Origin of the sequence: Micromonospora chaiyaphumensis (assembly GCF_900091435.1) — a bacterium.
Classification (GTDB): Bacteria; Actinomycetota; Actinomycetes; order Mycobacteriales; family Micromonosporaceae; genus Micromonospora; species Micromonospora chaiyaphumensis.
The window spans coordinates 171,974-228,558 of sequence record NZ_FMCS01000009.1 but is presented as its reverse complement, the minus strand read 5'-3'; the positions used below and the strand labels follow the sequence as shown (position 1 = coordinate 228,558).

At 75.2% G+C, this 56,585-nt stretch carries 55 protein-coding genes (2 of these 55 running past the window's edge); 32 read left to right on the top strand and 23 right to left on the bottom strand.

The window, feature by feature from the left end; genetic code table 11:
- Both GA0070214_RS23740 and GA0070214_RS23735 read right to left on the bottom strand, forming a co-directional pair.
- A protein-coding gene (locus tag GA0070214_RS23740; RefSeq protein ID WP_091268236.1) for a sensor histidine kinase crosses the window boundary here: on the bottom strand, positions 1–439 show its start. Its footprint begins 1,253 nt before the window's first position; only the first 439 of its 1,692 coding nucleotides appear in the window; the start codon lies at positions 437–439; its stop codon lies beyond the left edge, outside the window.
- Between the two features lie 14 nt (positions 440–453).
- On the bottom strand, positions 454–2,259 hold the full coding sequence (locus GA0070214_RS23735) for an AMP-dependent synthetase/ligase (protein WP_091268423.1): 1,806 nt from the start codon (positions 2,257–2,259) through the stop codon (positions 454–456).
- A 187-nt stretch (positions 2,260–2,446) separates the two neighbouring features.
- Here GA0070214_RS23735 and GA0070214_RS23730 point away from each other — a divergent pair, with 187 nt between their 5' ends.
- The 6 genes from GA0070214_RS23730 to GA0070214_RS23705 all read left to right on the top strand — a co-directional run bounded on the left by GA0070214_RS23730 (position 2,447) and on the right by GA0070214_RS23705 (position 7,835).
- A complete protein-coding gene (locus tag GA0070214_RS23730; RefSeq protein WP_091268234.1) occupies positions 2,447–2,902 on the top strand; it encodes an SRPBCC family protein in 456 nt (151 codons plus the stop codon).
- A 38-nt stretch (positions 2,903–2,940) separates the two neighbouring features.
- Positions 2,941–3,606 carry a hypothetical protein gene (locus GA0070214_RS23725; protein WP_091268232.1) on the top strand — a complete coding sequence of 222 codons (666 nt, stop codon included), beginning with the start codon at positions 2,941–2,943 and terminating at the stop codon, positions 3,604–3,606.
- A gap of 64 nt (positions 3,607–3,670) precedes the next feature.
- Positions 3,671–4,627, top strand: coding sequence for an ROK family glucokinase (locus GA0070214_RS23720; protein WP_208602878.1), 957 nt, complete (start codon positions 3,671–3,673; stop codon positions 4,625–4,627).
- A 1-nt stretch (position 4,628) separates the two neighbouring features.
- Complete coding sequence (locus GA0070214_RS23715; RefSeq protein ID WP_091268228.1) at positions 4,629–5,330, top strand: endonuclease/exonuclease/phosphatase family protein; 702 nt, start codon at positions 4,629–4,631, stop codon at positions 5,328–5,330.
- 280 nt (positions 5,331–5,610) lie between these two features.
- Positions 5,611–7,014: a flavin-containing monooxygenase gene (locus GA0070214_RS23710; protein WP_091268226.1), complete on the top strand. Its 1,404-nt coding sequence runs from the start codon at positions 5,611–5,613 to the stop codon at positions 7,012–7,014.
- The gene (locus GA0070214_RS23705; RefSeq protein ID WP_091268224.1) at positions 7,011–7,835 is read left to right on the top strand and encodes an alpha/beta hydrolase; all 825 of its coding nucleotides are present in this window, start codon (positions 7,011–7,013) and stop codon (positions 7,833–7,835) included. Before GA0070214_RS23710 ends, GA0070214_RS23705 begins: the two co-directional genes overlap by 4 nt.
- A gap of 8 nt (positions 7,836–7,843) precedes the next feature.
- Here the strand turns inward: GA0070214_RS23705 and GA0070214_RS23700 are convergent, their stop codons facing one another.
- Both GA0070214_RS23700 and GA0070214_RS23695 read right to left on the bottom strand, forming a co-directional pair.
- Entirely contained in the window at positions 7,844–9,262 is a 1,419-nt protein-coding gene (locus GA0070214_RS23700) for an alpha,alpha-trehalose-phosphate synthase (UDP-forming) (RefSeq protein WP_091268421.1), read from the bottom strand.
- Between the two features lie 81 nt (positions 9,263–9,343).
- Entirely contained in the window at positions 9,344–10,192 is an 849-nt protein-coding gene (locus GA0070214_RS23695; protein WP_091268222.1) for a DUF308 domain-containing protein, read from the bottom strand.
- Between the two features lie 194 nt (positions 10,193–10,386).
- Here GA0070214_RS23695 and GA0070214_RS23690 point away from each other — a divergent pair, with 194 nt between their 5' ends.
- Positions 10,387–11,079 carry a lysophospholipid acyltransferase family protein gene (locus tag GA0070214_RS23690; protein WP_091268218.1) on the top strand — a complete coding sequence of 231 codons (693 nt, stop codon included), beginning with the start codon at positions 10,387–10,389 and terminating at the stop codon, positions 11,077–11,079.
- 6 nt (positions 11,080–11,085) lie between these two features.
- Here GA0070214_RS23690 and GA0070214_RS23685 read toward each other — a convergent pair whose 3' ends face one another.
- Positions 11,086–14,646: an ATP-binding protein gene (locus GA0070214_RS23685; RefSeq protein ID WP_244167828.1), complete on the bottom strand. Its 3,561-nt coding sequence runs from the start codon at positions 14,644–14,646 to the stop codon at positions 11,086–11,088.
- Positions 14,647–14,845: 199 nt separating this feature from the next.
- On the opposite strand from GA0070214_RS23685, the gene GA0070214_RS23680 reads away from it, so the two are divergent.
- Positions 14,846–15,061, top strand: coding sequence for a hypothetical protein (locus GA0070214_RS23680; protein WP_091268214.1), 216 nt, complete (start codon positions 14,846–14,848; stop codon positions 15,059–15,061).
- Between the two features lie 61 nt (positions 15,062–15,122).
- On the opposite strand, the gene GA0070214_RS23675 is transcribed toward GA0070214_RS23680, so the two are convergent.
- A complete protein-coding gene (locus tag GA0070214_RS23675; RefSeq protein WP_091268212.1) occupies positions 15,123–15,815 on the bottom strand; it encodes a Crp/Fnr family transcriptional regulator in 693 nt (230 codons plus the stop codon).
- A 245-nt stretch (positions 15,816–16,060) separates the two neighbouring features.
- Here GA0070214_RS23675 and GA0070214_RS23670 point away from each other — a divergent pair, with 245 nt between their 5' ends.
- From GA0070214_RS23670 to GA0070214_RS23650, 5 genes are all read left to right on the top strand, one after another.
- A complete protein-coding gene (locus tag GA0070214_RS23670) occupies positions 16,061–16,558 on the top strand; it encodes a polyadenylate-specific 3'-exoribonuclease AS (RefSeq protein ID WP_091268419.1) in 498 nt (165 codons plus the stop codon).
- A gap of 69 nt (positions 16,559–16,627) precedes the next feature.
- Entirely contained in the window at positions 16,628–17,131 is a 504-nt protein-coding gene (locus GA0070214_RS23665; RefSeq protein WP_091268211.1) for a pyridoxamine 5'-phosphate oxidase family protein, read from the top strand.
- A gap of 178 nt (positions 17,132–17,309) precedes the next feature.
- Entirely contained in the window at positions 17,310–18,338 is a 1,029-nt protein-coding gene (locus GA0070214_RS23660; protein ID WP_091268208.1) for a 6-phosphofructokinase, read from the top strand.
- 70 nt (positions 18,339–18,408) lie between these two features.
- Positions 18,409–19,227 carry a pyrroline-5-carboxylate reductase gene (gene proC, locus GA0070214_RS23655; protein WP_091268206.1) on the top strand — a complete coding sequence of 273 codons (819 nt, stop codon included), beginning with the start codon at positions 18,409–18,411 and terminating at the stop codon, positions 19,225–19,227.
- 60 nt (positions 19,228–19,287) lie between these two features.
- Positions 19,288–19,638: a DUF2203 domain-containing protein gene (locus GA0070214_RS23650; RefSeq protein ID WP_091268204.1), complete on the top strand. Its 351-nt coding sequence runs from the start codon at positions 19,288–19,290 to the stop codon at positions 19,636–19,638.
- Positions 19,639–19,700: 62 nt separating this feature from the next.
- Here the strand turns inward: GA0070214_RS23650 and GA0070214_RS23645 are convergent, their stop codons facing one another.
- Positions 19,701–20,648 (bottom strand): threonine ammonia-lyase, encoded by a 948-nt coding sequence (locus GA0070214_RS23645; RefSeq protein WP_091268203.1) that lies wholly within the window; start codon positions 20,646–20,648, stop codon positions 19,701–19,703.
- A 179-nt stretch (positions 20,649–20,827) separates the two neighbouring features.
- Here GA0070214_RS23645 and GA0070214_RS23640 point away from each other — a divergent pair, with 179 nt between their 5' ends.
- A complete protein-coding gene (locus GA0070214_RS23640) occupies positions 20,828–21,631 on the top strand; it encodes an SGNH/GDSL hydrolase family protein (RefSeq protein ID WP_091268201.1) in 804 nt (267 codons plus the stop codon).
- 45 nt (positions 21,632–21,676) lie between these two features.
- Here the strand turns inward: GA0070214_RS23640 and GA0070214_RS23635 are convergent, their stop codons facing one another.
- Positions 21,677–22,969, bottom strand: coding sequence for an exo-beta-N-acetylmuramidase NamZ family protein (locus tag GA0070214_RS23635; RefSeq protein ID WP_167364326.1), 1,293 nt, complete (start codon positions 22,967–22,969; stop codon positions 21,677–21,679).
- Positions 22,970–23,044: 75 nt separating this feature from the next.
- Entirely contained in the window at positions 23,045–23,536 is a 492-nt protein-coding gene (locus GA0070214_RS23630) for a glutathione peroxidase (protein WP_091268199.1), read from the bottom strand.
- A gap of 143 nt (positions 23,537–23,679) precedes the next feature.
- On the opposite strand from GA0070214_RS23630, the gene GA0070214_RS23625 reads away from it, so the two are divergent.
- Positions 23,680–25,317 (top strand): glycosyl hydrolase family 18 protein, encoded by a 1,638-nt coding sequence (locus GA0070214_RS23625; protein ID WP_091268196.1) that lies wholly within the window; start codon positions 23,680–23,682, stop codon positions 25,315–25,317.
- A 70-nt stretch (positions 25,318–25,387) separates the two neighbouring features.
- On the opposite strand, the gene GA0070214_RS23620 is transcribed toward GA0070214_RS23625, so the two are convergent.
- Complete coding sequence (locus tag GA0070214_RS23620; RefSeq protein WP_091268194.1) at positions 25,388–26,374, bottom strand: AraC-like ligand-binding domain-containing protein; 987 nt, start codon at positions 26,372–26,374, stop codon at positions 25,388–25,390.
- Positions 26,375–26,600: 226 nt separating this feature from the next.
- Between GA0070214_RS23620 and GA0070214_RS23615 the strand changes: the two genes are divergently transcribed.
- From GA0070214_RS23615 to GA0070214_RS23605, 3 genes are all read left to right on the top strand, one after another.
- Positions 26,601–27,095, top strand: coding sequence for a hypothetical protein (locus GA0070214_RS23615; RefSeq protein WP_091268191.1), 495 nt, complete (start codon positions 26,601–26,603; stop codon positions 27,093–27,095).
- Between the two features lie 115 nt (positions 27,096–27,210).
- The gene (locus GA0070214_RS23610) at positions 27,211–28,617 is read left to right on the top strand and encodes a class II 3-deoxy-7-phosphoheptulonate synthase (RefSeq protein ID WP_091268188.1); all 1,407 of its coding nucleotides are present in this window, start codon (positions 27,211–27,213) and stop codon (positions 28,615–28,617) included.
- Positions 28,610–29,638 (top strand): threonine aldolase family protein, encoded by a 1,029-nt coding sequence (locus GA0070214_RS23605; RefSeq protein WP_091268185.1) that lies wholly within the window; start codon positions 28,610–28,612, stop codon positions 29,636–29,638. Before GA0070214_RS23610 ends, GA0070214_RS23605 begins: the two co-directional genes overlap by 8 nt.
- Positions 29,639–29,674: 36 nt before the next feature.
- Here GA0070214_RS23605 and GA0070214_RS23600 read toward each other — a convergent pair whose 3' ends face one another.
- Together GA0070214_RS23600 and pknB are read right to left on the bottom strand one after the other, a co-directional pair.
- Positions 29,675–30,544, bottom strand: coding sequence for a deoxyribonuclease IV (locus GA0070214_RS23600; protein WP_091268182.1), 870 nt, complete (start codon positions 30,542–30,544; stop codon positions 29,675–29,677).
- Positions 30,541–32,523 carry a Stk1 family PASTA domain-containing Ser/Thr kinase gene (pknB, locus tag GA0070214_RS23595; RefSeq protein WP_091268179.1) on the bottom strand — a complete coding sequence of 661 codons (1,983 nt, stop codon included), beginning with the start codon at positions 32,521–32,523 and terminating at the stop codon, positions 30,541–30,543. Before pknB ends, GA0070214_RS23600 begins: the two co-directional genes overlap by 4 nt.
- 143 nt (positions 32,524–32,666) lie before the next feature.
- Here pknB and GA0070214_RS23590 point away from each other — a divergent pair, with 143 nt between their 5' ends.
- Positions 32,667–33,056 (top strand): Rv2175c family DNA-binding protein, encoded by a 390-nt coding sequence (locus GA0070214_RS23590; protein ID WP_091268176.1) that lies wholly within the window; start codon positions 32,667–32,669, stop codon positions 33,054–33,056.
- A gap of 109 nt (positions 33,057–33,165) precedes the next feature.
- On the opposite strand, the gene GA0070214_RS23585 is transcribed toward GA0070214_RS23590, so the two are convergent.
- Complete coding sequence (locus GA0070214_RS23585; RefSeq protein ID WP_167364330.1) at positions 33,166–34,248, bottom strand: polyprenyl synthetase family protein; 1,083 nt, start codon at positions 34,246–34,248, stop codon at positions 33,166–33,168.
- Positions 34,249–34,977: 729 nt separating this feature from the next.
- Here GA0070214_RS23585 and metF point away from each other — a divergent pair.
- Both metF and GA0070214_RS23575 read left to right on the top strand, forming a co-directional pair.
- Entirely contained in the window at positions 34,978–35,895 is a 918-nt protein-coding gene (gene metF / locus GA0070214_RS23580) for a methylenetetrahydrofolate reductase [NAD(P)H] (protein WP_091268169.1), read from the top strand.
- A gap of 44 nt (positions 35,896–35,939) precedes the next feature.
- Positions 35,940–36,629 carry a CDP-alcohol phosphatidyltransferase family protein gene (locus GA0070214_RS23575; protein ID WP_091268167.1) on the top strand — a complete coding sequence of 230 codons (690 nt, stop codon included), beginning with the start codon at positions 35,940–35,942 and terminating at the stop codon, positions 36,627–36,629.
- A gap of 18 nt (positions 36,630–36,647) precedes the next feature.
- Here the strand turns inward: GA0070214_RS23575 and GA0070214_RS23570 are convergent, their stop codons facing one another.
- Genes GA0070214_RS23570 through GA0070214_RS23540 form a run of 7 tightly spaced genes read right to left on the bottom strand, consistent with a single transcriptional unit; the run spans position 36,648 to position 42,629 of the window.
- Complete coding sequence (locus tag GA0070214_RS23570) at positions 36,648–38,135, bottom strand: phytoene desaturase family protein (RefSeq protein ID WP_091268164.1); 1,488 nt, start codon at positions 38,133–38,135, stop codon at positions 36,648–36,650.
- Between the two features lie 11 nt (positions 38,136–38,146).
- Positions 38,147–39,271, bottom strand: a complete 1,125-nt coding sequence (locus GA0070214_RS23565) for a glycosyltransferase family 2 protein (protein WP_091268161.1) — start codon at positions 39,269–39,271, stop codon at positions 38,147–38,149.
- Positions 39,268–40,080 (bottom strand): carotenoid biosynthesis protein, encoded by an 813-nt coding sequence (locus GA0070214_RS23560; RefSeq protein WP_091268158.1) that lies wholly within the window; start codon positions 40,078–40,080, stop codon positions 39,268–39,270. The genes GA0070214_RS23565 and GA0070214_RS23560 overlap by 4 nt, the downstream gene beginning before the upstream one ends.
- Complete coding sequence (locus GA0070214_RS23555) at positions 40,077–40,643, bottom strand: GNAT family N-acetyltransferase (RefSeq protein WP_091268155.1); 567 nt, start codon at positions 40,641–40,643, stop codon at positions 40,077–40,079. Before GA0070214_RS23555 ends, GA0070214_RS23560 begins: the two co-directional genes overlap by 4 nt.
- The gene (locus GA0070214_RS23550) at positions 40,640–41,371 is read right to left on the bottom strand and encodes a monooxygenase (RefSeq protein ID WP_091268153.1); all 732 of its coding nucleotides are present in this window, start codon (positions 41,369–41,371) and stop codon (positions 40,640–40,642) included. The genes GA0070214_RS23555 and GA0070214_RS23550 overlap by 4 nt, the downstream gene beginning before the upstream one ends.
- A complete protein-coding gene (locus GA0070214_RS23545; protein ID WP_091268150.1) occupies positions 41,368–41,856 on the bottom strand; it encodes a YbaK/EbsC family protein in 489 nt (162 codons plus the stop codon). Before GA0070214_RS23545 ends, GA0070214_RS23550 begins: the two co-directional genes overlap by 4 nt.
- Positions 41,857–41,861: 5 nt before the next feature.
- Positions 41,862–42,629 (bottom strand): TetR/AcrR family transcriptional regulator, encoded by a 768-nt coding sequence (locus GA0070214_RS23540; RefSeq protein WP_244167816.1) that lies wholly within the window; start codon positions 42,627–42,629, stop codon positions 41,862–41,864.
- 73 nt (positions 42,630–42,702) lie between these two features.
- Between GA0070214_RS23540 and GA0070214_RS32580 the strand changes: the two genes are divergently transcribed.
- Complete coding sequence (locus GA0070214_RS32580) at positions 42,703–43,431, top strand: FAD-dependent monooxygenase (protein WP_244167815.1); 729 nt, start codon at positions 42,703–42,705, stop codon at positions 43,429–43,431.
- Positions 43,428–43,892, top strand: a complete 465-nt coding sequence (locus tag GA0070214_RS32575) for a Rossmann-fold NAD(P)-binding domain-containing protein (protein WP_244167814.1) — start codon at positions 43,428–43,430, stop codon at positions 43,890–43,892. The genes GA0070214_RS32580 and GA0070214_RS32575 overlap by 4 nt, the downstream gene beginning before the upstream one ends.
- Here GA0070214_RS32575 and GA0070214_RS23530 read toward each other — a convergent pair.
- Genes GA0070214_RS23530 through GA0070214_RS23520 form a run of 3 tightly spaced genes read right to left on the bottom strand, consistent with a single transcriptional unit; the run spans position 43,874 to position 46,622 of the window.
- Complete coding sequence (locus tag GA0070214_RS23530; RefSeq protein WP_167364325.1) at positions 43,874–44,674, bottom strand: FAD:protein FMN transferase; 801 nt, start codon at positions 44,672–44,674, stop codon at positions 43,874–43,876. The two genes, GA0070214_RS32575 and GA0070214_RS23530, sit on opposite strands and share 19 nt — an antisense overlap.
- Positions 44,675–44,682: 8 nt before the next feature.
- Complete coding sequence (locus GA0070214_RS23525; protein WP_091268139.1) at positions 44,683–45,195, bottom strand: FMN-binding protein; 513 nt, start codon at positions 45,193–45,195, stop codon at positions 44,683–44,685.
- A 20-nt stretch (positions 45,196–45,215) separates the two neighbouring features.
- A complete protein-coding gene (locus GA0070214_RS23520; RefSeq protein ID WP_091268134.1) occupies positions 45,216–46,622 on the bottom strand; it encodes a ferredoxin reductase family protein in 1,407 nt (468 codons plus the stop codon).
- A 480-nt stretch (positions 46,623–47,102) separates the two neighbouring features.
- Between GA0070214_RS23520 and GA0070214_RS23515 the strand changes: the two genes are divergently transcribed.
- From GA0070214_RS23515 to GA0070214_RS23475, 9 genes are all read left to right on the top strand, one after another.
- Positions 47,103–47,606, top strand: coding sequence for an SAV_6107 family HEPN domain-containing protein (locus GA0070214_RS23515; protein WP_091268132.1), 504 nt, complete (start codon positions 47,103–47,105; stop codon positions 47,604–47,606).
- A gap of 167 nt (positions 47,607–47,773) precedes the next feature.
- A complete protein-coding gene (locus tag GA0070214_RS23510) occupies positions 47,774–48,502 on the top strand; it encodes a hypothetical protein (protein WP_091268129.1) in 729 nt (242 codons plus the stop codon).
- A complete protein-coding gene (locus tag GA0070214_RS23505) occupies positions 48,499–50,154 on the top strand; it encodes a DNA polymerase Y family protein (RefSeq protein WP_091268126.1) in 1,656 nt (551 codons plus the stop codon). The genes GA0070214_RS23510 and GA0070214_RS23505 overlap by 4 nt, the downstream gene beginning before the upstream one ends.
- A 23-nt stretch (positions 50,155–50,177) precedes the next feature.
- Entirely contained in the window at positions 50,178–50,378 is a 201-nt protein-coding gene (locus tag GA0070214_RS31575) for a hypothetical protein (protein WP_167364324.1), read from the top strand.
- Between the two features lie 256 nt (positions 50,379–50,634).
- Entirely contained in the window at positions 50,635–54,012 is a 3,378-nt protein-coding gene (locus GA0070214_RS23495) for an error-prone DNA polymerase (protein WP_091268123.1), read from the top strand.
- Between the two features lie 97 nt (positions 54,013–54,109).
- Positions 54,110–54,289, top strand: a complete 180-nt coding sequence (locus tag GA0070214_RS23490; protein ID WP_091268414.1) for a hypothetical protein — start codon at positions 54,110–54,112, stop codon at positions 54,287–54,289.
- A 14-nt stretch (positions 54,290–54,303) separates the two neighbouring features.
- Positions 54,304–55,053, top strand: a complete 750-nt coding sequence (locus tag GA0070214_RS23485; protein ID WP_377463187.1) for a class I SAM-dependent methyltransferase — start codon at positions 54,304–54,306, stop codon at positions 55,051–55,053.
- On the top strand, positions 55,050–56,213 hold the full coding sequence (locus GA0070214_RS23480) for an alkaline phosphatase family protein (RefSeq protein ID WP_091268117.1): 1,164 nt from the start codon (positions 55,050–55,052) through the stop codon (positions 56,211–56,213). The genes GA0070214_RS23485 and GA0070214_RS23480 overlap by 4 nt, the downstream gene beginning before the upstream one ends.
- A gap of 45 nt (positions 56,214–56,258) precedes the next feature.
- On the top strand, positions 56,259–56,585 hold the beginning of the coding sequence (locus tag GA0070214_RS23475; RefSeq protein WP_091268114.1) for a DNA polymerase IV. 933 nt of this gene lie beyond the right edge of the window; the window shows 327 of its 1,260 coding nt (coding positions 1–327); its start codon is at positions 56,259–56,261; its stop codon lies beyond the right edge, outside the window.

The following is a 56,585-nucleotide window of genomic DNA, read 5'->3' as shown; positions in this document are numbered from 1 at the left end:
GGCCGAGCTGCGGCTCACCGCCCACCTCGGTGAAGGCCGCGCTGACCAGCAGCGTGGCCGCAACGACCACGAGCAGTGCCGCCCCCTCACGGAACCGGCGGCGCAGCGCCGTCACGGTGACCGGCACGGCGAGGTACGGCAGCACCGCCGAGGCGCCCAGCCCGCCGGTGACCCCGGTGAGGTGGGTGTCGGCGGCGACCTGGCTGGCCGCCAGCCCGAGGACCACCACCTCGGCGAAGCGGCTGATCGGGGCGAGCAGGCGGTGCTGGGGGGCCAGCACGGCGGGCAGCCCGGCGACGCCGAGCAGGGCGATCCACCACAGCTGGGTGGCGTCGCGGGTGGCGAACAGGGTCAGGGCGGCGACCAGCGCGAGGAGGACCACGCGCGCCGCCGCCGCGAGGGGCTGCGTCTGCGGTTGGCTGGGTGTCGAGGCGGGCACGTGACGGATGGTAGTCAGCCCCGGTAGATGTCCGCGATCTCCGCCGCGTACGTCTTGTGCACGACCTGCCGCTTGACCTTGAGCGAGGGGGTCAGCTCGCCGGTCGCCTCGGTGAAGTCCTGCGGCAGGATCCGGAACACCTTGATCGCCTCGGCCTTGGAGACCGACTGGTTGGCCTGGTCGATCGCGGTCTGCACCTCGGCCCGCAGCGTCTCGTCCCCGCGCAGGTCGGCGACGGTCGTGTCCGCCGGGCGGCCGTTCGCGGCCAGCCACTTCGGCAGCGCCTCCTCGTCGATGGTGACCAGCGCCGCGATGAACGGCTGCCGGTCGCCGACCACCAGGCACTGACTGATCAGCGGGTGCGCCCGCACCTGGTCCTCGAGCACCGCCGGGGCGACGTTCTTGCCGCCGGCGGTCACGATGATCTCCTTCTTGCGGCCGGTGATGGAGAGGAATCCGTCCTCGTCGAGCTGGCCCAGGTCGCCGGTGCGGAACCAGCCGTCGGCGCTCAGCGCCTCGGCGGTGGCCGTCTCGTTGTGCCAGTAGCCCGAGAAGATGATCTCCCCGGCGATCAGGATCTCGCCGTCGTCGTCGATGCGGATGGTGACGCCCGGCAGCGGCCGGCCGACCGTGCCGATCCGGGTGTGGCCGGGCAGGTTCGCGGCGGCGGCCGGCGCGGTCTCGGTGAGGCCGTAGCCCTCGCAGATGGTCACCCCGATGCCGCGGAAGAAGTGCCCGAGCCGGCTGCCGAGCGGGGCGCCGCCGGAGATCGCGTCCCGGCACCGGCCGCCCATCGCCGCCCGCAGCTTGCCGTAGACCAGCTTGTCGAAGACCGCGCGCTGGGCGCGCAGCCCCACGCTCGGCCCGTCCGGGGTCTCCAGCGCCTCGCTGTAGGCGATGGCGACCTTCTCGGCCCGGTCGAAGATCCTGCCCTTCCCGTCGGCCTCGGCCTTCTGCCGCGCGCCGTTGTAGACCTTCTCGAAGACCCGGGGTACGGAGAGCACGAAGGTCGGCTTGAACTCCTGGAGCTCGCCGACCAGGTTCTTGGTGTCCGAGCAGTGCGCCATGGTGGCCCGGGCCTGCACGACGCCGACCTGGATGAGCCGGGCGAAGGCGTGCGCGAGCGGCAGGAAGAGCAGGGTGGAGGCGCCCTGGCGGAACAGGTTCGGCAGCACCGGCACGGCGTTGGTGATGTCGGCGTAGATGTTGCGGTGGGTCAGCACGCAGCCCTTGGGGCGGCCGGTGGTGCCGCTCGTGTAGATGATGGTGGCGACGTCGTCGGCCTTCAGCGTCGAGCGGCGTACCTCGACGTCGGCCGGGTCGACCGCCGCGCCGGCGGCGACCAGCTCGTCGACGGCGCCCAGCTCGATCTGCCAGACCTCGCGCAGCTCGGGCAGCCGGTCGCGGACCCCGGCGACAAGGGTGGCGTGCGCGGTGCTCTCCACGACGACGGCGACCGCGCCGGAGTCGGAGAGGATCCAGGCGGCCTGCTCGGCGCTGGAGGTCTCGTAGATCGGCACGGTGATCGCGCCGGCGGCCCAGATCGCGTAGTCGAGAAGGGTCCACTCGTAGCGGGTGCGGCTCATCAACCCGACCCGGTCGCCGGGGGAGACACCGGCCGCCACCAGGCCGCGGGCCACCGCGACGACCTCGTCGCGGAACTGCCGGCAGGTCACGTCGACCCACGCGCCGGTGGTGCCCTCGGCGCGCCGGACGAACTGCACGGCGTCGGGGGCGACCTCGGCGTTGTCCCAGACCGGGTCGGTCAGGTTGGCCGCGTCGCCGACGGTGACGATCGGCGGAACGGAGAACTCGCGCACCTGCACTCCCTCGTGCTCGCACTGGCCGGGCCGGCCGTGGTCGGCTCTGTCGAAACCTACCCGCCCGCCCCCGGGGAGCGGGTAGGGAGGTTGCCCGCCCGGCTGGTGGGACACAACCGGCCGGACGCGCCGCGACGGGCGGGGGTGGAGCGGCGCGGGGAGGTCCGGCGCCGGGTAGCCTCCCCCCATGGCGGACTCCTCCACCCAGTCGATCGTCGTCGGCGCGTCACCGGACCGGGTGGCGGCGGTCATCTGCGACTTCCCCCGCTACCCGGAGTGGGCCGAGGCGGTGCGGCGGGCCGAGGTGATCGAGGAGTACGAGGACGGTTACGCCAGCCAGGTCCGGTTCACCATCGACGCGGGCGTGATGGCCGACGAGTACGTGCTGGCCTACGAGTACGCCGAGGACATCTCCCGGATCGAGTGGCACCTGGTGGCGCCCTCGAAGATGCAGAAGTCCCAGCACGGGTCCTACGACCTCGTCGGTAACCCGGACGGAACGACCACGGTGACCTACACCCTCGAGGTGGAGTTGTCCGTGGGGATGCTCGGCATGTTTCGCCGCAAGGCCGAGAAAATGATCATGGACGCGGCGTTGAAGCAGCTCAAGCGCCGGGTAGAAGCACTCGGTGCGGCCCACTGACCCGACCGTCGTCCCGGTTGTCACGAAGGAGCCGAACCATGGGCACCACTGATCCGGGTTCGGCCCGGGAAGAGGCCGAGCGCCTCGTCGCCATGCTGCTGGCCACCGCGAAGCTGGCCGCCGCCACGCCCGGCTCCGGTCCCTGGGGTCCGCTGGGCGGGATCCTCTCGGGTGTCCTCGGTCACACCCCGGGCGGCGCCGAGGGATCGGCCACGGCAGGCGGCGGCGGGGGTTTCGCCACCGGCTCACCGGAATGCTGTGTCTGCCCGGTCTGTCGCGGTATCGCGGCGTTGCGGGACCCGAGTCCGGAATTCGCCGAGCGGCTCGCCACCGGAGCCGGTGATCTGGCCGCCGGAGTGGCCAGCCTGCTGCGCGCGTTCGCCCCGGCGGAGCCGGCCGGGGCGGGCGGCCCCGCGACGGCGACCGGGTCCGACGGGGCGGCCGCCGGGACCGTGGCGGGGGACCACGTGTGGCGCGAGGCGACCCGTACCGGGCATGATTCTCAGCCGGCACCCGAGCAGGACGTGTGGTCCGCCGCCACCCGGGGGGAGGGCGCGGCCGAGGCGGGTGCCTCCGTGCCGCCCGCCGATGCCGCCGGGCCGGACGTGCCGGCGCCGAGCCGGCCGCCGGCCGGCCGTCCCGTGGTGCCCGCCTCGCGGGCGTCCGGCGAGGTGGGCGAGGACGCACCAGGCGACGGAGCCTGACCACCGGACATCCCGGGTCGCACGGCCGGTCCTCGGCCGGGCCCGGGCAGCACAGCAGAGGGGAGTGGCAGCGGTGACGCTGACCATCGGAGTCGACGTCGGTGGCACGAAGGTGGCCGGCGGTGTCGTGGACGACACCGGCACGGTTCTCGTGCACGCCCGACGGGACACCCCCGCCGACGACGTGGCGAAGACCCGCGACGTCATCACCGAGCTGGTCACCGAGCTGGCCACCGGCCGGACGATCGGCGCGGTGGGCATCGGCGCGGCCGGCTGGATCGACGCCTCCCGCTCCACCGTGCTCTTCGCCCCCAACCTGGCCTGGCGGGACGAGCCGCTGCGCGAGTACGTCAGCAACGCCACCGGCCTGCCGGTGATCGTGGAGAACGACGGCAACGTCGCGGCCTGGGCGGAGTTCCGCTACGGCGCCGCCCGGCACGCCGACGACTCGATGGTCATGTTCACCATCGGCACCGGCGTGGGCGGCGGGATCGTGCTCGGCGGCGAGCTGGTCCGCGGGGCCCACGGCATCGCGGCCGAGCTGGGGCACATGCTCACCGTGCCGGACGGCCACCAGTGCGGCTGCGGCCGGCTGGGCTGCATCGAGCAGTACGCCAGCGGCAGCGCCCTGGTCCGCTTCGCCCGTGCCGCCGCACGTCAGGAGCCGCACCGGGCCGCCGCGCTGCTGGAGCTGGCCGGCGGCGAGGCCGAGGGGATCACCGGTCCGATGGTGACCGCCGCCGCGAAGGGCGGCGACCCGGTCTCGGCCGAGGCGTTCGCCCAGGTCGGCCGCTGGCTGGGCACCAGCCTCGCGGACATGGCGCAGATCCTCGACCCGCAGGTGCTGGTGGTCGGCGGTGGCGTGATCGACGCCGGCGACCTGCTGCTCGGCCCGACCCGCCGGTCGTTCACCGACGCCCTGGCGCAGCGCAGCCGCCTGCCCGTCGCCGAGGTGCGCCCCGCCGAGCTGGGCAACACGGCCGGCGTCATCGGCGCCGCCGACCTGGCCCGGCGAATCTGACGTGGCGGCAGCAGGCGTGCCGCTGCGCGTGGTGTCCTACAACATCCACAGCCAGCGGGACGACACGGCGGCGCTGGCCGAGGTGGTCCGGGCGGCCGAGCCGGACGTGGTGATCGTCCAGGAGGGCCCGCGGCGGTTCCGGTGGCGGCAGAAGTGCGCCTCGCTGGCCGACTCGTTCGGGCTGGTCGTCGCGGCCGGCGGCCTGCCGTCGCTGGGCAACCTGCTGCTGACCAGCCTGCGCGTCCGGGTGACGGCCACCCGCTGCCAGCGCTACCCGCTGACCCCGGGGCGGCACCTGCGCGGTGCCGCGTACGCCGAGTGTCTCGTGGGCGGCACCCGGTTCCTGCTGGCCGGCTCCCACCTCTCCACCGACCCGGTGGAGCGGCCCGCCCAGGCGGCCGCGTTCAAGCGGGAACTGGCCGCCGCGACGCTGCCCGTGGTGGCGGGCGCCGACCTGAACGAGGGGCCCGACGGGTCGGCCTGGCGGACCGTCGCGGAGGGACTGACCGACGCGGCGGTCGCCATGGACCGGGCCGACCGGCTCACCTACTCCTGCGCGAACCCCCGCCGGCGCATCGACGCCCTCTTCGTCGACCCCCGGATCAGCGTGGTCGACTACGACGTGGTGGACACCCCGCGGACGCGGCAGGCCAGCGACCACTTCCCGGTCCTCGTGGACCTGCTGCTGCCCGCGGCCGGCTGACGCCCTCGGCACTGTCCGCCCCGGCCACCTGCCCGCACCGGCCACCTGCCCTCGTCGTGCCACGGTCCGGCGCGGGCCGGTGGCGCGCCGATGGCCGGGTGACCGACCGTGACATCGCCGGCTCCCACCGCCCACACTGAGTGACCGATCGGCTCGTCACGCAGCGCGACGGACGCCGGTCGCCGCGACACTCCGCCCCGAGACGGCTGGACAACGGCGGGCATTGTCGGCAGGATTTCGCACCGACCCGGCACTCGTGCCGCACAAAAGGAGATTCCCGGTGTCCTCCTCCACCGACCTCGGCCGTCCCGATCCGGACCCGGCGGTCGCCCCGACCACGGACGGCCGCCCGGTCTCCGACCGGGGCGACACCGTCTGCGTCATCGGCGCCGGGGCCAGCGGCCTGACCGCCGTGAAGAACCTCCGCGAGGCCGGCTTCGGCGTGGACTGCTACGAGCGGGAGACCGGCGTCGGCGGGGCGTGGAACTGGCGGCACGACCGCAGCCCCGTGTACGCCAGCACGCACCTCATCTCGTCCCGGCCGTTCACCCAGTTCCCCGACTTCCCGATGCCGGACGACTGGCCGGACTACCCGCACCACGCCCAGCTGCTGTCCTACTTCGAGCGCTACGCCGACCACTTCGACCTGCGCCAGCACGTCTGGTTCGGCACCGAGGTGGTCCGGGTGGAGCCGGTCGAGGGGGACCGCTGGGACGTCACCACCCGCAGCACCGGCGGCTACGGCCCGGAGCGCACCTCCCGCTACGCGGCCGTGGTGCTGGCCAACGGGCACAACTGGTCGCCGAAGCTGCCCCGCTACGAGGGGCTGGAGCAGTTCCGTGGCGAGGTCATGCATGCCTCGTCCTACAAGGACCCGGCCCAGCTGCGCGGCAAGCGGGTGCTGGTGGTCGGGGCCGGCAACACCGGCTGCGACATCGCGGTGGAGGCCGCCCAGCAGGCGTCCCGCTGCTGGCACTCCACCCGCCGCGGCTACTGGTACGCCCCGAAGTACGTCTTCGGCCGGCCCGCCGACCAGGTCAACGACACCATGCTCGCGCTGCGGGTGCCCCTGCGGGTGCGGCAGTGGCTCTACCACTGGACGCTGCGGCTGACCGTCGGTGACCTGACCCGGTTCGGCCTGCCCCGGCCCGACCACCGGGTCTACGAGACCCACCCCATCGCCAACAGCCAGCTCGTCTACTACGTGGGCCACGGGGAGGTCACCCCGGTGCCGGACGTCGCGCGGTTCGGCGACCGCACCGTCGAGCTGACCGACGGCCGCGAGATCGACCCCGACCTGGTCGTCTTCGCCACCGGCTACCTGCCGCGCTTCGAGTTCCTGGAGGGCCGCGTGCTCGGCGACGCCGACGGCTCGGGCCGGCCCCGGCTCTGGCTCAACGCGTTCGCCGCCGGCCATCCCACCCTGGCCGTGGTGGGTCTGGTGCAGCCCGACTCCGGCATCTTTCCCATCTCGCACTGGCAGAGCGTGCTCTTCGCCCGGCTGCTCACCCTTCGCACCACCCGCCCGGACCGGGCCGCCGCCTTCGGCCGCCGGGTCGCCGCCGGCCTCGGCGAGCGGTACTCGGGGAAGGTCAAGGACAGCACCCGGCACTGGTTCGAGGTCGGGCACGCCGACTACCTGCGCGCGCTCCAGCGGGCGCTCCACGACCTGGAGGGCAAGTGAACGCGCAGCCGGTACAGGTCGTCCGGGGCTGGGAGTGGGCCCGTCCGGAGCGGCCGGCCCGCCGCGAGGTCGTCGCCGCGGTGCCCGAGCTGGACCAGGCGAAGCCGCCGCTGCTGTTCGTGCCCGGGTTCGGGCACGGGGCGTGGGCGTTCGCCGAGCACTGGCTGGGGCACGCCGCCGGCCGCGGCTTCCCGGCGTACGCGCTGAGCCTGCGCGGGCACGGCGACAGCGAGCCGGCGCCGGGGGCGACGCTGCGGTCGTACACCCATGACGTGGTCCAGGTGGCGGCGAGCCTGCCGCGGCAGGCGGTGCTGGTGGGGCACGGCGCCGGCGCCCGGGTGGTCGCCCACGCGCTGGCCCGCTACCCGGCCCGGGCCGCGGTGCTGGTGGCACCGGTGCTCGGCGGCTGGGGCATCCTCGGCACGGCGCTGCGCCGCAATCCCGTCGGCACGGTGCCCGCGGTGTTCGGCGCCGGCCTGCGGCTGAACCGCCGGCAGCTGTTCAGCCGGGAACTGCCCGACGCCGAGGCGCGCCGGCACGTCGCCCGGCTGGGGCGGGCCAGCCGCCGGGCGCAGTGGCAGCTGCTCACCGGGCGGCAGCCCGAGCCGGCGGTGGGCCGCCCGCCGGTGCTGGTGCTCGGCAGCCCCGACGACCGGGTGGTCCCGCCGGGCGCGCTGACCAGGGCGGCCCGCCGCTACGCCTCGGCGCCGCTGCTGTTCCCCGGCATGGGACACGACCTGATGCTCGACGCCCGCTGGCGGGAGCCGGTCGACGCGATCCTCGACTGGCTGGAGAAGGACCCGGCGCCCGCCGCCGGCTGAGCGCGGGGTCAGCCGCCCGGGGCGCGCCGGGTGGCCCGGGCGGTGGTCTCCTCCAGCGCGCGCAGGTAGGACCCCGCCCAGGCGTGGATGTCGTTGCGGCCCAGGTGCTCCCGCATGGCCCGCATCCGGGCGGCGACGTCCTCCGGCGCGGCCCGCAGGGCGGCCAGCAGCGCCGCCTTGAGCCCGTCCAGGTCGTGCGGGTTGACCAGGTACGCCTGTGCCAGCTCGGCGGCCGCCCCGGCGAACTCGCTGAGCAGCAACGCGCCGGCGCCGTCGACCCGGGCCGCCACGTACTCCTTGGCCACCAGGTTCATCCCGTCCCGCAGCGGGGTCACGGCCATCACGTCGGCGACCCGGTAGAGCGCGACCAGCTCGGTGCGGTCGAAGGGCTGGCTGAGGTAGTGGATGGCCGGCTCGCCGACCCGGCCGAACTCCCCGTTGATCCGGCCGACCTGGTGCTCCACCCGGTCACGGAGGATCTGGTACTGGGCCACCCGGTCCCGGCTGGGCACCACCACCTGCACCAGCACGGTGTCCCGGACCTTGACGTCCCCGCTGGTCAGCAGCTCGTGGTAGGCCTTGAGCCGTTGCTCGATGCCCTTCGTGTAATCCATCCGGTCGACGCTGAGGATGACCCGCTCCGGGTCGCCGAGGTCCTGGCGCAGCCGCCGGGCGCGGTCGGCGACATCGGGCCGGGCGGCGAGCGCGGCCATCTCGGCGGTGTCGATGGAGACCGGGAAGGCGCCGATCCGGACCACCCGGTCGCCGACGCCGATCCGCCGGTCGGTGGCCGGCAGGCCGAGCACCTTGGTCGCGAGCTGGGCGAAGTTGTGCGCGGCCTGGGCCCGCTGGAAGCCGATGAGGTCGGCGCCGAGCATCCCCCGCAGCAGCTCGGCCCGGCGGGGGAGCTGCATGAACAGCTCCGGCGGCGGGAAGGGCACGTGCAGGAAGAAGCCGATCCGCAGGTCGGGGCGGAGGTCGCGGAGCAGCCCCGGCACGAGCTGGAGGTGGTAGTCCTGCACCCAGACCAGCCCGCCGGGCTCGGCCACCTCGGCGGCGGCCTCGGCGAACCGCTGGTTGACCCGCTGGTACGCCTCCCACCAGCGCCGGTGGTATTCGGGCTGCTCGACGGCGTCGTGGTAGAGCGGCCAGAGGGTGGCGTTGGCGAAGCCCTCGTAGTGGTCGCGGAAGTCGTCGGCGCTGAGCGGGACGGCGCGCATTCGGACCCCGTCCACGTCGGGCAGGTGCGGGGCGGGGCCGGTGCCGCCCGCCCAGCCCACCCAGGTCGCCGGGGTGTGCCGGAGCAGCGGGTGCAGGGCGCTCACCAGGCCGCCGGGGCTGCGGCGCCACTCGAAGGCGCCGTCGGGCGCCACACTGTCGTCGATGGGCAGGCGGTTGGCCACCACCACGAGGGGACTCGGTCGCATCTCGGGCATTCCGATCAGCAGGGGCGAGACGGGCAGCGCTATTCCTACTGACCGTAAGTTACACCCCTGTTACGCCCGGCGTCAGACCACGGCGCCGTCGTCCGGGTCGTGCTCGTCGGAGTCGCCGGGACGCAGCCGCCAGATCAACATCACGAAGCCCGCCAGGATGCCGGTGAAGCCGAGCAGGGTCACCACCGACGGGTCGACCACCGACAGCACGGTCGGCGACAGGAAGAGCAGGAACCCGACCACGATGCAGAGGACGCCCAGCACCGCGTACTTCGAGAAGCGCGGCAGCGGGGGCGGCGGTGGCGGGGTGAAGTGCTCCTCGTCCCCGTCGCCCGGCAGGTCGGCGCCGAACGTGTCCAGGCCGTCCAGCAGCGAGGGCTCGTCCTGCCGGCCCCGGCTCACCGAGATGCCGGAGACGTCCGCCGCGTAGGGCAGCCGCCGCACGTCGGTGGCGGTCGGGCCGGCGGTCTCCTCGGCGCGGCCGGGGGCGCCGCCGCCCGGGGTGGCCGGGTCGACCGGGTCGTCGTCGACGTCCTCGGCGGCGGGCCAGGGGTGGCTGCCCGTGCTCGGCGCGGTGTGGAAACCGGCGACGATCTTCGCCCACTCGGCCTCGATGTCCGGCTCGTCGTCGCGGGCCGGCTCGCGGCCCTCCTCGTCGGTGAGCTGGGTGAGGTAGTCGCGGGCGGTGGTCAGGTGGGACCGGTCGACGTAGAGCCGGTCGATCGGGCGGGACGGGACGGTCGTGGTGCGGGTCACCGGGTTGAGGTCGGCCGAGGGCTGCAGGTAGGCGGCGATGCCGCCGGCGGCGAGCACGTCGAGCAGGTGCTCCCCGACGCGCGGATCGACGTCGCCCGCGACCGCGTATTCGGCCGCGTCGAGCCCGTTGTCCCGCCGTCCCCGACGGGGCCCACCCCCTGACACCGGACACCCCCTTCGCCGCACCGTCGTGCCCTGAATCCTGACACGTCGGGACCCGGTTCCGGGAGTGCGTTGTGGCGTGCCGCTCCCTGTTCGTACGCTCTTCCCCGACAGTCCCGCTCGCCGACGGCGCCCCGGGCCGGTCCCGGCGGCGCCGGCGACCGGGCCCGTCACCGCTCCCGCCTGGAAGGACCCCGGTGCTGTACTGGCTGCTGAAGTACGTCATCCTCGGCCCGCTGCTGAGGTTGATCTTCCGCCCGCAGGTGGAGGGGCTGGAGAACGTCCCGGAGGCCGGCCCGGTGATCCTGGCCAGCAACCACCTCTCGTTCTCGGACTCGATCTTCACCCCGTTGATCGTCAAGCGAAAAGTTACATTCATCGCGAAAGCCGAATACTTCACCGGCAAGGGCCTCAAGGGCTGGCTGACCAAGATGTTCTTCGTCGGCTCCGGCACCATCCCGGTCGACCGCTCCGGCGGCCGGGCCGCCCGCGCCGCCCTGGACACCCAGCTCCAGGTGCTGCGCTCGGGCGGCATCGCCGGCATCTACCCGGAGGGCACCCGCTCGCCCGACGGCCGCCTCTACCGGGGCAAGACCGGGGTGGCCCGGCTCGCCCTGGAGAGCGGGGCGCTGGTGGTGCCGATGGCCATGCTCAACTCCGACGCCATCCAGCCGACCGGCCAGATCATCCCCAACCTCGGCCGGGTGCGGATCCGCTTCGGCGCCCCGCTCGACTTCTCCCGCTACGCCGGGATGGCCGGCGACCGGTTCGTCGAGCGCGCCGTCACCGACGAGATCATGTACGAGCTGATGGAACTCTCCGGCCGCGAGTACGTGGACGTGTACGCGCAGAAGGCGAAGGCCCGGCCCCGGGAGCCGGTGCCCGCCTGAGCCGGCTCAGCAGGCGACCGCCGGGCCGGCGTCCGGCACCGGGCGGCGGGCCAGGGCCAGCAGCCCGGGCGCCTCGTTGCGCTGGGCGAACGCCCGCACCTCCGCCAGCGGGGCGGTCTCCGGGTCGCCGGCCAGCTCCAGCTCGGCGGCGGCCAGGGCGAGGGCCAGCATCCGGTCGGTCACGTCCGGGATGCCGGCATAGATCTCGGCGCCGGCCAGGTGCAGCTCGGCTGCCCGCCGGTGGTCGCCGTCGGCCGCCGCGACCGCACCGGTGACCGTCCGCAGCGCCGCCTCCGACCAGGGCGTGCGGTGGTCGAGCCGGTCCAGCATGGCCCGGACCCGCACGGCCGCGTCCCGGCCGGCCAGGGCGGCGGCGTACGCCGCGGCCGCGATCCACTCGCCGCTGGCCAGCGCGGGTACCGCCGACCAGGTCTCGGCCAGCTCGTCGACCAGCTCCGCCGCCTCCTCGGCCCGGCCCTGCAACGCCCGGCACAGCGCCGCCATGCCGAGCATGGTCCAGTGCGGCCGGTGGAAGCCGCTGCGCCGCGCGCTGTCCAGCGCGGCCGCCACGTCGTCCCGGTGCCGGGGCGCGGCGGCGCCGTCGCGCGGGCCCGGTGCGGGCCGGGGCGCCGGCGGCACCGGCTGCCCGCGCAGCACCAGCAGGCAGGAGCGCAGCCCGCGCACCTGCATGTCCCAGCCCCCGGTCGGGGTGTCCACGAACGCGTCCGCGGCGGTGATCACCCGCCCGAAGTCCCCGTCGAAGTAGGCCCGCATGGCCTCGCCGGAGTAGCTGGTGGTCAGCGTCTGCCCGCTCGCCGTCCGGGCCGGCGCGGTGGTCAGCAGCGCGTCCGAGCGCAGCCAGTCGCCCTCCTCGCGGACCGCGTACGCGAGGTTCTGCACCGCCCGGTGCAGTGCGATGAGCTGCTGTTCCCGGCTGTATTCCACGAGGGCGTGCAGGTCGTCCAGGCCGGACCGGTCGCCCGCCTGGTAGCGGGCCGTGGCGGCGGTGATCCGGGCGTTGGTCCGCGTCTCCGACAGCCCCAGCCGCTCACCGATCTCCGCCGCGGTCTCGGCGGCGGCGACCGCCGCGTCCCGCTCGTAGTTGAGCATGTGCAGCCGGCCCAGCTCGGCGTACGCGTCGGCCTTCTGCGGGCTGTCCGGCAGCGGCTCGAACAGCGCCACCGCCCGGTCCAGGCAGGCCACCGCGGCGCTCCGGTCGGCGCGCAGCCAGGCCGCCTGACCGAGCAGCGTCCACGCCCGCGCCGCGCAGGCCTCGTCGCCGTGGGCGTGCAGCCGGTCGGCGAGCGCGTGCAACTGCTCGGGCCCGCCGCCGGAGAGGAACGCGTTGCCGTCCCGGTAGAAGGAGATCTCGGTGCTCAGCAGCTCCAGCTGGAGGCGGCCCACCGGGTCGCTGTCGTCGGCCAGGCCGAGCGCCCGGCCGGCGTGCGCCGCCGCCGCGTCCAGCCCGTGCAGGGCGTACGCCCGGCGGGCCGCCCGGTGCAGCGCGGCGCGCGCCGGGCCGGCGTAGCGCTGGGTGTCCATGCCCAGGGTGCGGGCGATCTCGTGGGCCGCCCAGCGGTGGTGGGCGAGCACCTCGGCCAGGTCGGTGTCCCGGGTGTGCGAGAGGGCGTCCAGCCAGTCGGCGGTGCGCTCGTGCCGGGCCACCCGCTCCGTCCGGGGCAGCCGCTGGTAGCAGACGTCCCGGACCAGCACGTGCCGGAACCGGAACTCCGGCTGGCCGGCCATCGTGGACGCCGCCTGCTCGTGCACGAAGTCGCGCTGCTCCAGCCGGCGCAACGCCCGCTCCACCGCCTCCACCGGCTGGCCCAGCGCGGCGGCCACCGCACCCGGCCAGAACTGCACGCCCACCACCGAGGCGGCCAGCAGCACCGCCCGGTCCTTGGCGTCGAGCAGGTCGACCCGGTTGGCGATGACGGCGTGCACGCTCTCCGGCATGGGCAGGTCGAGGTGCTTCTCCAGCGACCAGCCGCGCCCCGACTGGCGCAGCGCGCCCTGCTCGATGAGCATCCGCACGTACTCGTGGGCGTAGAGCGGGTTCCCGCCGGCCACCTCGACCAGCGGGGTCAGCATCTCGGCGGGGAACGCGGCCTGGCCGAACATGTGCGCGTAGAGCGAGGCGATGCCGGTGTCGCGCAGCGGGGGCAGGGTGATGGTCACCGAGCCGGTGATGGTGCCCGCCCAGCTCGGGTCCCGGTCGACAAGCTCCGGGCGGGCGGTGCAGAGCAGCAGCAGCGGCACGTCCCGGGCGGCGGTGCCGAGCAGCTCGACGAAGCGCAGCATGGCGTCGTCGGCCCAGTGCAGGTCCTCGAAGACCAGCACGGTGGGGCGCCGGGCCGCCAGCGCCAGCAGGAACCGCCGCCAGGCCGACTCGGCCTCCTCGGCCGGCAGGGCGGTGGCGGTGAGCCCGACCAGCGGGCGCAGCGCGTCGACCAGGCGGTCCCGCTCGGCCGGGCCGACCAGCTCGGCGACCGCGGCGGTGAGGCGCTGGGCGGCCGTGGACGCCGGATCCGTGTCGAGGATGCCGGCCTCGGTCTTCACGATGTCGGCCAGCGCGGCGAAGGTGACGTTCTCCCCGAACGGCGGGCACCGCCCGGTACGCCAGGTCAGCGGCTCGTCGACCAGCCGCCCGGCGTGCCGGTGCAGCTCCCGGATCAGCCGGCTCTTCCCCAGCCCGGCCCGGCCGAAGACGGTCACCACCTGGGGCAGCCGGTCGCGCAGCGAGCGGTGCAGCGCGTTGACCAGCAGGCCCAGCTCGTGCTCGCGGTCGATCAGCGGGGTGACGTCGGGCTCGCGGTCGGTGGGCTGCCGGCGGACCGGGGCCAGCGCCAGCCAGACCTCGGTGGGGGTGGAGCGGCCGCGCAGGGTGACCGGGGGCTGCTCCTCGTAGCGGATGGCGTCCTTGGTGAGCGCGTGCGTGGCGCCGCAGACCAGCACCCCGCCGGGCGGGGCCACCGACTGCATCCGGGACGCCGTGTTGACCACGTCGCCGGCCACGATGGCCTGCCCGCCGTCGCGGGCCGCGGCCACGTCCACCAGCGCCTCGCCGGTGGCCACCCCGACCCGGAAGCGCAGCTCGTCGTGGCCGCTCGGGGCGAACCGGGTGAGCACCCGCTGCAGCTCCAACCCGGCCCGTACGCAGCGCAGCGCGTCGGTCTCGGTGGCCACCGGTGCGCCGAAGAGCGCCATCACGGCGTCGCCGATGTACTTCTCCACCACCCCGCCGTACTGCCCGACGACCCGCTTCGCCGCCGAGAAGAAGCCGGTCTGCATGCCGCGGACCTGCTCCGGGTCGGCCCGCTCGACGTACGGGGTGAAGTCGATGAGGTCGACGAAGAGCACGCTGACCCGGCGGCGGTCCTCCTGCGGCGCCGGCACCGGCTGCCGGGCCCCGGCGCGCGGCGCGCCGCACGAGGTGCAGAACGTCACGTCGGCGGCGAGCGGGCGCAGGCAGTGCGGGCAGACGGCACCCAGCTCGGCGCCGCAGCCCCCGCAGAAGCGGTCGCCGTCGCTCGCGGTACGTCCACACCGGTCACACTGCGCGGAGATGTCAGGCCTCCACTGGATCTTCCGGCCGGTCCCGGCCGGGCGCCGTCCCCCGCGGCGTCACGGTGAGTATTACGCCCGCCGGCAGTGTCAGGTACCGGGCTGTTGGCTTGTGGACACTCCTCCGGGCGGCCGGTGGGGCCGCCGGGCGACTACATTCATGCCGCCGGACGACGACGACCGCGATCGAGGGGGACCAACCATGGTGTACGTGAAGCTGGAGAGCGACTGGACCGACGGCGACGGCATCGCCCACGCGGCGGGGGAGTCCGTCGACGTGGACGCGGCCACCCTCGCCTCCCTCCAGGCCGAGGGCATCGTGAGCGAGGGCTCCGGTGGCGGCGGCAAGGACACCAGCGAGTGGGCCGGCCCGGGCAGCACCACCGCGTGGGCGGGTCCGGGCAGCGCCGGCGTCTGAGCCGGTCGGACACGACGACGAAAGGGCCGGGGCGGCACGCCCCGGCCCTTTCCCGTGTCCGTCAGCGGTCGTTCATGCCGGCGCGGCGGCGCAGCGCGGCCACGTCGGTGACCACGATCCGGCGCCCCTCGGTGCGCAGCCAGCCCCGGCTGGCGAAGGAGCCGATGGCCTGGTTGACGCTCTGCCGCGAGCCGCCGGCCATCTCGGCGAGCTGGCTCTGGTTGAGCTCGATGGTGATCATCGGGGCCTGGCTCTCGCCGGCCAGCCGGACCAGCGTCTTGGCCACCCGGCCGGGCAGATCGAGGAAGACGTGGTCGGCGTTCTGCTCGGTGAGCCGGCGGATCAGCTGGCCGAGGGAGCGCATCACCGCGTCGAGGATGCGCGGGTTGGAGTGCACCAGCTCCATGAAGGCCGGCCGGGACAGCGCCAGCGCGGCGCAGTCCTCGATCGCCTCGGCGGACGCCGACCGGGTCGAGGCGTCCAGCAGGGAGACCTCGCCCAGCACGTCCGGGGGACGGATGACCGACAGCACCGCGCGCTCGCCGGTCGGGGCGGTGCGGAACACCGCGACCGCGCCGCGGCGCAGCACGATCAGGGACTCGCCGGGGTCGTTCTCGACGAACAGCAGCTGGCCCTTGCGGTAGGTGCGCGGCACCGCCGCGGCGATGACCCGCTGCCGCACCTCCGGTTCCAGCCCGGCGAACATCTCGACGCCCGTGAGCGCGTCACCCGGCTCCGGAAGGCGCATCTCCACGGCCCAACCCCTCCCCGGTCAAGGACCACAACCCGCACACCGGGTGAAGCTGTCATCCCGGCACGAGGCATCTCAACCGGTTCGGCGTCCGGTAGCGGTACACATCAGATCATGACGCTCCGGTCGCGTGCTGTACACCCCTGGAGACACTTCCGTGACCGTCCCCAGCTGCCCTGGCCTGCCGTCGCGGCGCGGCGGACGCCCCGGCGACCGGCCGGTGAGGGAGGTGGGCGAGGATGGTGCCGATGGTCTACCGCTACTTCTACGACTGCGAGTTCATCGAGGACGGCCGGATCGTCGACCTCGTGTCGATCGGCGTCGTCGACGAGTACGGCCGCGAGTTCTATGCGGTCTCCACCGAGTTCGACGACTCCCGGGCGGTGCCCTGGGTGCGCCGCAACGTGCTGGACAAGCTCCCGTCCCCGGCCGACCGGGCCTGGCGGTCCCGGGAGCGGATCCGCGACGACCTCTACGAGTTCCTCATGGCCCCGATCCGGGAGCGGCCGGGGGAGCAGCTGGAGCTCTGGGCCTGGTACGCGGCGTACGACCACGTGGTGCTGGCCCAGCTCTGGGGTGCCATGCCGGCGCTGCCCCGGGAGATCCCGCGGTTCACCAAGGAGCTGCGTCAGCTCTGGGACGACCGGGGCCGGCCGCGGCTGCCCGACGCCGACGCGGACCGGCACGACGCGCTGGTCGACGCCCGGCACAACCTGGCGCGTTGGCGGGCCATGACCGCCCGGTGAGCTGTCGACAGGTTTGACCGGTTCTGTCCCGGGCACGGTTCGCATCGAACCGATCGCGAGGGAGGGCGCATGAGCCAGCAGCCGACCAGCGCCGAGGATGGCCGCCGCCGGGTCACCGAGCTGATCCGGGACGCGCGCATCTGCCTGCTGACCACCACCGCAGTCGACGGGCGGCTGGTCAGCCGCCCCATGGGGCTCCAGGAGGCCGAGTTCGACGGCGACCTGTGGTTCTTCGCGTACGCGGACTCCGCGAAGGTCCGCCAGATCCGGGTCAACCCCCAGGTCAACGTGGGTTTTTCCGACCAGCGGCACCACGCCTGGGTGTCCGTGGCCGGCACCGCCGTCGAGCAGTGGGACCGGGCCCGGGCCGAGCGGCTGTGGAACCCGCTGCTGAGGGCCTGGTTCCCGGACGGGCTGGACACCCCGGGCATCACGCTCATCCGGGTCCACGCCGGCTCGGCCGAGTACTGGGACGCGCCGGGCAACACGGTGGTGAACCTGCTCGGCCTGGCCCGGGCGGCGGTCACCGGGCACCCGCCGAAGGCGGGGGAGAACCACGAGGTCAGCTACTGAGCGGTAGCCGGTCCGGGGGCCGGAACGGGCCGGGGCGCGGTGTCGGCGCGCACCCACGCCGACTACAGTGCGCACTGACGGCCCGCCCCGGGCCGGCAACGGCGCCGATGGTCTGATCTGACACATATCCTGGGGCTTATCCGGGCTTCACCTGATGCTCCAGGAGGATGAGCAGATCATGCGTATCGGCGTGCTCACCGGCGGCGGCGACTGCCCAGGTCTCAATGCGGTGATTCGGGCGGTGGTCCGCAAGGGCGTCGCCACCTACGGTCACGAGTTCGTGGGCTTCCGCGACGGCTGGAAGGGTCCGCTGGAGGGCCTGTCCAAGCCGCTGGGCATCGCGGACGTCCGGGGCATCCTGCCGCGCGGCGGCACCATCCTCGGCTCGTCCCGGACCAACCCCTTCAAGATCGACGGCGGCGTCGAGCGGATCAAGGACAACCTCGCCGCGCAGGGCGTGGACGCGCTCATCGCGATCGGCGGCGAGGACACCCTGGGTGTCGCCACCAAGCTGCACGAGCTGGGCGTCCACGTCATCGGCGTGCCGAAGACCATCGACAACGACCTCGGCGCCACCGACTACACCTTCGGCTTCGACACCGCGGTCAACATCGCCATGGAGGCGATCGACCGGCTGCACACCACGGCGGAGAGCCACCACCGCACCCTGGTCGTCGAGGTGATGGGCCGGCACGCCGGCTGGATCGCCCTGCACGCCGGTCTCGCCGGCGGCGCCAACGTGATCCTGCTGCCGGAGCGGCAGTTCGACGTCGAGCAGGTCGCCGGCTACGTCGAGAAGCGCTTCCAGCACCAGTACGCCCCGATCGTCGTGGTCGCCGAGGGCGCCCAGCCGCTGGACGGCCAGATGGTGCTGCACAACCAGGAGCTCGACGCGTTCGGCCACGTCCGCCTCGGCGGCATCGGCCAGTGGCTCGCCGAGCAGCTGGAGGCGAAGACCGGCAAGGAGGCCCGCACCGTGGTGCTCGGCCACATCCAGCGCGGCGGCACCCCGACCGCGTTCGACCGGGTGCTCGCCACCCGGCTCGGCCTGCACGCCATCGACGCCGCCAACGAGGGCGACTGGGGCAAGATGGTCGCGATGCAGAGCACGGACATCGTCCGCGTCCCGCTGGCCGACGCCACCCGGGAGCTGAAGACCGTGCCGCTGGAGCGGTACGCCGAGGCCGAGGTCTTCTTCGGCAGCTGACGACGGCGGGCGGCGCGGCGGGTCCCGGCGGGCCCGCCGCGCCGCACCTCCACCGAGAGGGGTACGGCTCATGGCACCCGAGGTGCACACGGTCGCGGTGATCGGCGCGGGCAAGATCGGCGAGCTGATGCTCTCCGGCCTGCTCCGCTCGGGCTGGCCGGTCGAGCGGCTGCTCGCCACCGCCCGGCGGCCCGCGCGCGCCGAGGAACTGACCGCCCGGTACGGCGTCCGGGTGGTGGACAACCTGACCGCGGTCGACGAGGCCGAGGTGCTGGCCGTCTCCGTCAAGCCGCAGGACGCGGCCGCGCTGCTCGACGAGATCGGCCCGAAGGTGCCCGCCGACAAGCTGGTCATCTCGCTCTGCGCCGGCCTGCCCACCGCGTTCTTCAACCGCCGGCTGCCCGAGGGCACCCCGGTGGTCCGGGTCATGACCAACACCCCCGCCCTGGTCGACGAGGCGATGAGCGCCATCTCGCCCGGCGCACACGCCACCGGCGCGCACCTGGCCCTCGCCGAGGAGATGTTCAAGCCGCTCGGCGCCACCCTGCGGGTGCCCGAGTCCCAGCAGGACGCGGTGACCGCCCTCTCCGGCTCCGGCCCGGCCTACTTCTACCTGCTGGTCGAGGCCATGATCGACGCGGGCATCCTGCTGGGCCTGCCCCGCCAGGTGGCGCACGACCTCATCGTGCAGACCGCCATCGGCTCGGCCGTGATGCTGCGCGACTCCGGCGAGCACCCGGTGAAGCTGCGCGAGGCGGTCACCTCGCCGGCCGGCACCACCATCAACGCCATCCGCGAGCTGGAGAACCACGGCGTGCGCGCGGCCATGCTGGCGGCCCTCGAGGCGGCCCGGGACCGGGCCCGCGAACTGGCCGCCCAGGCCGACTGACCCGCGCGTGCCGGGCGCCGACCGGCAGTGGTTCCGGGCGGCGTGTCCCATACTGGCGCGGTGTTCACTCTCGCCCAGGCGCGACATTTGGTGGCCACCCTGCGGCCCCGCATTGACGAGCTGATCCGGCTCCGCGCCGACCTCGCCGAACTCCGGATCGACCTGGCCGACCACGGGGTCAGCGCGCTCGGCGGGCTGGCCGAGGTGAAGGCCCTGGAGGCCCGGCTGCACGCCGTCGTGGAGGAGTTCCACCAGCACGGCATCCAGGTCAAGGGGATCGCCCCCGTGCTGCTCGACTTCCCCGGTGAGCGGGACGGCCGGGCCGTGCTCTGGTGCTGGCTGGAGGGGGACACCGACATCCGCTGGTACCACCGGGTGGAGTGCGGCTTCGCGGGCCGCCGCCCGGTCTGACGCGCGAGAGCCGGCCGGTCTGATGCCCGGGTGCCGGCCGGGCCGCTGTCCGGTGCGGCCGGTCAGCCGAGGGTGGCCAGCACGGCCGGGGCGACGTTGCCGCCGCTGAGCACCAGGACGGTTCGCTCGCCGGGCGCCACCTCGACGAGCCCCGCCCGCAGCGCCGCCAGGGTGACCGCGGCGGCCGGCTCGACCAGCAGCCTCGTGGCCTCCACCAGCTCGGCCCAGGCGGGCAGGACGGCCGCCTCCGGCACCTCCACCACGGTGTCGACCAGCGCCCGGACGTGTGCCAGGGTGTGCCGCCCGGCGAACGGGGCGGCCAGGCCGTCGGCGACCGAGGCGGGGCGGACCGGCAGGGTGTGCGTCCCGGTCCGCAGCGCGTGGGACATGGCGTTGGCCCCGTCCGGCTCCACGCCGACGATCCGCGTGCCCGGTGACCCGGCCCGGATCGCCGCGGCGATCCCGCTGATCAGCCCGCCGCCGCCCACCGGCACGAGCACCAGGTCCGGGGGCGGACCGTCGGCCAGGATCTCCCGACCGACGGTGGCCTGACCGGCGATCACGTCCGGGTCGTCGAAGGGCGCGAGCAGGTGGAAGCCGCGCTCGGCCGCGACCGCCTCGGCGGTGGCCAGCAGGTCGTCGGTGAGCACCGCCTCGGCGCCGAGCCGGCGGACCGCGGCCAGCTTGCCGGGTACCGCGTGCGGCGGCATGCAGACCACCGCGGGCAGCCCGGCGGCGCGGGCGACGTGGGCCACCGCGATCGCGTGGTTGCCGGCGGAGAAGGCCACCAGCCCGGCGGGTGCGCCGGCGCGCTCGGTGTGGGCGAGCAGGGCGTTCGTGGCGCCGCGGACCTTGAAGCTGCCGGTGTGCTGGAGGTTCTCGGCCTTCACGGCCAGCCGGAGGCCCAGGTCGGCGCCGAGGGCCGGCGCGTCCAGCAGCGGGGTGCGGACCACCCGCCCGTCGAGGCGCCGCTCGGCCGCCGTGATGTCGTCCCCGGTGATCAACCGCACCGGGCGAGCCTAGCCCGCCCCGCACGTTGGCGAAATCCTTCAGACCCGGTTACCGCCGTGTCAACGATTTGTATCAATAAGTGTCTATGGGCAATCGGCGCGAAATGTTGATCTTCCGTCCGGCTCCGATTCATTGATATCTATCTCCCACCACCACTTCCCACCCCCAGGAGTGCGACGTGCGGAGATCCCGTCTTGCCACCCTCGCCCTGACCCTGGCCGCTTCGTTCGGCGTCACGCTGACCCTGGCCACCCCCGCCCAGGCGGCCCCGACCGACCGCTACGTCGCTCTCGGCGACTCGTACGCCTCCGGCGTCGGCGCCGACAGCTACACCTCCGAGAGCGGATCGTGCCTCCGCAGCACCAACTCCTACCCGGCGCTCTACAACACCAACATCAGGCCGGCCTCGTACCGTTCGGTCGCCTGCTCGGGCGCCACCACCACGGACGTCATCAACAACCAGCTCTCCGCGCTCTCCTCGACCACCACGCTGGTCAGCGTCACGGTCGGCGGCAACGACGTCGGCTTCTCCAGCATCATGAGCACCTGCGTGCTCCAGGGTGAGACCCAGTGCGTGGCGGCCATCCAGGCCGCCGAGGACAAGGCCCGCACCGAGCTTCCGGGCAAGCTGGCCAACGTCTACAACGGCATCCGGAGCCGCGCGCCCTCCGCCCGGGTCGTGGTCGTCGGCTACCCGGTCTTCTACCAGCTCGGCACGGTCTGCGTCGGGCTCAGCGCCACCTCCCGCGCGAAGATCAACGAGGGGATCAACCTGGTCGACGACATCACCCGCACGGCGGCCACCTCGGCCGGCTTCACGTTCGCCGACGTCCGCTCGATCTTCGTGGGCCACCAGCTGTGCAGCTACGGCGAGAAGTGGCTGCACGCGTTGAACGTTCTGAACCTCACCAAGTCGTACCACCCGACGGCCGCGGGGCAGTCCGGCGGCTACTACCCGGTCTTCCGCTCCGCCGCGGGCTGACCGGCGCGGGGCCCGGGGCGCGGACACCCCGGGCCCGACGCCGGCTCAGTAGAGCAGGTACGGGCGCCGGCGCCGGTCGAAGGCCGCCAGCTCGTCGGCCCAGGCGCCGACCACGTCGTCCACGTCGGCTCCGGCGTCGATCATCGTGCGCAGCCGGGGCGAGCCGGTCAGCTTGTCCACCCAGTACGGCCGGACGGTGTCGTACGAGTCGAACCGCCACGCGAACGCCGGGTACTTCCGCGCCTCGACGAGCATCGCCACCGCGGTGCGGATCGGGTCGTAGGCGGCCCGGTCGACGACCTTGACCTCGACGCCGGCGCAGAGCTTGTTGAGCAGGGCCGGCTTCTGCCCGGCCGCCGTCGGCGAGAAGTAGGCCTCGCGGAACTCGACGCCCGGCAGGTCCCGGGCGTTGAGCCGGTCTCCCCAGTGGTGGTCGAAGTCGCCGGCGAGCCCGCCGATCAGCTCGAACGGCCGGCAGGTGCCCCGCCCCTCGGTGATCGACGCGACGCCCTCGAAAAGGCAGGTGCCGGGATAGACCAGCGCGGTGTCGGGCGTGGGCATGTTCGGGCTGGGCATCACCCAGGGCAGGTCGGTGTCGGCGGCGAGCCGGTCCCGCTTCCAGTTCCGGCACCGCACCACCTCCAGCTCGACGGTCCGGCCGGCGTCGGCGGGCAGGAACTCCGCGTTGAAGAACCGGGCCAGCTCGCCGACGGTCATGCCGTGCTGCTGGACGATCTCCTTCAGCCCCACGCCGGACGTGTAGGCGGGCGTCATCATGGGCCCGTACGCCCGCCCGCCGACCGGGTTGGGCCGGTCGAGCACGACGTACCGCTTGCCGACGCGGGCCGCCGCGACCATCGAGGTGTACATCGTCCAGATGTAGGTGTAGAACCGCGCGCCGACGTCCTGGATGTCGAAGACGACGGTGTCCACGTCGGCGGTCGTGAACAGGCTCTCCCACTTGGCCTGGCTGGCGCCGTACGCGTCGTAGACCGTGATGCCGGTGCGGGCGTCCGTCCCGGTGCCCTCGCTGCCGCCGGCCTGGGCGGAGCCGCGGAAGCCGTGTTCGGGGCCGAACGCCGCGACGACCTGCACACGGCCCGACCCGTGCATGAGGTCGACCAGGTGCCGGTAGGCCGAGTCCACGCCGGTCGGGTTGGACACCACCCCCACCCGCTGGCCGGCCAGCGCGGCGAAGCCGGAATCGACAAGCACGTCCAGGCCGGTCGCCACCCGGCGGATCCCGGGCACCGCCTGCCCGGGGGTGCCCGGGGCCGCCGCGACGACCGCACCCGCGGTGACCGCGCCCGCGCCGGCCAGGAACTTTCTGCGCTCCATCATGACCTCCTCGTCCGAGGTCATTGAAATTTAGCTACAGCTCGATGGGCGGTCAAGGAAAGTTCCCTACAAGCGTCAGCCGACCGGCAGCACCTTCTCGACGGCGGCGCGCAGCTCGGGGGAGTCGGGGGTGACCGTCGGGGCGAAGCGGGCGGCCACCGTGCCGTCCGGCGCCACGAGGAACTTCTCGAAGTTCCACCGCACGTCGCCGGTGTGCCCCTCGGCGTCCGGGGTGGACACCAGTTCGGCGTAGAGCGGGTGCCGGTCCGGGCCGTTCACGTCGACCTTCTCCGTCAGCGGGAACGTCACGCCGTAGTTGACCTGGCAGAACTCCTCGATCTCGGCGGCGCTGCCGGGCTCCTGGCCGGCGAACTGGTTGCACGGCACGCCGAGCACGGTGAGGCCCCGGTCCGCGTACTCGTCGGCGAGGGCCTGGAGGCCGGCGTACTGCGGGGTGAGGCCGCAGCGGGACGCCACGTTGACCACCAGCAGGGCCCGGCCGCGGTAGCGCCCGAGGTCGGCCGGGCCACCGGCGAGGGCGTCGATCTGCACGTCGAAAACCGTCATGGGACGAGGCTACGGGGCCGCGGAGGCCGTCCGGAGGCCGACCCGAGGAATCGATGCATCTACATCTTGACGAAGTGATGACGCGTGAGTAGCGTCTCAGCATCCAATCTGGAAAGTTTCCTAACTGTTTGGGGAGACGCCGTATGAAGAGATCGCTCCGCCGGGCCCTCTGGGCCGGCGCCGTGGTCGCGCTCGCGGTCGCGGCGGTGCCGATGGCGACCGCCTCCGCCGCGGGCAGCGTCACCGCCACATTCACCAAGGTGCAGGACTGGGGGACCGGGCACGAGGCGCGGGTGACCGTCACCAACGGCACCGGCGCCAGCGTGGACACCTGGCGCATCGAGTTCGACCTGCCCGCCGGCACCACCATCAGCAGCTCCTGGGACGCCGACGTCACCAGCAGCGGCAACCACTACGTGGCGGTCAAGAAGAGCTGGGCCGGCCCGCTCGCCGCGGGTGCCAGCTTCAGCTGGGGCTACAACGGCACCGGGGCGTACAAGGCGCCGTTGAACTGCACGGTCAACGGCGGGTCCTGCTCGGGCGGCGGCACTCCTCCGACGACGACCCCGCCGACCACCACCCCGCCCACCACGACGCCGCCCACCACGACCCCGCCGACGACCACCCCGCCCACCACGCCTCCGCCCACCACGACCCCGCCGAGCGGGGGCAAGAAGGTGGTCGGCTACTTCGCCGAGTGGGGCGTCTACGGCCGGAACTACCACGTCAAGAACATCCACACCAGCGGGTCCGCCGCCAAGCTCACCCACATCCTGTACGCCTTCGGCAACACCACGGGCGGCCGGTGCAGCATCGGTGACAGCTACGCCGACTACGACAAGGCCTACACCGCGGCGGACAGCGTCGACGGCGTGGCCGACACCTGGGACCAGCCGCTGCGCGGCAGCTTCAACCAGCTGCGCAAGCTGAAGAAGATGTACCCGAACCTGAAGGTGCTCTGGTCCTTCGGCGGCTGGACCTGGTCGGCCGGCTTCACCCAGGCCGCGCAGAACCCGGCCGCGTTCGCCGACTCCTGCTACGCGCTGGTCAAGGACCCGCGCTGGGCGGACGTCTTCGACGGCATCGACGTCGACTGGGAGTACCCGAACGCCTGCGGCCTCCAGTGCGACAGCAGCGGCCCGAACGCCTTCAAGAACGTGGTCAGCGCGCTGCGGAGCAGGTTCGGCAGCAACTTCCTGGTCACCTCGGCGATCACCGCGGACGGCAGCAACGGCGGCAAGATCGACGCGACCGACTACGCCGGCGCGGCGCCGTACCTCAACTGGCTCATGCCGATGACGTACGACTACTTCGGCGCCTTCAACGCCCAGGGGCCGACCGCGCCGCACTCGCCGCTCTACTCGTACACCGGCATCCCGCAGCAGGGCTTCTGGTCCGACGCGGCGATCCAGAAGCTCAAGTCCAAGGGCGTGCCGTCGGACAAGCTGCTGCTCGGCATCGGCTTCTACGGCCGGGGCTGGACCGGGGTGACCCAGACCGCTCCGGGCGGCACCGCCACCGGCCCGGCGCCCGGCACCTACGAGCAGGGCATCGAGGACTACAAGGTGCTCAAGAACAGCTGCCCGGCCGCCGGCACGGTCGGCGGCACCGCCTACGCCAAGTGCGGCAGCAACTGGTGGAGCTACGACACCCCGTCGACCATCGGCGGAAAGATGACCTATGCGAAGAACCAGGGCCTCGGTGGCGCGTTCTTCTGGGAGCTCTCCGGAGACACCAGCAACGGTGAGCTCATCGGCGCCATCAAGGGCGGTCTCGGCTGAGCCGAGGGCCGACGCACCACCCACCCGGCGGGGAGGGGCCGCACCGGCCCCTCCCCGCACGGTGTCCCGTTCAGGTACGGATGCTGCGGGCCCGGTGCTCGCGGGGCGAGAACCCGTACGCGGCCCGGAACGCGCGGCTGAAGTGCGCCCGGTCCCGGAAGCCCCAGCGGGCGGCGACCTGGTGGACGGCGAGGTGCCGCAGCCCCGGGGCGGCCAGGTCCCGGAAGCAGCCGTCCAGCCGGGCCGTGCGGATCAGGGCGGCCACGCTCGTGCCCGTGTCGTCGAAGAGCCGGTGCAGTGCGCGCACCGACATGTGGTGCGCCTCCGCGACGGCGGTCGGCGTGAGCTCGGGGTCGGCCAGGTGCTCCCGGATCCACGCCTCCACCCGGGCCCGCAGGCCGGTGACCCGCACCTCCACCGGGAGTTCCCGTTCGGCCTCCAGATGCCGGGCCAGGGTCCCGGCGATCAGGTCCAGGGCGATCCGGTCGAGCCGTGGCGCGTCCGAGGCGTCGTACTGCTCGGGGTGGGCCACCAGCCGGCGCAGGAAGGTGGCCAACAGGGCGCCCATCCCGGTGTCGGCGGGGATCTTCGCGGCGAGCAGCGCCGCCGCCCGGCGCGGCGGCAGCGGCAGCGCCCGGTGCGGCACCAGCACGGTCAGCGTCTCCAGCGCGTCGGCGGCCCGGTCCGGCACCTGCCGGGAGCCGTGCGGGCGGACGGTGTCGATGAGGGCGAAACCGGACGGGTCGAGCCGGCCCGACTGCCGCTGCTGCGACACCACGCCGTGGCCGTTCAGCGGCAGTGCGAGCTGGTAGAGCTCGGGGTCCGAGCTGTGGATCAGCCGGGGGGTACGGGTCAGCTCCAGCGACGGGTACCGCCAGGCGCCGAGCCGGACCACGCCGAGGTCGACGGCCCGGGCCGAGGCGGCGAAGTCGCCGGCGTGCGCGGTGCTGATCCGGGCGGCCGCCGACTCGCGGGCCACCACGTCCTGCCAGAAGTCGAACCGCTCGGCCGGGGGCAGCCAGGCGGTGTCGACCGATGCCACGGCGAGGATGGCCAATCACCTCCTTCGGGGTACGCCATTGTCGGCGCCGGCCGGCCCGGCGTCCATTCCGTGGGCGGACGCCGATCCGCGTGCCGCTCTGGCCGGTCGGCGCGATCCGGGTGAGGATGGGCAGGTCGTCGGGGACCGGTGGCAGCCGCCGGCGGGCCGGCATCCGACGACGTCGATGTGACAGACTCGCCGCTCGGCATGTCCCGATGTCCGCGCCGATGGAAGGGGACCGATGGGCCTGACGCACCCGAGGGCGGTGGCCGGCGCGGCCCTGCTCGCGCTCCTGCCGATCACGCTGGCCGGCTGCGGCCTCGGCGGCGGGGACGACGCCCCGGACAGCCCGGCCAGCGGGTCCCAGCGGGCGCCGGCCGAGGAGGCGGCGGCCAAGAGCCGCGAGCGGGTCCAGGCGTACCTGGACGCGATGGCGGCCAAGGACGTCGACGCCGGCCGCAGCCAGCTCTGCGCGCCCATGCAGAGCGCCTTCGACGCGGCCGCCACCGGGCCGAACGGCGACTTCGCCGACCACTTCACCGTCCCGCAGGCCACCATCACCGACGTCCGGTCCGGCCCGCAGGGCGAGGAGGTGACCACCTCGGTCACCGTGGCCGTCGGGTCGCGCAAGGCCACCCGCTCGCTGCTGTTCACGGTCACCCGCACCGGCGCCGACTGGTGCATCGCGGGCGAGGCGCCGGGCGGCAACAGCCCGTCGCCGGCGGTCACCCCCTGACCCCGGACCGGCCCCCGACCTGCGGCGCTCCCCGGATGTGGCACTGATCTCCCAACCACCGGAACCGTCCCCCTCGAAGGTGAGCCGCCCCGGCGGTCGCCGTACGCTTTCTTCCATGCGCCATGAGTGGCACCAGCTGAGTCACCCCGCCGTGGGTAGCCCGGGGCTCCAGACCAGTCGCCCGACCGTCGATTCCGCCGAGGACGCCGCCCTCGGCCTGGACCGCTGGCGGGAGCTGCCGCGCGCGCAGACCCCGCCCTGGCCCGACCCGGAGCAGGTCGCCGAGGTCTGCAAGGTGCTGGACACCGTGCCGTCCGTGGTCGCGCCCTACGAGGTCGACCAGCTCCGGCAGCGGCTGGCGCTGGTCTGCGAGGGCAAGGCGTTCCTGCTCCAGGGCGGCGACTGCGCGGAGACCTTCGCCGACAACACCGAGAGCCACCTGCTGGCCAACGCCCGCACCCTGCTCCAGATGGCCATCGTGCTGACCTACGGCGCGTCGCTGCCGGTGGTCAAGGTCGCCCGGGTCGCCGGCCAGTACACCAAGCCCCGGTCGCTGCCGACCGACGCGCGCGGCCTCCCGGCCTACCGCGGCGACATGATCAACTCGCTGGAGGCCACGCCGGAGGCCCGGGTCGCCGACCCGCAGCGCATGATCCGGGCGTACGCCAACTCGGCCGCCGCCATGAACATGCTCCGGGCGTACCTGGCCGGTGGGCTGGCCGACCTGCACGCGGTGCACGACTGGAACAAGGGCTTCGTCAAGCAGTCCCCGGCCGGCGAGCGCTACGAGGCGATCGCCCGCGAGATCGACCGCGCGCTGGCCTTCATCCGCGCCTGCGGGATGACCGACGACGAGGCGCTGCGCACCGTCACCCTCTACTGCTCGCACGAGGCCCTGGCCCTGGAGTACGACCGGGCGCTCACCCGGATCTCCGGCAACCGCGCGTACGGGCTGTCCGGGCACTTCCTGTGGGTCGGCGAGCGCACCCGGCAGCTCGACGGGGCGCACCTCGACTTCATCTCCCGGATCGCCAACCCAATCGGGGTCAAGCTCGGCCCGACCACCACCCCCGACGAGGCCATCGAGCTCTGCGAGAAGCTCAACCCGGACAACGTCCCCGGCCGGCTCACCCTGATCAGCCGGATGGGCAACCACCGGGTCCGGGACGCCCTGCCCCCGATCGTCGCCAAGGTCACCGCCGCCGGCGCCAAGGTCGTCTGGCAGTGCGACCCGATGCACGGCAACACCCACGAGTCCTCGAACGGCTACAAGACCCGGCACTTCGACCGGATCGTCGACGAGGTGCTCGGCTACTTCGAGGTGCACCGCGGCCTGGAGACCCACCCGGGCGGCCTGCACGTCGAGCTGACCGGCGAGGACGTCACCGAGTGCCTCGGCGGCGCCCAGGGCATCGAGGACCTCGACCTGCCCGACCGGTACGAAACCGCCTGCGACCCGCGACTGAACACCCAGCAGTCGCTGGAGCTGGCCTTCCTCGTTGCGGAGATGTTGCGTGGCTGAGTTCATTGATCTTCGTTCGGACACCGTGACCCGGCCCACCGCCGGGATGCGCGAGGCCATGGCGAGCGCCGAGGTCGGCGACGACGTCTACGGGGAGGACCCGACCGTCGCCGCGCTGGAGGCCGAGGTCGCGGCGCTCTTCGGGCACGAGGCGGCGCTGTTCGCCCCGAGCGGCTCGATGGCCAACCAGATCGCCCTCCAGCTCGTCGTCCCGCCCGGGGACGAGCTGCTCTGCGACGCCGACGCGCACGTGGTCACGTACGAGATCGGCGCCGCGGCCGCGTACGGGGGGATCTCCTCGCGGACCTGGCCGGCGGTGGGCGCGGACGTCGACCCCGAGGTGGTGGCCGGGATGGTCCGGCCGGACGGCTACTTCGCGGTGCCGACCCGGGCCATCGCCGTCGAGCAGACCCACAACCGCGGCGGCGGCGGCGTGATCCCGCTCGCGACCCTGCGGGAGCTGCGCCGGGTCGCCGACGACCACGGGCTCGCCCTGCACTGCGACGGCGCCCGGATCTGGCACGCGCACGTCGCCGACGGGGTGCCGCCGGCCGAGTACGGCGCGCTGTTCGACACCCTCTCGGTCTGCCTCTCCAAGGGCCTCGGCGCCCCGGTCGGCTCGCTGGTGGTCGGCAGCGCCGAGAAGATCGCGCGGGCGCGGTTCGTCCGCAAGCGGATGGGTGGCGGCATGCGGCAGGTCGGCATCCTGGCCGCCGCCGGCCGGTACGCGCTCGCGAACCACGTCGAGCGGCTCGCCGAGGACCACGCGAAGGCGGCCCGGCTGGCCGAGGCGGTCGCGCCCTACGGGGTGCTGGCGACCGCGGTGCGGACCAACATCGTCCCGCTCGACCTGACCAAGCACGCGCTCGACGCGCCCGCCCTGGCGGCGGCCGCCCGGGAGCGGGGCCTGCTGATCTCGGTGCTCGGCCCGCGTACCGCCCGCCTGGTCACCCACATGGACGTGTCGAACGACCAGATCGACCGGTCCGCCGAAACCCTGACCACCCTCCTCCGCGCCTGACCGCTTCTTGATCAACCCCGGGCCCCCGCAGGGGGGTCAGGGGTGGAGGCGTTTCAGGTTGGCGATGTCGGCGGCGTGGCCTTCGTGCTTCTCCGTCGGGGTCTCCACCAGCACGGGGACGCCGGCCGTCGCGGGGTGGCGCATCAGCTCGGCGAACGCGGGTTCGCCGATGGTGCCCTTGCCGATGTTCTCGTGCCGGTCCCGGGTGGAGCCGCACAGGTCCTTCGAGTCGTTCGCGTGCACCAGCTTCAGCCGGTCCGCGCCCACCGCGGCGACCAGCGCGTCCAGCGTGGCGGTCATCCCGCCCTCGGCGGCCAGGTCGTGCCCGGCCGCCCACGCGTGGCAGGTGTCGAAGCAGACGCCCAGCATCGGGTGGCGGTCCACCGCGTCGAGGTAGGGGCCCAGGTGCTCGACCCGGGAGGCCAGCGACCGGCCGCCCCCGGCGCTCGGCTCGACCAGCAGCATCGGCCCGCCGGTGGCCGCGCTCTCGTCCAGCAGCGGGAGCAGTGCCGCGCGGACCTGCCGCATGGCCGCCTCGGCGTGGCCCGCGTCGACCGCGCTGCCGGCGTGGAACACCACGGCCTCGGCGCCGATGGCCCGGCCCCGGCGCAGCGCGTGCGCCAGCGTCTCCGTCGACCGCTCGACCGTGGCCGGGGTGGGGGAGCCGAGGTTGACCAGCAGCGAGGCGTGGATGAAGACCGGCAGGCCGCGCTCGCCGCAGCCGTCCCGGAACAGCACGTCCTGCTTCGGGTCGCCCGCCGGCAGCGCCCAGCCCCGCGAGTTGGAGACGTAGACCTGCACCGCCTCGGAGGCGGCCGCGTCGGCGTAGGGCAGCGCCGCCTTGGCCAGGCCCCCGGAGGTGGGGGTGTGCGACCCGACCCGCCGTCGCCCGGGCTGCCCGCTCACAGGCAGGTCACCGTGACCGGGGTGCCCGGCGGCACCGGGGTGTTCTCGCCCGGGTTCTGGAAGCGGGCCACCCCGTTCGGGTTGAGCTGGATGTTGACCGGGAAGCCCTGGCTCTCCAGCACCTGCTTGGCCTGCTGGCAGGGCAGGTCGACCACGCGGGGGACGGGCACCTGGGCGGGGCCCTTGCTGACGTCGAGCTTGACCTGGGCGCCCTTCTCCACGCCGGTGCCGTCGGCTGGGCTCTGGCCGAGAATCTCGTCCTTCGGCTTGTCGGAGTCCTTGTACGTCTCGACCGGCGTCAGCCCGAGCTGGGCGAGGGTGTTGCGGGCCTCGCCGAGGTTCTTGCCCACCAGGTTCGGCACGGTCACCGGGGCGCGGCCCTTGCTCAGGATCACCGTCACCTTGGCGCCCGGTTTGACCACCGTGCCCACCTTCGGGTCGGTGGCCAGCACCACCCCGGCCGGCAGCGCGTCGTCGTAGCGGGAGCTGCCCTTCACCGGCACCAGCTTGGCGCCGGTCAGCTCGGCCTGGGCCAGCTCGAAGTCCTTGCCCACCACGTCCGGCACCGGCAGCCGCTCCGGACCGAGCGACAGGGTCAGCGTGATCGTGCCGCCCTTGACGATCCGGGTGGCCGAGACCGGGGCCTGGCCCAGCACCGTGTCCTTGGGGATCTTCTCGTCGTAGCGGGGCTCGGCGTAGCGCAGCGTGAAGCCGCCCCGGGTGGCCTGCGCCTCCGCCTCGGCCTTGGTGAGGCTCACCAGCTGCGGGGCGACCGTGTAGCGGCCCACCCCGAACCACCAGCCGCCCACCGCGGCCACCAGGCCGAGCACCACGGCCGCCGCGGCGACCGCCAGCCGGCCGCGGGGTGAGCCCATGATCCGGGTACGCAGCCCGGCCAGCCGGGCGCCCAGGCCCTCGTCCTCCACGGCGCGGCGGCGGTGCGTGCGCTGGCCACCGCCCTCGGGCAGCCGGGCCCAGGCGGGGCGCTCGGCCGGGCGGACCGCCGCCACCACCATGGTGGGCTGCGCGATCACGGCCGTCTCGTCGCCGACCTGCCGCAGCACCGCGGTGTGGGAGTGGGGGTTGGCCAGCTCGTCGCGCGCGGCCTGCACCTCGGTCAGCAGCGCGCCGGCGTTGGCCGGGCGGGCGGCCGGGTCGCGCCGGGTGGCCCGGGCGACCAGCGCGTCGAGCACCGGGGGCAGCGACGGCACGAGGGTCGACGGGGCCGGCACGTCGCGGTCGACGTGCTGCCAGGCGACCTCCACCGGGCGGTCGCCGTCGTACGGCACCCGGCCGGTGAGCATCTCGAACAGCACGATGCCGGCGGAGTAGACGTCGGTGCGCGGGTCCGCGTGACCCTGGGTGACCAGCTCGGGCGCCACGTAGGCCACGGTGGCCATGAGCTGGTTGCCGTTCTCCTCCTCGGCGCTCGCCTCGACCGCGCGGGCCAGACCGAAGTCGGCCACCTTGACCACGCTGTCGACGAGGCTCGTGGTGCCGCCCGCGGGCGGCTCGGCGACCAGCACGTTCTCCGGCTTGACGTCGCGGTGCACGAGTCCGGCCCGGTGCGCGGCGGCGATCGCGGCGAGCATCTGCTCGGCGATGGCCAGCGCCTCGTCGGGGTTGAGCCGGCGCCGCTCGGCGAGCACGTCGCGCAGGGTGCGGCCGCGCACGTACTCCATCACGAGGTAGGGGAGGCCGGCGTGGCTGCCCTGGTCGTAGACCGCCACCACGTTCGGGTGGGTGAGCCGGGCGATGGTCTTGGCCTCGTCGGTGAAGCGTGCGACGAAGCCGGCCATCCGGGCCCGGGCCTCGGGCGCCTGGGTCGGGTGAATGATCTTGACCGCCACGGTGCGCTCCAGGCGCTCGTCGGTGGCGGTGTACACGGTCGCCATGCCGCCACGGGCCACGCGACCGCGAATGCGGTAGCGCCCGTCGATCAGCGAGCCCAGCAACGTGTCGGCGACCTGTGTGTCCATCGGCAGGCAGTCTATGTGTCGGGAGGGTGAAGGTTGAACAGGATGCTACAGCCGGCGTCCCACAACCCGGCACCGCGCACGTGTCGGGCGGGGGTGCGGGGTGCCGCCGACCGGCCCGGGCGGGCACGTGGCAGGGTGGTCGGGTGACCGATTCCGTACCCGCCGAGACCGCCGCCGGGGCAGACCTGCCCGGACCGACCGACCCGGCCGGCTGGCTGACCCTGCCGGACGTGGCCGAGCGCCTCGACCTGTCGATCAGCAAGGTGCACCAGATGATCCGCGACCGGGAGCTGCTCGCGGTGCGCCGCGACGGCGTCCGCCGGATCCCGGCCGACCTGGTGGCCAACCGCACCGTGCTCAAGCACCTGCCCGGCGTGCTCAACCTGCTTGCCGACGCCGGGTACGACGACGAAGAGGCGCTGCGCTGGCTCTACGAGCCCGACCCCACCCTCCCCGGCACCACCCCGGCCGCCGCCCTCGCCGGCGACCAGGCCCGCGAGGTCAAGCGCCGCGCCCAGGCCCTCGGTTTCTGACCCCGCCCCCCGCGGCCGCCCGCCTCGTCGATCATGAGGTTGGCGGCACCATCCGAGATCGACTTCGCCGTCAACCTCATGATCGACCGGGTCGGCCGCGGGGGCGGGGTCAGTCGGTGCGGCGGGTGGCGGCGATGGCCAGGTCGACCAGGGACTGGCGGGCCTCGGTGTCCAGGTCGACCGTCGTGAGGGCGGCCAGGGCGCTCTCCGTGAGGGCCGTGATGCGCCGCTCGGTGCGCTCCAGCGCGCCGCTCGCCGTGATCAGCTCGCGCAGGCGGGCCACCCCGGCGGCGTCCAGCCCGGGGTCGCCGAGCCCGCCGAGCAGCAGGTCCCGGCCGGCGCCGTCGAGCGCCTCGAGGGCCGCGGCCACCAGGTAGGTCCGCTTGCCCTCGCGCAGGTCGTCGCCGGCCGGCTTGCCGGTGCGCTCCGGGTCCCCGAAGACCCCCAGCACGTCGTCGCGGAGCTGGAACGCCTCGCCCAGCGGCAGCCCGTACGCCGAGTAGGCCGCGTGCACCTCGGCCGGCGCGTCGGCCAGCGCGGCGCCGAGCAGCAGCGGCCGCTCGACGGTGTATTTGGCCGACTTGTAACGGGCCACCTTGCCGGCCCGTTCCAGCGAGGTGTCGCCGGTGGCCTGGGTCAGCACGTCCAGGTACTGCCCGACGGTCACCTCGGTGCGCATCTCGTCGAAGACCGGCCGGGCCCGGGCCACCGTGCGCGGGTCCAGGCCGGCGGAGTGCAGCAGCTCGTCGGACCAGACCAGGCACAGATCGCCCAGCAGGATGGCCGCCGCGTCGCCGAACCCGTCCGGGTCGCCGCTCCAGCCGGCCGCGCGGTGCCGGGCGGCGAAGCGCCGGTGCACCGCCGGCTCGCCGCGGCGGGTGTCCGAGCGGTCCATCAGGTCGTCGTGGATCAGCGCGCTGGCCTGCACGAACTCCAGCGCGGCGAGGGCGGCGACCACCTGGTCGGAGTCGACCCCGCCGGCGCCCCGGTAGCCCCAGTAGCCGAAGGCCGGGCGCAGTCGCTTCCCGCCGCCCAGCACGAACGCCTCGATGGCCTCGGCCACCGGCACGAGGCCGTCGTCGAGGGTGGTCAGCCAGCCGCGCTGGCCGGCGAGGAACTCGGTGAGGGCCTTGTCGATCCGCTGGCGCAGGCCGGCGCGGTCGACGGGGGACACGGGAGCAGCGTGGGTCACGCGCACGACGCTAGCCGGTCCCCGCCGGTCGCGCCCTCCCCCCGTCCCGACGTGCCGCGCGCGGCGTCGGCCGGGGCCGGCCCGCCGGCGCGCCCCGGGGGCCGCCCGCCGGGGTGACGGGGAGGTGGGTGCGGGCCGCCGCGGGCGGTCCGGCACCGGGCCGGGCGGCCGGCTCGTGGCCGTGAGCGGGGCCGGCCGGGCGCGGGAGCCGGCCGGGTCGACGGCGGCCGGCGCCAGCCCGAGGCGGCGGCTGTGCGCGGCGGCCCCGGCGAGCAGCTCGCCCGGCACCCCGAGGACCACCGCCAGCCAGCCGCACCAGAAGTCGCCGGGGAGCCGGCGCTGCCGCTCCCACCGGGACACCTCGTGCCGGGTCAGGGTCGGCACGCCGGCGGCGGCGCACAGCTCGGCGGCGACCCGCTGCTGGCTCCAGCCGCGGGCGGCCCGCAGCTCGGCCAGGAGCGGCCCGAACGGGCGCGGCCCGGGTGGCGGGGACGGGGTCATCGGTCCTCCCGAGGCGACGGCGGGCGGCGGCGCGGACGCCCGGCGGTGCTCCGCCGGCGCGTCGCCGATCGTGGCGACCCCCGCGCGGCCCCCCCCCCGGGACCGGCCACCGGCCGGCACCACCGCGCTGCCCTCTTCCTACCCCCGGGATACGACGCTCCGCCGTGCTCGTGCTCGCGGGCTGGGAAGATCCTGGGTCGGCCCGGATCCGCCGGTTACAGTCGGTCCGTGGCGCTCGGTCTTCCCTCGGTCCTCCCCAACCCCCAGCCGGCCATCGGGGAGCTGATCCGCGACGCCCGGCCCACCTTCTCCTTCGAGTTCTTCCCGCCCAAGACACCGCAGGGTGAGCGCCTGCTCTGGCAGGCCATCCGTGAGCTGGAGTCGCTGCGCCCCTCGTTCGTCTCGATCACCTACGGCGCGGGCGGCTCGACCCGCGACACCACGGTCGCGGTGACCGAGCGGATCGCCACCGAGACGACCCTGCTCCCGATGGCGCACCTCACCGCGGTCGACCACTCGGTCGCCGAGCTGCGGCACGTCATCGGCCGGCTGGCCTCGGTGGGCGTGCGCAACGTGCTGGCCGTCCGCGGCGACCCGCCGGGCAACCCGGGCGGCGAGTGGATCAAGCACCCGGACGGCGTGCGGTACGCCGAGGAACTGGTCCGGCTGGTGCGGGACGCCGGGGACTTCAGCGTCGGCGTGGCCGCGTTCCCCTACAAGCACCCGCGCTCGCCCGACGTGGCCAGCGACACCGCGCACTTCGTCCGCAAGTGCCGGGCGGGGGCCGAGTTCGCGATCACCCAGATGTTCTTCGACGCCGACGACTACCTGCGGCTGCGTGACCGGGTGGCCGCCGCCGGCTGCGACACCCCGATCCTGGCCGGGGTGATGCCGGTGACCCAGCTCGGCACCATCGAGCGGTCCGTGCAGCTCTCCGGCGCGCCCTTCCCGCCGGCCCTCGCGGAGCGGTTCGCGGCCGTGGCCGACGACCCGGAGGCGGTCCGCCGCCTCGGCATCGAGCAGGCGAGCGAGATGTGCGCGAAGCTGCTGGACGAGGGGGTGCCGGGGATCCACTTCATCACCCTCAACCGGTCCACGGCCACCCGCGAGGTCTGGCAGCGCCTGCGCGCCGACGCGCGGGTGTGACCACCCCGCCCACGACACCCGCCCCGTCCTTCTACGGTTGATCCGTGGTGGGCACACAGCTGAACTGGGACCAGTACGCGACCGCGTGGGCGCGGCTGCACGGCGGCTTCGACCCCCGGGTGGCCGCGCCGGTGGTCCGCGCCTGGCTGCGCTTCGCCTACCACGTGGGCTACATCCTGGGCCGGCTGCGCATCGGCCCGACCCCGGTGACCGTGGTCGGCGTGCTGCTCTGCCTCTGCGTACCCCTGCTGGTGGGGCGGGCCGGCGACGGGCCGTTCCTGGGCGCGTTGTTCGTGCTGCTGGCGGCGGTGGCCGACAGCGTCGACGGCGCGGTGGCGGTGGCCACCAACCGCACCACCCGGCTCGGCTACGTCTACGACTCGGTGGCCGACCGGCTCGGCGAGGCCGCCTGGCTGGTCGCGTTCTGGCTGCTCGGCGCCCCCGGCGCGCTGGTCGCCGCGGCCGGGGGCCTGTCCTGGCTGCACGAGTACGTGCGGGCCCGGGCGGTCTCGGCCGGGATGCGGGAGATCGGGGCGGTGACCGTGGGGGAGCGGCCCACCCGGGTGTGCGTGGCCCTGGTCGGGCTGGTGGTCGCCGGGCTCACCGGGCTGATCGACGCCGACCTGACCGCCGGCACCATCACCATGGCCACCACGGTCTGGGTGCTGCTGGCCGGTTTCGGCCTCGGCCAGCTGCTCTCCGCCGTCCGCCGTGCCTTGATCGACGCCGACTGACCGCCGGCCGGCCGTGCCCTACCAGGCCGGGCCGATGGCGTCGGCGACGATCTCCGCCGACAGCGTCACCATGGGGAGGCCGCCGCCGGGGTGGCTGGAGCCGCCGACCAGCCAGAGCCCGGCCGCCGGGCCCCGGTTGGCCGGGCGGAGCAGCCCGCCCGCGGTGCCGTAGATGGCCCCGCCCGGCGCGCCCGTCGCCGCGTCCAGGTCGGCCGGGGTGCGGATCTCCCGGAACACCAGCCGGTCGCGCACGTCCACGCCCCGCTCCGCGAGCACGTCGAGGATCCGGTCGGCGTACGCCTCGGCCAGGCCCGGCCGCCGCCAGTCGACCGCGCCCGCGGCGGTGCCGTGGCGGGCCGCGTTGACCAGCACGAACCACGCCTCGTGCCCGGCCGGGCGGACCGCCGGGTCGTCGGCCACCGTGACGAAGACGGTCGGGTCGGGCGCGGGCCGGGCCCGGACGCCCCGCCCCGGGTCGCCGAAGACCGCGTCGAACTCGGCGTCGTGGTCGCGGGGGAAGAAGACGGTGTGGTGGGCCAGCCCGGAGTCGCCGCGGACGCCCAGCAGCAGCACGAAGCCGGCCAGGCTGCGGTCGGTGAGCGCGGCCAGCCGGCGCGGGGTGGGCAGCAGGTCCCGGTAGACGGTCAGCGCGTCGACGTTGGCCACCACCACGTCGGCGGGGACCGGGGCCGCCGCCCCGGCGACGCGTACGCCGTGCACCCGGCCGCCGGCCGCGTCGATGCGGGTCACCGTGGCGCCGGTGCGCACCACCACGCCGAGGTCCAGGCAGCGCGACAGCAGCGCGTCGGCCAGGGTGCCCAGCCCGCCGCGCAGGTACCAGCCGCCGTAGGCCAGTTCGGCGTAGGGGACGGCGACCAGCGCGGCCGGCGCCCGGCGCGGGTCGGCGCCCGTGTAGGTGGCGTAGCGGTCGAGCAGCATCCGCAGCCGCGGGTCGGACAGGTGCCGGCGGCCCAGCCCGCGCAGGCTGCGGCCGGGGCCGATGGCGGCGAGGTCGCCCAGCCGCCACGCCAGCGCGGCCAGGTCACGCGGGGAGTCGACGGTGCGGCGCAGCACGTCCCGGTGCGAGGCCGCCCACACCCGGCCGGCCCGCCGCCACAGCCGCTGCCAGTCGGCGGCGGCCCGGTCGCCGAACGCCGCGCCGACGCGGGCGGTGAACTCGGCCGGGTCGGCGCAGGAGTTCAGGGCGGGGCCGCCGCCGGGGAAGACGTGCCGGACGATCGGGTCCAGCGGCACCAGGTCCAGGTATTCGTCGAGCTTCGCGCCGGTCGCCTCGAACAGGTCGTGGAACACCTGCGGCAGGGTGACCAGGCTCGGCCCGGTGTCGAAGTGCCACGACCCCTCGGCGGTGTCGTGCCGGTGCCGGCCCAGCTTGCCGCCGACCGTGTCGGCGCGTTCGAGGACGGTGACCTCGTGCCCGGTGACCGCCAGCCGGGCGGCGGCGGCCAGCCCGCCCACGCCGGCGCCGATGACCACGATCCGCGCCATGCCGCCCCCTCCTAGCCGACCGGGCGACCCCGCCAGGTGAGCCGGCGTCGCCTCCGCAGATGGTACGACCGGAGGGTCAGCCAACCGAGGACCACGACCGACACGGGGTGTGCCAGCGCGTCGGGCCACGCCCGCCCGCCGGTGGCCCGGGCGCTGACCGCGCGACCGACCACCCCCAGCAGGTAGGCGACGAGCACCACCAACGACACCGGGCGAGCCGTCGGGGCGAGCCAGACCGCGATCAGCGGGGGCGCGGTGTAGAGCAGGAGCAGCAGGGTCACCACCGCCGCGGCGGCGGCCGGGTGCCCGAAGGAGGCCCAGAGCGACTTGCTGTAGCCGTCGCGCAGCTGCGGCCAGCTGTCGTACATCCGGCACGCGGCCAGCCGGGAGCCGTCGGCCAGGGCGATCCGGCCGCCGGACCGCTTCACGGCCCGGGCCAGCTCGATGTCCTCCAGCACCCGGTCGGCGACCGCCGCGTGCCCACCGGCCCGCAGGTAGCCCGCCCGGTCCACGACCAGGAACTGCCCGCCGGCCGCCGCGAGCGACGGCCGCGGCGAGCGTTCCATGGCGCGCAGCGGCAGGAAGGTCAGCCACAACCACTGCAGCAGCGGCTGCACCAGCCGGTCGGCCGCCGTCCGCACCAGGATCCGGGGGTACGGCGACAGCAACGTCGCGCCCGCCGCGTGCAGTTCGGTCACCGCCGCGGCGACCGCGTACGGGGTGAGGACCACGTCGGCGTCGACGAAGGCCAGCGCGGTGGGGGCCGGGTCGGTGCGGGTGGCGAGCTGCCAGCAGGCGTGCGGCTTGCCGAGCCAGCCCGGCGGCAGGGTGACCCCGGTGAGCAGGGTGACCCGGGGGTCGTCGCCGGCCACCGCGCGGACCACGTCGGCGGTGCCGTCGGTCGAGCCGTCGTCGAGCACCATGATCCGCAGCTCCGGCACGCCGCGCTGGGCGAGCAGCGCGCGCAGGCACGGGGTGACCCGGTCGGCCTCGTCGCGCAGCGGCAGCAGCACCGCCACGGCCTCGGTGACCTCGACCGGGCCGGCGCCGGGGCGGCGCAGCCAGGCGGTGGCGTTGACGACCGTGTGCGCGGTGAGCGCGGCTACCGCCGCGAGCAGGACGAGCGCGGGGATCATGCCGGCGCGTCGACGCGGGGGGCCGGTTCCGCCATGCCCGGACCGGCCCGGTGCCGGCGGGCGCGCAGCAGCGTCACCGCCAGCGGCACGGCGGCCACCGCCATCCCGGCCGCGCCCCAGGCCGCCGAGGCGGGCAGCCGGAGGAAGACCGCGTGTGCCAGCACGCTGGAGGCGTACGTCCACAGGTAGAGCCCGAACATGGGCGCGTCCCGGGCGCCGGTGCGGTCGACGGCCGGCCCGGCGAGCGGGCGCAGCGCGGCCGTCAGCAGCACCGCGAAGAGCAGCCAGCCGAGGTAGTTGCTGACCGGGATGCCGGGCAGGCCGGGCAGGGCCGGGGTGGCGTCCCGCCAGCGCCAGTAGCCCTCGGCCACCATCTGCGGGTCGAGGAAGAGGTCCCAGGCGGCCAGGCCGACCGCGGCCAGGGCGATCCGGGCGGGGCGGGAGCGGGTGAGCCGGACCGCGGTGAGCCAGGCCGGCCAGGCCATCCAGGTCCAGGCCAGCGGGATGACCAGCGGTACGCCGGCCAGCTTCGGGCCCAGCTCGCCGGAGTAGTCGTAGCTGCCGAACGGGAAGCCGGTGGCCACGCCGAGCGCCTCGATCGCGAAGCCGCCGCCGGTGGCCACGGCGACCAGCGCGAGCGCGGTGCGCGTACCCCGGGTGAGCAGGGCGTGCCCGACGGAGAGCAGCCAGCCGAGCCCGACGGTGGCCACGGTGAGGCCGGCGCGCGTCGTGCCCCCGGTGAGCGGGTAGCAGATCTGGGCCAGGACCAGGACGGCCAGCAGCGCCCAGGGCAGCCGGCCCCGGATCACGACGGGCCCGGGCCGGGGCCGGGGGGTGGCAGCGGCAGGTCCCGGCCGAGCACGCCGAACGGCCGCTCGTCGCCGGGGAAGTGGAAGTGGCGCAGGATGTCGACGAAGCCGAACCGGCGGTAGAGCCGCCAGGCCCGGGACGTCTGCTCGTCGGCCTCCGGCGTGGAGAGCAGGGTGGTGCTGCCCTCGGCCATGGTGAGCAGCGCGCGCAGCTGGCCGGCGCCGAGGCCGTGCCCCTGCGCGGGTGGGCGGACGTGCAGCTCGACCACCTCGAAGCAGTGGGTCAGCCAGCGCTGCCGGGCCTCGCCGTCCAGCGCCCGGTGCACCTGGTCGTGCCACCACTGGCCGGCGGCGCCGAGGTAGCCGTACCCGAAGCCGGCCAGGTGTCCCTCGGTGGTCAGGCTGGCGACGGCGCGGAAGCCGGGCCGGCGGACGTGGGTGGCGATGTAGCCGCGCCGGGCCTCCAGCAGGTCGGCGCGGTAGCCCATCGCCTCGCCGTAGACGGCCACCACGTCGTCCAGCCGCCGGACCAGATCGTCCGGTGTCCACCGCACCAACCTCATGCGTTCCCTCTCGCCGTTGCCGGGTCGCTCTCGGGGGCGACCCATCCCAGTACCGTCCGGTCGCCGACCACGTCGGCCACCGCGAACCGCGCGAACAGTTCCTCCGCGTACCACCCCTCGGTGGGGGTGCGGGTGATCGCGGCCCGGTGCTCCGGGTGACGGTACGCGAACGCAACGAGGTCCGTGGCGTCGCGCCACACGCTCACCGTGCCCTGCCAGCCCAGCGGCGCCTCGCCGACGCCGAACCGGGCGAGCAGCCCGGGCGCGGCGTGCAGGGCGGCGGCGACCGGCGGGACCGCCCGCCAGAAGGTGACCGCCCGGCGGGCCCGCAGCCGGGCCCGGGTCAGCGCCAGCACCGGCCCGGCGACCCGCCCGCCGGACGGCTCGCCGAACGGCCGGTGGCCGGACCACTCGCCCCGGCTGGTCAGCGGGCGCAGCTCCACCCGCACGCGGGCGCGGGCGAGCCGGGCCCAGGAGCGGCCGACCGGGGAGGCGTCGAAGGCGGCCGCCGCGGCGGGGGAGTCCCACACCACGAGGGCGGCCCACCGGGTCAGGTCGGCGTCACCGGGGCCGAAGCCGGTGCCGGTCCCGGTGCCGAGCAGCTTGGCGAACCGGACGCCGGGCAGCCGGCGCAGCCGCGCCGGGTGGGTCGCCATCCGGGCCAGCGCCCCGGGGACGGCCGTGCGGGGGATCCGCCACACGTGCAGCGTGACGAGGTCCGGAGTCACGCCACCTCGTGCGCGGTGCCCGAGGTGAGCCGCAGCAGCTCCGCGTGGGTGGTGGGGAAGACCGCCTGCGGCACCCCGCCGGCCGCCCACACCTCGCCGTACGCCGCCAGCGCGGTGTCCACGAGGGTGCGCAGCGGTTGCGGGTGGCCGACCGGGGCGACGCCGCCGATCACCTGCCCGGTGTGCCGCTTGACGAACTCGGGGGTGGCCCGGCGCAGGTGGGTGACCCCGAGGGACGCGGCCAGCCCCGCGGTGTCCACCCGGTGCGCGCCGGAGGTGAGCACCAGCAGGGGCGCGTCGTCGGCGTCGAAGACGAGCGAGTTGGCGATGGCGCCGACCTCGACGTCGAGGGCCGCGGCGGCCGCGGCGGCGGTGTGCACGGCCTCGGGCAGCAGGCGGACCTGGCTCGGGCCGCCGGAGCCGTCCCGCGCGCCCGCGTCGTCGAGCGCCCGCTGCACCGCCTGCACGTTCGGGTGTGGCTGCATGCCCCTCATTCTCCCCGGCCGCCCGGGCCCCGGTCGGCCGCCCCGCCCGAACGAGGGTCGGCGGTGCGGGCGGCGATCAGCGTGCCGATGCCGTCGAGGATCCGGGCCAGGCCGAAGTCGAGGGCCGCGTCGGCGGCCGCCGGGTCGATGCCGCGCAGGGCGGCGTCCAGCGCCGGGAACCGCTCCTCCCGGCCACGGACCAGGACGCCGAAGGCGGCCTCCCGGCTCCCGGCGGGCGCGCCCTGCGGCGTCGCGTGCTGGGCCAGGTTGCGAGCGTGCCCGACCAGGAGCACCGCGACGTCGAGCTGCTCGGCGCCGGTCAGCCCGGTGCCGGTGAGGGCGGCGACCACCGCTTCCACCCAGGCCAGCTCGTTCGGGCCGGGCAGCCGGGCGCCGACGGTCGCCGCCTGGGCCCACGGGTGCCGGCGGAACCGGTCGAACAGCTGCCGGGTCCAGTCGTCGAGCCGGGCGCGCCAGTCGGCCCCGGCCGGTGGTGGGGGCGGCTCACCGATCGCGTCCTCCAGCATCAGCGCCACGAGTTCGGCGCGGCCGGGCACGTACCGGTAGAGCGCCATCTTGGTGACGTCCAGCGACTCGGCGACCCGCTGCATGGTCAGCCCTTCGAGGCCGTCGGCGTCGGCGATGGCGATGCCCGCGCGGGCGATCGCGGCCAGCGTGAGGGTGGGGCGGGGCCCCCGCCGGGGTCCGGCCGGGGTGCCCCACAGCAGCTCGAACAGCCGGCGTTTGTCGACGCCACCGGTCTCCACGGTCACCCCTTGTCCTCGGCTCGAAACTGTGTCTAGAGTACTCTGTATCCAAGGGACACAGTTTAGAACGGGGAACGACATGCCTACTCCTCTCCGCGGTCTCCGCGTGCTCGTCTCCGGCGCCGGGGTGGCCGGTCCGGCGGTGGCCTGGTGGCTGGCCCGGCACGGCGCCGAGGTCACCGTCGTGGAGGCCGCGCCCGCGCTGCGGACCAGCGGCTTCGCGGTCGACTTCCGCGGCCCCACCCACCTGGGCGTGCTCGCCGCCATGGGCGTGCTCGACGAGTTGCGCGCGGTGCAGACCCACGCGGGCGCCATGAGCCGGGTGGACGAGCACGACCGGGAGATCTTCCGGCTGCCGGCCGAGTTCGCCGGCGGCGAGCTGGAGGTCCTCCGCCGGGACCTGTCCCGGATCCTCTACGAGCACGGCGCCGACCGGGTCGGGTACGTCTTCGGCGACCGGATCACCGCGCTCACCGAGACCGCCGACGGGATGCGGGTCGACCTGGCCCGGGGCGCCTCCCGCGCCGTCGACCTGGTGATCGGCGCGGACGGGCTGCACTCCGGCGTGCGCCGGCTGGCGTTCGGGCCCGAGTCGGCGTACGTCACCCACCTCGGCTACCACCTGGCCGGCTGGGACCTGCCCAACGACGGCGGCTTCGACGCCGTCCCGCGGCAGTACAACGTGCCCGGCCGGATGGCCAGCGTGGCCGCCGATCAGCGCGACCCGGCCCGGGCGGGCGCCCTCGTCGTGTTCGCCTCGCCCCGCAGGACCACGACCGGCTCGACCTCGACCGGCAGAAGGCGTTGATCGCCGACGCCTTCGCGGGGCTGGGCTGGCACGTGCCCCGGCTGCTGGCCGGCCTGCGCGCCGCGCCCGAGCTCTACTTCGACGCGATCGCCCGGGCCGGCGTGCCCTGCTGGCACGCCGGCCGGGCCGTGCTGCTCGGCGACGCGGCCTGGGGGGTGACCCTCGGCGGGATGGGGGTCGGCACCGGCCTGGTCGGGGCGTACGTGCTCGCCGGCGAGCTGGCCCTGGCCGGCGGCGACCACCGGGTGGCGCTGCCCGCCTACGAGCGGCGGATGCGGGCGTACGCCGGCCGCTGGCAGCGCGGCGCCAGCCCCGGCCGCTTCCTCGCCCCGGCCAGCGGCTGGGGGCTGTGGCTGCGCGACCGGCTGCTCGCCACCCGCCCGGTCCAGTCGCTGCTGGTGCGCGGCACCGGCTCGCTGGCCACCGAGGCCGATCTGCCCGACTACGCGGCGCGGGTCTGAGTCGCCGGCCGGGAGCCGGGCCAGTTCGGCGTGGCCCGGACCCCGCCGGCGGCGTCCACGAGCAGGGCCGCGTACCCGTCCAGGGTGGCCAGCCAGTCGAGCGCGTCCGCGCCGCGGGCGACGGCCGCGGTGGCGTACACGTCGGCCCAGAGCAGTTCGGGGCCGACCACGGTGACCGACCGGACGGCCCGGGCCGGCCGCCCGGCGCGCGGGTCGGTGATGTGGGCGCCGCGCCGCGCGGTGCCGGACGTGGCGACCGCGCCGTGCGCGCGGGCGACCACGTCGAGCAGCCGCTCGGGGCGGTCCGGGTCCTCGATCCCGACCCGCCAGGCCGGCCGGCCCGGCGCGGTGCGCAGCAGCACGTCCCCGCCGGCGTTGAGGCACAGGTCGTGGCCGGGCAGCACCAGCCGGCGCGCCGCCCGCTCCACCGCCCATCCCTTGACCAGGCCGGACGGGTCGAATCCGGTGCCCCCGCCGGGCAGCGGCAGCCGCCGGGCGTCGAACCACCCGCCGGTGCGGACGCGGGCCTCCTCGCAGCGCTCGACCACCTCGCGCACCAGCGGATCCGCGGTGGTCGGGTCGGGCACCGCCCCGCCGAGCCGGCTCAGCACGCTGTCCGGCCGGTACGTGCTGAACGTCGCGTCCACCTCGCGCAGCTCGGCGAAGACCCGCGCCACCCGCTCGGCCACCGCGTCGGTGCGCACCTCCGGGCCGCGCAGGTGCACGCTGACCGGCAGCCCCATCACCTGCGCCACCCAGGCGCGCCGGTCCGGTTCGGTCACGGTCCCGCTCATCCCAGGTGCGCCGCGTCGATGGCGGACTGGAGGGACTCGCGGTATCCGTCGCTGGTGACGGTGGCCCCGGAGACGGTGTCGATCCGCGCGCTCTGCGCCGCGAGGGCCTCCTGCCGCAGGATCGGCACCGCGTAGTCGTTGATCTCCTGGTCCCGGTGGTTGCCGTCCGGCACCTGGAGCACGGCGACATCGGTGATCTTCCCGCCGGAGACGGTGATCCGCACCTGCACCGGCCCCCACCGGGTCTGCGCCACCGACCCGGTGGCGGTGCCGTCGCCGCCGCTGCCGGTGCTGCCGGTGCTGCCGGTGCCGCCGGTGCTGCTGTCGCCGCCGGTCGAGGGGCCCGAGCCGGTGCCGCCGTCCGTGCCGCTCCAGGAGCTGCCGGCGCGGTCGGTGCCCGAGGCGACCGCGCTGCTCTCCCCGCCCGCGCCCATGGTGCTGGTCTTGTAGCTGAACAGCAGCACCAGTGCGGCCACCGTCGAGAGCAACCAGATGGTGATCCGTCGCATGGATCGTCCTTTCCTGCCGGTCACCAGGCGAAGCGTTCCTGGTGGACGTGCGCGTCGGGGACCCCCGCCGCGCGGGTCGCGGCGCGGGCGGCGTCGACCCAGCCGTCCGGTCCGCAGAGGAAGACGTCGTGGCCGGCGATGCCGGGGGAGAGCCGGCGCAGCGCCTCCGCGTCGGGAAGCCCCTCGGCGTAGGCCGGCAGCCAGGACGGGCGCGTCGCGCGGGGGCCGACCAGGTGGTGCACGACCAGCCCGCGCTCGGCGGCGAGCCGGTCCAGCTCCGCCCGGAAGGCGAGGTCGTCAGGGGTACGCGCGCGGTGGAGCAGCACGGCCTGGCCCGGCGCGTACGGCAGTTCCCAGAGCAGCGCCAGCAGCGGGGTGATGCCGACCCCGCAGGCCAGCATGGTGATCCCGCCGCCGCGCCAGTGCTCCCCGGTGAGCCGCCCGTACGGCCCCTCGACGAGCACCCGCGTGCCGGGGCGCAGGGCGGCCACCCGGGCGCTGCCGTCGCCCAGGTCCTTGACCGTGATCCGCATGAGGTCGCCGTTCGGCGGCGCGGACAGCGAGTACGGGTGGGCCCGGGACCAGCCGGGACCGTCCAGGAACCGCCAGAGCAGGAACTGCCCGGCCCGGACGGGCAGCCGGTGCAGGTCGCGCCCGCGCAGCCAGACCGAGGTGATCCCGGGCGCCTCGGGCACCACGGCGGCCACCTCGATGCGGTGCCGCAGCGAGCGCCAGGCGGGCAGCCCGAGCCGCCAGACCAGCACGCTGGCCAGGGCCAGCAGGTAGACGGTCCACCAGTAGGCGCGGGCGAGCGGCGAGGCGACGAAGTCCGCGCCGGTCCAGAGCTGGTGCGGCAGCGCCAGCGCGACACCCAGGTACGCGTACAGGTGCAGCAGGTGCCAGGACTCGTAGCGCAGCCGGCGCCGGGCCGCGCGGACCGAGGTCACCACCACCAGCACGAGCAGGGCCAGCGCCGCGGTGGCCAGCAGCATCCCCGGGTACGTGACGACCAGGTCCCAGGTCTCGGCGAGCACCCCCCGGCGGGCGGTGCCGGCGTACCCGAGGACGGTCAGCAGCACGTGCGCCAGGAGCAGGTGGAACGAGGTGAAGCCGGTGAGCCGGTGCCAGCGGGCGATCCGGTCCTGGCCGAAGCGCCGCTCGATCAGCGGCACCCGGGCCATGAGCACCACCTGGACGAGCATCAGGTCGGCGCTGACCAGGCCGGCGAGCCGGCCGAGCGAGGTGAGGCCGGTGGCCCCGCCGCCCAGCAGCTCCTGCACGCCGCGGTCGGCGGTCCAGAGCGCGGTGACCACCAGCAGGCTGAGCACCGCGGCGCCGCCGGCCACGTCGGCCCACCAGGTGGGTGCCGCCGGCAGGGCCCGGCGCGGGATCCGCCGGCCGGCGACGGCGGTATGGCTGACGTTCATGTCGTCAACCCTGGGGCCCGGAGTTCGGCGGCTCCTTTGTCGATGCTGTGCGCGCCCTGAGAGTTGACCGGCCGGCGTTCGGCACGCCGGTACGTCACACGTTGCATTTTCGTCGGAGGGGAGGTGTACTGTCAGAGCAGTTAGAACGAGTGTTCGATTCAGTCGTACGCTCGTTCCAACGTCCGGGAGCGGTGTTTCGCGGCTCCGGCTCCCGGGAGGTGCGGTTCCGCGGACCGCACCGGGCTCCGGACAGTCGCGAGTCCGGACCCGTCGAGGCAGGATCGTCGCCCGCCGCCCACGACCCCCGGGCGGCGGGCGACGGACCCGCCGGTACGCCGGCCGGGTGTGGTGTGGGGAAGCGTCCACACCCGGCCGGCCCCCACCTGGTGCGTCTTCCTCCGCACCGCCCGTTCCGGGCGTCCCGGGCGACGGCTCCCCGTCGCGCGGCCGCCCCGCCCCGGCCCACGCGGAGGAGAGACCATGTCGACCAGTCCGGCCCAGGCGCCCACGGTGCCCGCGCACGTGCTGCCGCACCGCACCCCCGCCCAACTGCTCGTGGTGGCCCGCCACGGGCTGGCCGAGGCCGCCCGGACCCGCCCCGACGGCCTCCGGTACGCCGCCGCCCACCTGGCCGCGCTGCGCGCCGCCGCCGCCCTGCTCGCCGCCCGCGCCCGCCCCGCACCCACCCGGCGCAACCGGATCACCAGCGTCTGGGTGCTGCTCGCCGCCGTCGCCCCCGAGCTGGACGAGTGGGCCGCCTACTTCGCCGCCGGTGCCAGCAAGCGGGCCGCCGCCGAGGCGGGCATCCCCCGGGTGGTCACCGCCCGGGAGGCCGACGACCTGCTCCGCGCCGCCGAGGAGTTCGTGACCGTGGTGGAGACCGCGCTCGGCCTGGCCCACCAACCGGCGCTCGACGGGCTGCACGGGCCACTCCGGCTGGGCGGGTCCGACGCCGCGCCGCGACCCGGAGCAGCCGCCGCCTGAGTCGTGGCGCCCGGCCACCACCGGCGGGACCCCGGGTGGCCGGGCGCCACTCCCGGCCCCGGCGGGCACACCGCCCGCCGGGCCGCCGAGCGCGTCCCGCACGCACGATCCACAGCACCATCCACGGGCCGGCGCCCGTGGTGAACACACGACAGGGGGTTGGTCCGATGGCGGGCCGCATGGTGGTCGGTTCCGCCGCCCTGGCCGAACTGGTCCGCCCGGCCAGCGCGCCCGACCCGGCGGGTGGCCACCGGGTGCTCCCCGTCCGGCCCGAGCTGACCGGGCTGCTGCCCAACCGCGGGCTGCGGCGCGGCAGCACCATCGCGGTCGGCGCCGGCCAGCCCCGGCGCAGCGGCGCCACCTCCCTGATCCTCGCCCTGCTCGCCGAGGCGTCCCGGGCCGGCTCGTGGTGCGCCGTGGTCGGCGTGCCCACCTTCGGTGCGGGCGCGGCGGCCGAGGCCGGGATCGCCCTGGACCGGCTCGCCCTGGTGCCGAACCCCGGGCCGGAGTGGCCCACCGTCGTCGCCGCGCTCATCGACGGGGTCGACGTGGTGGTCACCGCCGTGCCGGCCACGGTCTCCGCCTCGGTCGCCACCCGGCTGGCCGCCCGGGCCCGGCAGCGCGGCAGCGTGCTCGTCCCGTACGGGCGGTGGGACGGCGCGGACGTGACGCTCCAGGTGGTCCGCGGGGTCTGGGAGGGGCTCGGGGCGGGCCGGGGCCGGCTGCGCCGCCGGGAGGTGACCGTCTCGGCCCGCGGCCGGGGCGCGGCCGCCCGCCCCAAGGAGATCAAGGTCTGGCTGCCCGGCGACGAGCTGACCCGGGTGATCCCCCGGTCGACCGGTGCCGGCGCCGTCCGCGCCGCCGTCCGCCGGCTCACCGTGGTCGGGTCGGCATGAGCGGTGCGCCGGCGCGGACCCTGCTGCTCTGGTGCCCGGACTGGCCGGTCCTCGCCGCCGAGATCGTCGACGGGGTGCCGGCCACCGACCCGGTCGTGGTGCTGCACGCCAACCGGGTGGTCGCCTGCTCCGAGCGGGCCCGCGCCGAGGGCGTCCGCCGGGGCCTGCGCCGGCGGGAGGCGCAGGGGCGCTGCCCCCAGCTCACCGTCGTCGACCACGACCCCGCCCGGGACGCCCGGGCGTTCGAACCGGTGGTGGCCGCCGTCGAGGAGGTGGTCGCCGGCGTCGAGGTGATCCGTCCCGGGGCCTGCGCGCTGGCCGCCCGGGGGCCCAGCCGCTACCTCGGCGGCGAGGAGGCGGCGGCCGAGCGGATCGTCGAGCACGTCGCGCAGACCTGCGCGGTGGAGAGCCAGGTCGGCATCGCCGACGGGGTCTTCGCCGCCGGGCTGGCCGCCCGGGACGGGCGGATCGTGCCTCCCGGCGGGACCCCGGAGTTCCTGGCCGGCCTGCCCGTCGAGGCGCTCGGCCGGCCCACCCTGACCGACCTGCTGCGCCGGCTGGGCGTACGCACCCTCGGCGACTTCGCGGCGCTGCCCCCCGGCGACGTGCTGGCCCGGTTCGGCTTCGACGGGGCGCTGGCCCACCGGCTCGCCGCCGGCCGGGACCACCGGCCGCTCGCGGTCCGGCAGCCGCCCGCCGACCTGACCGTCACCGCCGACCACGACGAGCCGATCGACCGGGTCGACGCCGCGGCGTTCGCCGCCCGCACGCTGGCCGAGCAGTTGCACGAGCGGCTCGCCGCCCACGGGCTGGCGTGCACCCGGCTCGGCATCGAGGCGGTCACCGCGCACGGCCAGGAGCTGCACCGGGTCTGGCGGCACGACGGCCTGCTCACCGCCGCGGCCATCGCCGACCGGGTCCGCTGGCAGCTCGACGGCTGGCTCTCCGGCAGCAACGGCCGGGGCGGCGCCCGCCCGGCCCGCCCCACCGCCGGGATCATCCGGCTGCGGCTGGTGCCGGACGGCGTGCTCGCCCAGGCCGGCCTGCAACCCGGCCTGTGGGGGGAGACCGGCGAGGAGCGGGAGCGGGCACACCGCGCGTTGAGCCGGGTGCAGGGCATCCTCGGCCCCGAGGCGGTCGTCACCGCCGTGCTCGGCGGCGGGCGCTCCCCGGCCGACCAGGTGCGCCTGGTCCCGTGGGGCGACGAGCGCCTGCCCACCCGTCCCGGCCCGCCACCCCTGCCGGCCGCCGAGCCCCCGCCGCCCGCTGCCGCACCGGAACGGGCCGTGTCCACCCGTTCCCGGGCGGCGGCGTCGACGCCGGTGCCGCCGTGGCCGGGGCGGATCCCGCCGCCCGCACCCGCCGTGGTGCTGCCCACCCCGCTGCCCGCCGCCGTGCACGACGCCGCCGGTGAGCCGGTCGTGGTCAGCGCCCGGCTGGCGGTCAGCGCCGCGCCGGCCCGGCTGACCGTCGGCGCCGGCCGGCCGGCCGACATTGCCGGGTGGGCCGGCCCGTGGCCGGTGGACGAGCGCTGGTGGGCGCCGGCCGAGGCTCGCCGCCGGGCCCGGTTCCAGGTCTGCCTGGCCGACGGGGCCGCCCTGCTGCTCGCCGTCGAGGGCGGCCAGTGGCTGGTGGAGGCGATCTATGACTGAGCGGCGTGCCTGGGCCATGGGCCGTGCCCCAGCCACGCGCCCTGCTCTGGCCACGCGCCCTGCTCTGGCCACGCGCCCTGCTCTGGCCACGCGCCCTGCTCCGGCCACGCGCCCTGCTCTGGTCATGCGCCCTGCTCTGGCTGCGGACCGTGCCCCGGCCGCGCGGCACGCCGACCTGCCACCCCGGCTTCCCCCCGTCGGAGGCTACGAACTTGATGACGTGAACGGATCGCCATCCGCGCCTGCGCCTGCTTCCGCGCCTGCGCCTGCTTCCGCGCCCGCGCCTGCTTCCGCGTCCGCGCCTGCTTCCGCGCTCGCGCCCGCGCCCGCTCCCGTGATTCATTCGCATCATCAAGTTCGTAGTCGGCCAAGGGTCATCCGCCTCCTGGCAGGGGCGGAATCAGATCTTGGAGGAATTCGGCCCCTCCGGGGGCCGCGAGGTTCCAAGATCTCGACGCGGAACCTTCCGGGAGGCTGCCGGTGAGCTTCCACAACCCGAAGATGCCCTGGTCGGAGCTGGAGCAGGTGCTCTCCGGGCGGCCCGGCGGGCGGTCCGGCAAGGGGCGGCCCAAGGGTGAGCGGCACCTGCACGTGGTGGACCCGCTCGCGGTCGACGCCGACGGCGGCGACTCCCCGGCGTGGAGCCGCAAGCGGCAGGAGTACGCGCCGCCCGAGCTGCCCCGACCCGACGACGCGGTGCCCTACGCGGAGCTGCACGCGCACTCCAACTTCAGCTTCCTCGACGGCGCCAGCCACCCGGAGGAGCTGGCCGAGGAGGCCGCCCGGCTGGGGCTCACCGCGCTCGCCGTCACCGATCACGACGGCTTCTACGGTGTGGTGCGCTTCGCCGAGGCGGCCCGCGCGCTGCACCTGCCGACGGTCTTCGGCGCGGAGCTCTCCCTCGGGCTGCCCGGCCCGCAGAACGGCGAGCCGGACCCGCACGGCGCGCACCTGCTGGTGCTGGCCCACGGCCACGAGGGGTACGCCCGGCTCGCCGCCACCATCGCCCGGGCGCAGCTGCGCGGCGGCGAGAAGGGCCGCCCGGTCTACGGCGAGCTGGAGGAGGTGGCCGCCGAGCTGCGCGACCACGTGCTGGTGCTCACCGGCTGCCGCAAGGGGCACGTGCCCGCCGCGCTGCTCACCGAGGGGGTCGACGCGGCGGCCCGGGAGCTGGACCGGCTCACCGAACTCTTCGGCGCCGAGACGGTGGCGGTGGAGCTGACCGACCACGGGCACCCGCTCGACGCCGACCGCAACGACGCGCTGGCCGAGCTGGCCGCCGCGGCCGGGCTGCCCACGGTGGCCACCAACAACGTGCACTACGCCACCCCGGGGCGGCGCCGGCTGGCCACCACGGTGGCGGCGGTGCGGGCCCGGCGCAGCCTCGACGAGATCGACGGCTGGCTGCCCGCCGCCGCCACCGCCCACCTGCGCAGCGGCGCGGAGATGGCGGCGCGGTTCGCCGCGTACCCGGGTGCGGTGGCCCGCGCCGCCGAGTTCGGCGCGGAACTCGCCTTCGACCTGCAACTTGTCGCGCCGCAGCTGCCGGCGTACCCGGTGCCGCCGGGGCACACCGAGATGAGCTGGCTGCGCCACCTCACCATGGCCGGCGCCCGGGAGCGCTACGGCCCGCCCGAGGCGCACCCGGAGGCGTACGCGCAGCTGGAGCATGAGCTGCGGATGATCGAGGACCTGGGCTTCCCGGGCTACTTCCTGGTGGTCTACGACATCGTCGCGTTCTGCCGCGAGCAGGACATCTACTGCCAGGGCCGGGGCTCGGCGGCCAACTCGGCGGTGTGCTACGCGCTGCGGATCACCAACGTGGACGCGGTGCGGCACCGGCTGCTCTTCGAGCGGTTCCTCGCCCCGGAACGGGACGGCCCGCCCGACATCGACGTGGACATCGAGTCCGACCGCCGGGAGGAGGTGATCCAGCACGTCTACGCCCGGTACGGCCGGGAGCACACCGCCCAGGTCGCCAACGTCATCTCCTACCGGCCGCGGTCGGCGGTGCGGGACGTGGCCAAGGCGTTCGGCTTCTCGCCCGGGCAGCAGGACGCCTGGAGCAAGCAGATCGACCGCTGGGGCTCGGTCGCGGCGGTCGACGTCGAGGACATCCCCGAGCAGGTGGTGGCGTACGCCAACGAGCTGCAGACCTTCCCCCGGCACCTGGGCATCCACTCCGGCGGCATGGTGATCTGCGACCGGCCGGTGATCGAGGTCTGCCCGGTGGAGTGGGGGCGGATGCCGGGCCGCAGCGTGCTCCAGTGGGACAAGGACGACTGCGCCGCCGTCGGCCTGGTCAAGTTCGACCTGCTCGGCCTCGGCATGCTCTCCGCGCTACACTACGGCTACGACTTGATCGGGATGAGCCTGGACCTGGGCGACATGACCCTGGACGACCCAGAGGTCTACGACATGCTCTGCCGGGCCGACTCGGTCGGGGTGTTCCAGGTGGAGAGCCGCGCCCAGATGGCCACCCTGCCCCGGCTCAAGCCCCGCGAGTTCTACGACCTGGTGGTGGAGGTGGCGCTGATCCGGCCCGGCCCGATCCAGGGCGGCTCGGTGCACCCGTACATCCGGCGCAAGAACGGCCAGGAGCCGGTGACCTTCGCGCACCCGCTGATGCGCAACGCGCTGGAGAAGACCCTCGGCGTGCCGCTGTTCCAGGAGCAGCTCATGCAGCTCGCCATCGACCTGGCCGGCTTCGACGCGGCCGGGGCCGACCAGCTGCGCCGGGCCATGGGGGCGAAGCGCTCGGTGGAGCGGATGGCGCAGATCGCCGACCGGCTCTACGCCGGGATGGCCGAGCGGGGCATCACGGGCGACCTGGCCGACGACGTCTACCGCAAGCTCACCGCGTTCGCCAGCTACGGCTTCCCGGAGAGCCACGCCATGAGCTTCGCCTACCTGGTCTACGCCAGCTCCTGGCTGAAGCGCTACCACCCCGGCCCGTTCCTGGCCGCGCTGCTCAACGCCCAGCCGATGGGCTTCTACTCGCCGCAGACCCTGGTCGACGACGCCCGCCGGCACGGCGTCGAGGTCCGCCGGCCGGACATCAACGCCAGCGGCGCCAAGGCCACGCTGGAATCCGGCCCGGAGACCCGGTGGGGGAGCCAGCCGGGGGAGCCGCCGCACGCCTGGGGGCTGGGCGGCCCGGTGGTCCGGCTGGGGCTGGGCAGCGTGCGTACCCTCGGCGACGACGTGGCCGAGCGGATCGAGGCGGAGCGGACGGCCCACGGGCCGTACCGGGACATGCCGGACCTGGCCCGCCGGGTCGGCCTGACCGCGGCGCAGCTGGAGGCGCTGGCCACCGCGGACGCCTTCGCCGGTTTCGGGCTGACCCGCCGGCAGGCCCTCTGGGCCGCCGGCGCGGCGGCCCAGGACCGGCCGGGCCGGCTGCCCGGCACGGTGACCGGCACGGCCCCGCCCACCCTGCCCGGGATGGAGGCGGTGGACCGGCTGGTCGCCGACGTCTGGGCCACCGGCCTGTCCCCGGAGAGCCACCCGGCCCGGTTCATCCGGGACCGGCTGGACGCCCTCGGCGCGGTGCCGATCGCCCGGCTGGGCCGGGTGGAGCCCGGGCAGCGGATCCGGGTCGGCGGGATCGTCACCCACCGGCAGCGCCCGGCGACCGCCGGCGGGGTCACCTTCCTCAACCTGGAGGACGAGACGGGCATGCTCAATGTCACTTGCTCCCCGGGGCTCTGGCAGCGCTACCGTCGAATCGCCCGCACCAGCGGCGCGCTGGTGGTGCGGGGCCGGTTGCAGCGGCACGAGGGCGTCACGAGCCTCACCGCGGACCGGCTGGACGCGATCGAGCCCCCCGTCACGCCGGCGTCCCGGGATTTCCGTTGAGCGGAGTGATCCACATTACGGTTTCCCGAGGCCGGAGGCGGGAGACTCCCGGCACGGGTGGGCAGAGTGGCCCGCCCGGGTATGGGGGATGGACCAGATGACCTTTCACAGCACGTACCCCGGTGGCGTGGCGAACGCCCGACGGACCCGGCTGGGCGCCGGTTGGGCGCCCACCCACGAGGTGGAGCCGCGGGAATACCAGGTGACCGACGGGCCGGTGGCCAACGCCCAGCGCTCCCGCGCCGAGGAGGACCCGGCCGGCGGTGGCGAGTCCTGACCGCGGGCCCGGGGGTGACTAGGCTCGGCGGCGTGGAGCTGACCCGAACCCTCACCCCCCGCACCGCCGTCATCTGGGCGGTGCTCCGGGCCGAGCTGGACCGGCGGGCCGGCGAGCGGCTCACCGTGCTCGACGTCGGCGGCGGGACGGGCGGCTTCGCCGTCCCGCTCGCCGAGGCCGGCCACCGCGTCACCGTGGTCGACGCCAGCCCCGACGCGCTCGCCGCGCTGACCCGCCGGGCCGCCGAGGCCGGGGTCGCCGAGCGGGTACGCGCCGTGCAGGGCGACGGCGACGCGCTCGCCGGGCTGGTCGAGCCGGCCACCGCCGACCTGGTGCTCTGCCACTCGGTGCTGGAGGTCGTGGACGACCCCGCTCCGGTGGTCGCCGCGCTGGCCGCGGCCCTGCGCCCCGGCGGTGCGGCCAGCGTGCTGGTCGCCGGCCGGGCCGCCGCCGTGCTGGCCCGGGCCGTGAACGGGCACCTGGACGTGGCGGCCGCGCTCGCCGCCGACCCGGCCGGCACCGCCGGCCCCCGGGACACCCTGCGCCGCCGCTACGACGCGGACGGCGCCACCGCGCTGCTCGCCGCCGCCGGGCTCACCGTCGAGGAGATCCACGGGGTACGCGTGCTCGCCGACCTGCTCCCGGCCGCCGTGGCGGACGGTCAGGCCGCCGCCCTGGTCGAGCTGGAACGGGCCCTGGCCGCCCGGCCGCCGTACCGCGACCTCGCCGCCCAGCTGCACCTGTTCGCCCGCCGCCCGGCATGACCGGCCCCGCGGTGGGTCCGCTCGACCGGGTCGCGCCCCGCTACGGCGGCGGCAGCCTGGCCGACGTGCTGCCCAGCGCGCTCGCGCTGCTCGGCGTGCCCGGCGCCGCCGATCTGCTCGACCTGACGCCCCGGCTGGCCGGGGTGCGCCGGATCGCCGTGCTGCTGGTCGACGGGCTCGGCTGGTACCAGATCCCCACCGCCGCCCCGTACGCGCCGACGCTGGCCGGGCTGGCCGCCACGGTCGGCGTCCCGCTCACCGCCGGTTTCCCCTCCACCACCCCGACCAGCCTGGTGAGCCTCGGCACCGGCACCCCGTCCGGCGCGCACGGCGTGCTCGGCTTCACCGTCCGGGTGCCCGGCACCGACCGGGTGCTCAACCACGTCGACTGGGCCGGTGACCCCGAGCCGTTTGCCTGGCAGCCGGTCCCGACCTGGTACGAGCGCGCTCGCGCCGCCGGCGTGGCGGTCACCGTGGTCAGCCGCCCCGAGTTTGCCGGCAGCGGCCTCACCCTGGCCGCGAACCGGGGCGGCGACTACCGGGGCGCGGCCGGCGCCGACCCGCTCGCCGAGCGGATGCTCGCCGCCCTGGCCGCCGGCCCCGGGCCGGCCCTGGTCTCCGGCTACCACCCCGACCTGGACCGGCACGGGCACCTCACCGGCGTGGACTCGGCGCCCTGGCGGCTGGCCGCCGCCGAGGTGGACCGGCTGCTCGCCCGGCTGGTCGACGGGCTGCCGCCGGACGCCGCCCTGCTGGTCACCGCCGACCACGGGCAGCTGAACGTGCCCGAAGGGCACCGGATCGACCTGGACACCGACCCCCGGCTGCGGGCCGGCGTCCGGGTGGTGGCCGGCGAGCCCAGGGTGCGCTACCTGCACGTCGAGCCGGGCGCCACCGCCGACGTGGTGGCCGCCTGGTCGGCGGTGCTGGACGGCGCGGCCCGGGTGCTGACCCGGGAGGAGGCGGTGGCCACCGGCTGGTTCGGGCCGGTGCCGGAGGCGCACCTGGGCCGGATCGGCGACGTGGTGGTGGTCTGCCGCGACACGTACGCGTTGGTCGCCACCCGCTCGGAGCCGCCGATGGCGTCGCAGCTGGTGGCGTACCACGGCGCGGACACCGCGGCCGAGATGACGATCCCGCTGCTGGTGGTCCGCGGCTGACCCGCTCCGGGCGAACCTGTCGGACCGGGCGGCTAACCTGCGGGGATGGGCCGCAGTCAGTCGTTGCCCCGGGGCGGTGATCCGCGCTTCGGGCCGGACGCCGACGACACCGGCTGCCCGATCCTGCACGTCGACATGGACGCCTTCTTCGCCTCGGTGGAGGTGCGCCGCCGCCCCGAGCTGCGCGGCCAGCCGGTGGTGGTGGGCGGGATCGGCCCGCGCGGGGTGGTCAGCTCGGCCAGCTACGAGGCGCGCCGCTTCGGCGTCCGCAGCGCCATGCCCACGGCCCGGGCCCGGGCGCTCTGCCCGCACGCGGTCTACCTGCCCCCGGACTTCCCGCAATACTCGGCCGCCTCCCGGGCGGTGATGCGG

Coding starts and splice junctions, on each gene's coding strand:
- GA0070214_RS23505 (WP_091268126.1), top strand. CDS start 48,499: ATGAGCGGTGCGCCGGCGCGGACCCTGCTGCTCTGGTGCCCGGACTGG.
- GA0070214_RS23545 (WP_091268150.1), bottom strand. CDS start 41,856: ATGCAGCCACACCCGAACGTGCAGGCGGTGCAGCGGGCGCTCGACGAC.
- GA0070214_RS23565 (WP_091268161.1), bottom strand. CDS start 39,271: ATGATCCCCGCGCTCGTCCTGCTCGCGGCGGTAGCCGCGCTCACCGCG.
- GA0070214_RS23490 (WP_091268414.1), top strand. CDS start 54,110: ATGACCTTTCACAGCACGTACCCCGGTGGCGTGGCGAACGCCCGACGG.
- GA0070214_RS23570 (WP_091268164.1), bottom strand. CDS start 38,135: ATGGCGCGGATCGTGGTCATCGGCGCCGGCGTGGGCGGGCTGGCCGCC.
- proC (WP_091268206.1), top strand. CDS start 18,409: ATGGCACCCGAGGTGCACACGGTCGCGGTGATCGGCGCGGGCAAGATC.
- GA0070214_RS23665 (WP_091268211.1), top strand. CDS start 16,628: ATGAGCCAGCAGCCGACCAGCGCCGAGGATGGCCGCCGCCGGGTCACC.
- GA0070214_RS23520 (WP_091268134.1), bottom strand. CDS start 46,622: ATGAACGTCAGCCATACCGCCGTCGCCGGCCGGCGGATCCCGCGCCGG.
- GA0070214_RS32580 (WP_244167815.1), top strand. CDS start 42,703: ATGCCTACTCCTCTCCGCGGTCTCCGCGTGCTCGTCTCCGGCGCCGGG.
- GA0070214_RS23610 (WP_091268188.1), top strand. CDS start 27,211: ATGCGCCATGAGTGGCACCAGCTGAGTCACCCCGCCGTGGGTAGCCCG.
- GA0070214_RS23480 (WP_091268117.1), top strand. CDS start 55,050: ATGACCGGCCCCGCGGTGGGTCCGCTCGACCGGGTCGCGCCCCGCTAC.
- GA0070214_RS23515 (WP_091268132.1), top strand. CDS start 47,103: ATGTCGACCAGTCCGGCCCAGGCGCCCACGGTGCCCGCGCACGTGCTG.
- GA0070214_RS23625 (WP_091268196.1), top strand. CDS start 23,680: ATGAAGAGATCGCTCCGCCGGGCCCTCTGGGCCGGCGCCGTGGTCGCG.
- GA0070214_RS23510 (WP_091268129.1), top strand. CDS start 47,774: ATGGCGGGCCGCATGGTGGTCGGTTCCGCCGCCCTGGCCGAACTGGTC.
- GA0070214_RS23730 (WP_091268234.1), top strand. CDS start 2,447: ATGGCGGACTCCTCCACCCAGTCGATCGTCGTCGGCGCGTCACCGGAC.
- pknB (WP_091268179.1), bottom strand. CDS start 32,523: ATGGACACACAGGTCGCCGACACGTTGCTGGGCTCGCTGATCGACGGG.
- GA0070214_RS23725 (WP_091268232.1), top strand. CDS start 2,941: ATGGGCACCACTGATCCGGGTTCGGCCCGGGAAGAGGCCGAGCGCCTC.
- GA0070214_RS23635 (WP_167364326.1), bottom strand. CDS start 22,969: ATGGAGCGCAGAAAGTTCCTGGCCGGCGCGGGCGCGGTCACCGCGGGT.
- GA0070214_RS23670 (WP_091268419.1), top strand. CDS start 16,061: ATGGTCTACCGCTACTTCTACGACTGCGAGTTCATCGAGGACGGCCGG.
- GA0070214_RS23630 (WP_091268199.1), bottom strand. CDS start 23,536: ATGACGGTTTTCGACGTGCAGATCGACGCCCTCGCCGGTGGCCCGGCC.
- GA0070214_RS23700 (WP_091268421.1), bottom strand. CDS start 9,262: ATGCGACCGAGTCCCCTCGTGGTGGTGGCCAACCGCCTGCCCATCGAC.
- GA0070214_RS23615 (WP_091268191.1), top strand. CDS start 26,601: ATGGGCCTGACGCACCCGAGGGCGGTGGCCGGCGCGGCCCTGCTCGCG.
- GA0070214_RS23555 (WP_091268155.1), bottom strand. CDS start 40,643: ATGAGGTTGGTGCGGTGGACACCGGACGATCTGGTCCGGCGGCTGGAC.
- GA0070214_RS23680 (WP_091268214.1), top strand. CDS start 14,846: ATGGTGTACGTGAAGCTGGAGAGCGACTGGACCGACGGCGACGGCATC.
- GA0070214_RS23660 (WP_091268208.1), top strand. CDS start 17,310: ATGCGTATCGGCGTGCTCACCGGCGGCGGCGACTGCCCAGGTCTCAAT.
- GA0070214_RS23525 (WP_091268139.1), bottom strand. CDS start 45,195: ATGCGACGGATCACCATCTGGTTGCTCTCGACGGTGGCCGCACTGGTG.